This is a genomic window from Haloferax sp. Atlit-48N, from assembly GCF_003383015.2.
Classification (GTDB): Archaea; Halobacteriota; Halobacteria; order Halobacteriales; family Haloferacaceae; genus Haloferax; species Haloferax volcanii.
Map to the genome: position 1 here is coordinate 1,250,885 of NZ_CP137689.1, position 54,531 is coordinate 1,305,415.

The 54,531-nt window shown below is 68.2% G+C and carries 58 protein-coding genes (2 of these 58 only partly in view); 18 read left to right on the plus strand and 40 right to left on the minus strand.

Annotated features, from left to right (window positions below; genetic code table 11):
* Positions 1–110, minus strand: the beginning of a protein-coding gene (locus DEQ67_RS06830) for an FUN14 domain-containing protein (RefSeq protein ID WP_004063524.1). Its footprint begins 220 nt before the window's first position; the window shows 110 of its 330 coding nt (coding positions 1–110); it begins with the start codon at positions 108–110; the stop codon falls past the left edge of the window.
* Between the two features lie 240 nt (positions 111–350).
* Here DEQ67_RS06830 and hflX point away from each other — a divergent pair, with 240 nt between their 5' ends.
* The gene (gene hflX / locus DEQ67_RS06835; protein ID WP_006600331.1) at positions 351–1,652 is read left to right on the plus strand and encodes a GTPase HflX; all 1,302 of its coding nucleotides are present in this window, start codon (positions 351–353) and stop codon (positions 1,650–1,652) included.
* Between the two features lie 47 nt (positions 1,653–1,699).
* Here the strand turns inward: hflX and moaC are convergent, their stop codons facing one another.
* On the minus strand, positions 1,700–2,227 hold the full coding sequence (moaC, locus tag DEQ67_RS06840; protein WP_115859964.1) for a cyclic pyranopterin monophosphate synthase MoaC: 528 nt from the start codon (positions 2,225–2,227) through the stop codon (positions 1,700–1,702).
* The gene (locus DEQ67_RS06845) at positions 2,224–3,660 is read right to left on the minus strand and encodes an NAD(P)H-hydrate dehydratase (protein ID WP_304999675.1); all 1,437 of its coding nucleotides are present in this window, start codon (positions 3,658–3,660) and stop codon (positions 2,224–2,226) included. Before DEQ67_RS06845 ends, moaC begins: the two co-directional genes overlap by 4 nt.
* An 89-nt stretch (positions 3,661–3,749) precedes the next feature.
* Between DEQ67_RS06845 and DEQ67_RS06850 the strand changes: the two genes are divergently transcribed.
* The 3 genes from DEQ67_RS06850 to DEQ67_RS06860 all read left to right on the plus strand — a co-directional run bounded on the left by DEQ67_RS06850 (position 3,750) and on the right by DEQ67_RS06860 (position 7,806).
* Complete coding sequence (locus DEQ67_RS06850) at positions 3,750–4,934, plus strand: MFS transporter (RefSeq protein WP_115802532.1); 1,185 nt, start codon at positions 3,750–3,752, stop codon at positions 4,932–4,934.
* A 43-nt stretch (positions 4,935–4,977) separates the two neighbouring features.
* Positions 4,978–5,364 carry an ArsR/SmtB family transcription factor gene (locus tag DEQ67_RS06855; protein ID WP_006600329.1) on the plus strand — a complete coding sequence of 129 codons (387 nt, stop codon included), beginning with the start codon at positions 4,978–4,980 and terminating at the stop codon, positions 5,362–5,364.
* A gap of 87 nt (positions 5,365–5,451) precedes the next feature.
* Positions 5,452–7,806 carry an ATP-dependent DNA helicase gene (locus tag DEQ67_RS06860; RefSeq protein WP_115802533.1) on the plus strand — a complete coding sequence of 785 codons (2,355 nt, stop codon included), beginning with the start codon at positions 5,452–5,454 and terminating at the stop codon, positions 7,804–7,806.
* A gap of 51 nt (positions 7,807–7,857) precedes the next feature.
* Here DEQ67_RS06860 and DEQ67_RS06865 read toward each other — a convergent pair whose 3' ends face one another.
* Positions 7,858–8,046, minus strand: coding sequence for a DUF7576 family protein (locus tag DEQ67_RS06865; protein WP_004063509.1), 189 nt, complete (start codon positions 8,044–8,046; stop codon positions 7,858–7,860).
* A gap of 249 nt (positions 8,047–8,295) precedes the next feature.
* On the opposite strand from DEQ67_RS06865, the gene DEQ67_RS06870 reads away from it, so the two are divergent.
* On the plus strand, positions 8,296–8,517 hold the full coding sequence (locus DEQ67_RS06870; RefSeq protein WP_049896080.1) for a DUF7511 domain-containing protein: 222 nt from the start codon (positions 8,296–8,298) through the stop codon (positions 8,515–8,517).
* A gap of 79 nt (positions 8,518–8,596) precedes the next feature.
* Here DEQ67_RS06870 and DEQ67_RS06875 read toward each other — a convergent pair whose 3' ends face one another.
* Both DEQ67_RS06875 and DEQ67_RS06880 read right to left on the minus strand, forming a co-directional pair.
* Positions 8,597–10,339 (minus strand): DNA mismatch repair protein MutS, encoded by a 1,743-nt coding sequence (locus tag DEQ67_RS06875; RefSeq protein WP_006600327.1) that lies wholly within the window; start codon positions 10,337–10,339, stop codon positions 8,597–8,599.
* An 83-nt stretch (positions 10,340–10,422) separates the two neighbouring features.
* On the minus strand, positions 10,423–10,725 hold the full coding sequence (locus DEQ67_RS06880; protein WP_004063505.1) for a UPF0058 family protein: 303 nt from the start codon (positions 10,723–10,725) through the stop codon (positions 10,423–10,425).
* A gap of 405 nt (positions 10,726–11,130) precedes the next feature.
* Between DEQ67_RS06880 and DEQ67_RS06885 the strand changes: the two genes are divergently transcribed.
* Together DEQ67_RS06885 and DEQ67_RS06890 are read left to right on the plus strand one after the other, a co-directional pair.
* Positions 11,131–13,146, plus strand: a complete 2,016-nt coding sequence (locus DEQ67_RS06885; RefSeq protein WP_004063503.1) for a PAS domain S-box protein — start codon at positions 11,131–11,133, stop codon at positions 13,144–13,146.
* A gap of 141 nt (positions 13,147–13,287) precedes the next feature.
* Positions 13,288–15,036, plus strand: coding sequence for a bacterio-opsin activator domain-containing protein (locus DEQ67_RS06890; protein WP_115891263.1), 1,749 nt, complete (start codon positions 13,288–13,290; stop codon positions 15,034–15,036).
* A 29-nt stretch (positions 15,037–15,065) separates the two neighbouring features.
* On the opposite strand, the gene DEQ67_RS06895 is transcribed toward DEQ67_RS06890, so the two are convergent.
* The 8 genes from DEQ67_RS06895 to DEQ67_RS06930 all read right to left on the minus strand — a co-directional run bounded on the left by DEQ67_RS06895 (position 15,066) and on the right by DEQ67_RS06930 (position 20,226).
* Positions 15,066–15,458 (minus strand): response regulator transcription factor, encoded by a 393-nt coding sequence (locus tag DEQ67_RS06895; protein ID WP_006600324.1) that lies wholly within the window; start codon positions 15,456–15,458, stop codon positions 15,066–15,068.
* Positions 15,459–15,549: 91 nt separating this feature from the next.
* Positions 15,550–15,756, minus strand: coding sequence for a hypothetical protein (locus DEQ67_RS06900; protein ID WP_115891262.1), 207 nt, complete (start codon positions 15,754–15,756; stop codon positions 15,550–15,552).
* Positions 15,757–15,865: 109 nt separating this feature from the next.
* Positions 15,866–16,246: a helix-turn-helix domain-containing protein gene (locus DEQ67_RS06905; RefSeq protein WP_004043579.1), complete on the minus strand. Its 381-nt coding sequence runs from the start codon at positions 16,244–16,246 to the stop codon at positions 15,866–15,868.
* A gap of 143 nt (positions 16,247–16,389) precedes the next feature.
* On the minus strand, positions 16,390–17,409 hold the full coding sequence (locus DEQ67_RS06910) for a sulfite exporter TauE/SafE family protein (protein WP_049896079.1): 1,020 nt from the start codon (positions 17,407–17,409) through the stop codon (positions 16,390–16,392).
* A 20-nt stretch (positions 17,410–17,429) separates the two neighbouring features.
* Complete coding sequence (locus DEQ67_RS06915; RefSeq protein WP_004043577.1) at positions 17,430–17,579, minus strand: DUF7512 family protein; 150 nt, start codon at positions 17,577–17,579, stop codon at positions 17,430–17,432.
* 506 nt (positions 17,580–18,085) lie between these two features.
* On the minus strand, positions 18,086–18,550 hold the full coding sequence (locus tag DEQ67_RS06920) for a DUF6691 family protein (protein WP_004063487.1): 465 nt from the start codon (positions 18,548–18,550) through the stop codon (positions 18,086–18,088).
* On the minus strand, positions 18,547–19,038 hold the full coding sequence (locus DEQ67_RS06925; protein ID WP_004043575.1) for a YeeE/YedE family protein: 492 nt from the start codon (positions 19,036–19,038) through the stop codon (positions 18,547–18,549). The genes DEQ67_RS06920 and DEQ67_RS06925 overlap by 4 nt, the downstream gene beginning before the upstream one ends.
* Positions 19,039–20,226 (minus strand): MBL fold metallo-hydrolase, encoded by a 1,188-nt coding sequence (locus DEQ67_RS06930; RefSeq protein WP_115859956.1) that lies wholly within the window; start codon positions 20,224–20,226, stop codon positions 19,039–19,041.
* Between the two features lie 267 nt (positions 20,227–20,493).
* Here DEQ67_RS06930 and DEQ67_RS06935 point away from each other — a divergent pair, with 267 nt between their 5' ends.
* Positions 20,494–20,745, plus strand: coding sequence for a sulfurtransferase TusA family protein (locus DEQ67_RS06935; protein ID WP_115802539.1), 252 nt, complete (start codon positions 20,494–20,496; stop codon positions 20,743–20,745).
* A complete protein-coding gene (locus tag DEQ67_RS06940; RefSeq protein ID WP_004063485.1) occupies positions 20,742–21,323 on the plus strand; it encodes a DsrE/DsrF/DrsH-like family protein in 582 nt (193 codons plus the stop codon). Before DEQ67_RS06935 ends, DEQ67_RS06940 begins: the two co-directional genes overlap by 4 nt.
* A 171-nt stretch (positions 21,324–21,494) precedes the next feature.
* Here DEQ67_RS06940 and DEQ67_RS06945 read toward each other — a convergent pair whose 3' ends face one another.
* The 9 genes from DEQ67_RS06945 to mce all read right to left on the minus strand — a co-directional run bounded on the left by DEQ67_RS06945 (position 21,495) and on the right by mce (position 31,644).
* Positions 21,495–22,298 carry an N-acyl homoserine lactonase family protein gene (locus tag DEQ67_RS06945; protein ID WP_115859954.1) on the minus strand — a complete coding sequence of 268 codons (804 nt, stop codon included), beginning with the start codon at positions 22,296–22,298 and terminating at the stop codon, positions 21,495–21,497.
* A 159-nt stretch (positions 22,299–22,457) separates the two neighbouring features.
* The gene (locus DEQ67_RS06950) at positions 22,458–23,120 is read right to left on the minus strand and encodes an AIM24 family protein (protein ID WP_115859952.1); all 663 of its coding nucleotides are present in this window, start codon (positions 23,118–23,120) and stop codon (positions 22,458–22,460) included.
* Between the two features lie 105 nt (positions 23,121–23,225).
* Entirely contained in the window at positions 23,226–24,560 is a 1,335-nt protein-coding gene (locus DEQ67_RS06955) for a glutamate-5-semialdehyde dehydrogenase (RefSeq protein WP_115859950.1), read from the minus strand.
* On the minus strand, positions 24,553–25,440 hold the full coding sequence (gene proB, locus DEQ67_RS06960; protein WP_004063480.1) for a glutamate 5-kinase: 888 nt from the start codon (positions 25,438–25,440) through the stop codon (positions 24,553–24,555). Before proB ends, DEQ67_RS06955 begins: the two co-directional genes overlap by 8 nt.
* The gene (proC, locus tag DEQ67_RS06965) at positions 25,433–26,206 is read right to left on the minus strand and encodes a pyrroline-5-carboxylate reductase (RefSeq protein WP_008578258.1); all 774 of its coding nucleotides are present in this window, start codon (positions 26,204–26,206) and stop codon (positions 25,433–25,435) included. The genes proB and proC overlap by 8 nt, the downstream gene beginning before the upstream one ends.
* A gap of 105 nt (positions 26,207–26,311) precedes the next feature.
* Entirely contained in the window at positions 26,312–27,463 is a 1,152-nt protein-coding gene (locus DEQ67_RS06970) for an acyl-CoA dehydrogenase family protein (RefSeq protein WP_115859949.1), read from the minus strand.
* A gap of 90 nt (positions 27,464–27,553) precedes the next feature.
* Entirely contained in the window at positions 27,554–29,215 is a 1,662-nt protein-coding gene (locus DEQ67_RS06975) for a long-chain fatty acid--CoA ligase (RefSeq protein WP_115859947.1), read from the minus strand.
* A 92-nt stretch (positions 29,216–29,307) separates the two neighbouring features.
* On the minus strand, positions 29,308–31,257 hold the full coding sequence (menE, locus tag DEQ67_RS06980) for an o-succinylbenzoate--CoA ligase (protein ID WP_115891261.1): 1,950 nt from the start codon (positions 31,255–31,257) through the stop codon (positions 29,308–29,310).
* Positions 31,258–31,260: 3 nt separating this feature from the next.
* Positions 31,261–31,644 (minus strand): methylmalonyl-CoA epimerase, encoded by a 384-nt coding sequence (mce, locus tag DEQ67_RS06985; protein WP_004063472.1) that lies wholly within the window; start codon positions 31,642–31,644, stop codon positions 31,261–31,263.
* A 54-nt stretch (positions 31,645–31,698) separates the two neighbouring features.
* Between mce and DEQ67_RS06990 the strand changes: the two genes are divergently transcribed.
* Positions 31,699–32,073, plus strand: a complete 375-nt coding sequence (locus tag DEQ67_RS06990; protein WP_006600319.1) for a YbjQ family protein — start codon at positions 31,699–31,701, stop codon at positions 32,071–32,073.
* 7 nt (positions 32,074–32,080) lie between these two features.
* Positions 32,081–32,461: a hypothetical protein gene (locus tag DEQ67_RS06995; protein ID WP_115891260.1), complete on the plus strand. Its 381-nt coding sequence runs from the start codon at positions 32,081–32,083 to the stop codon at positions 32,459–32,461.
* Positions 32,462–32,555: 94 nt separating this feature from the next.
* Here the strand turns inward: DEQ67_RS06995 and DEQ67_RS07000 are convergent, their stop codons facing one another.
* Positions 32,556–32,840 (minus strand): hypothetical protein, encoded by a 285-nt coding sequence (locus DEQ67_RS07000; RefSeq protein WP_013035307.1) that lies wholly within the window; start codon positions 32,838–32,840, stop codon positions 32,556–32,558.
* Positions 32,841–33,147: 307 nt separating this feature from the next.
* Positions 33,148–34,824 (minus strand): acyl-CoA mutase large subunit family protein, encoded by a 1,677-nt coding sequence (locus tag DEQ67_RS07005; protein ID WP_004043559.1) that lies wholly within the window; start codon positions 34,822–34,824, stop codon positions 33,148–33,150.
* Positions 34,825–34,982: 158 nt separating this feature from the next.
* Here DEQ67_RS07005 and DEQ67_RS07010 point away from each other — a divergent pair, with 158 nt between their 5' ends.
* The 3 genes from DEQ67_RS07010 to DEQ67_RS07020 all read left to right on the plus strand — a co-directional run bounded on the left by DEQ67_RS07010 (position 34,983) and on the right by DEQ67_RS07020 (position 36,839).
* Entirely contained in the window at positions 34,983–35,651 is a 669-nt protein-coding gene (locus DEQ67_RS07010; RefSeq protein WP_004063464.1) for an O-methyltransferase, read from the plus strand.
* Between the two features lie 82 nt (positions 35,652–35,733).
* Positions 35,734–36,117 (plus strand): nascent polypeptide-associated complex protein, encoded by a 384-nt coding sequence (locus DEQ67_RS07015; RefSeq protein WP_081597039.1) that lies wholly within the window; start codon positions 35,734–35,736, stop codon positions 36,115–36,117.
* The gene (locus DEQ67_RS07020) at positions 36,114–36,839 is read left to right on the plus strand and encodes a methyltransferase domain-containing protein (protein ID WP_006600317.1); all 726 of its coding nucleotides are present in this window, start codon (positions 36,114–36,116) and stop codon (positions 36,837–36,839) included. The genes DEQ67_RS07015 and DEQ67_RS07020 overlap by 4 nt, the downstream gene beginning before the upstream one ends.
* A 51-nt stretch (positions 36,840–36,890) precedes the next feature.
* Here the strand turns inward: DEQ67_RS07020 and DEQ67_RS07025 are convergent, their stop codons facing one another.
* From DEQ67_RS07025 to DEQ67_RS07040, 4 genes are all read right to left on the minus strand, one after another.
* The gene (locus DEQ67_RS07025; protein WP_115859943.1) at positions 36,891–37,535 is read right to left on the minus strand and encodes a hypothetical protein; all 645 of its coding nucleotides are present in this window, start codon (positions 37,533–37,535) and stop codon (positions 36,891–36,893) included.
* A gap of 40 nt (positions 37,536–37,575) precedes the next feature.
* Positions 37,576–37,896 carry a transcription factor S gene (locus tag DEQ67_RS07030; protein WP_008574128.1) on the minus strand — a complete coding sequence of 107 codons (321 nt, stop codon included), beginning with the start codon at positions 37,894–37,896 and terminating at the stop codon, positions 37,576–37,578.
* Positions 37,897–37,990: 94 nt separating this feature from the next.
* Positions 37,991–38,248, minus strand: coding sequence for a hypothetical protein (locus DEQ67_RS07035; protein WP_115802545.1), 258 nt, complete (start codon positions 38,246–38,248; stop codon positions 37,991–37,993).
* Between the two features lie 118 nt (positions 38,249–38,366).
* Positions 38,367–39,140, minus strand: coding sequence for an enoyl-CoA hydratase/isomerase family protein (locus DEQ67_RS07040; protein WP_115802546.1), 774 nt, complete (start codon positions 39,138–39,140; stop codon positions 38,367–38,369).
* A gap of 99 nt (positions 39,141–39,239) precedes the next feature.
* On the opposite strand from DEQ67_RS07040, the gene DEQ67_RS07045 reads away from it, so the two are divergent.
* Positions 39,240–39,740, plus strand: a complete 501-nt coding sequence (locus DEQ67_RS07045; protein WP_004043551.1) for a DUF5797 family protein — start codon at positions 39,240–39,242, stop codon at positions 39,738–39,740.
* Between the two features lie 19 nt (positions 39,741–39,759).
* Here the strand turns inward: DEQ67_RS07045 and DEQ67_RS07050 are convergent, their stop codons facing one another.
* From DEQ67_RS07050 to DEQ67_RS07060, 3 genes are all read right to left on the minus strand, one after another.
* A complete protein-coding gene (locus DEQ67_RS07050; protein WP_006600315.1) occupies positions 39,760–40,359 on the minus strand; it encodes a class I SAM-dependent methyltransferase in 600 nt (199 codons plus the stop codon).
* Between the two features lie 25 nt (positions 40,360–40,384).
* Entirely contained in the window at positions 40,385–41,377 is a 993-nt protein-coding gene (locus DEQ67_RS07055; RefSeq protein ID WP_004063450.1) for a DUF5787 family protein, read from the minus strand.
* 162 nt (positions 41,378–41,539) lie between these two features.
* Positions 41,540–41,995, minus strand: a complete 456-nt coding sequence (locus DEQ67_RS07060) for a bis(5'-nucleosyl)-tetraphosphatase (protein ID WP_115802548.1) — start codon at positions 41,993–41,995, stop codon at positions 41,540–41,542.
* A gap of 158 nt (positions 41,996–42,153) precedes the next feature.
* On the opposite strand from DEQ67_RS07060, the gene DEQ67_RS07065 reads away from it, so the two are divergent.
* A complete protein-coding gene (locus DEQ67_RS07065; RefSeq protein WP_004063449.1) occupies positions 42,154–42,483 on the plus strand; it encodes an uS10/mL48 family ribosomal protein in 330 nt (109 codons plus the stop codon).
* A gap of 60 nt (positions 42,484–42,543) precedes the next feature.
* Here the strand turns inward: DEQ67_RS07065 and DEQ67_RS07070 are convergent, their stop codons facing one another.
* Together DEQ67_RS07070 and DEQ67_RS07075 are read right to left on the minus strand one after the other, a co-directional pair.
* A complete protein-coding gene (locus DEQ67_RS07070; RefSeq protein ID WP_004063445.1) occupies positions 42,544–42,807 on the minus strand; it encodes a DUF7513 family protein in 264 nt (87 codons plus the stop codon).
* Positions 42,804–44,354 (minus strand): Na+/H+ antiporter NhaC family protein, encoded by a 1,551-nt coding sequence (locus tag DEQ67_RS07075; RefSeq protein ID WP_004043545.1) that lies wholly within the window; start codon positions 44,352–44,354, stop codon positions 42,804–42,806. The genes DEQ67_RS07070 and DEQ67_RS07075 overlap by 4 nt, the downstream gene beginning before the upstream one ends.
* A gap of 128 nt (positions 44,355–44,482) precedes the next feature.
* On the opposite strand from DEQ67_RS07075, the gene DEQ67_RS07080 reads away from it, so the two are divergent.
* Positions 44,483–45,766, plus strand: a complete 1,284-nt coding sequence (locus DEQ67_RS07080; protein WP_115802549.1) for an amidohydrolase — start codon at positions 44,483–44,485, stop codon at positions 45,764–45,766.
* A gap of 129 nt (positions 45,767–45,895) precedes the next feature.
* The gene (locus DEQ67_RS07085) at positions 45,896–47,092 is read left to right on the plus strand and encodes a sensor histidine kinase (RefSeq protein WP_115891259.1); all 1,197 of its coding nucleotides are present in this window, start codon (positions 45,896–45,898) and stop codon (positions 47,090–47,092) included.
* Here DEQ67_RS07085 and DEQ67_RS07090 read toward each other — a convergent pair.
* The 6 genes from DEQ67_RS07090 to DEQ67_RS07115 form a co-directional block, all read right to left on the minus strand.
* The gene (locus tag DEQ67_RS07090; RefSeq protein ID WP_008605842.1) at positions 47,067–48,482 is read right to left on the minus strand and encodes a geranylgeranyl reductase family protein; all 1,416 of its coding nucleotides are present in this window, start codon (positions 48,480–48,482) and stop codon (positions 47,067–47,069) included. The two genes, DEQ67_RS07085 and DEQ67_RS07090, sit on opposite strands and share 26 nt — an antisense overlap.
* A 139-nt stretch (positions 48,483–48,621) precedes the next feature.
* Positions 48,622–49,725, minus strand: coding sequence for an ABC transporter permease (locus DEQ67_RS07095; RefSeq protein WP_004063432.1), 1,104 nt, complete (start codon positions 49,723–49,725; stop codon positions 48,622–48,624).
* Positions 49,722–50,990 (minus strand): ABC transporter permease, encoded by a 1,269-nt coding sequence (locus DEQ67_RS07100; protein ID WP_115891258.1) that lies wholly within the window; start codon positions 50,988–50,990, stop codon positions 49,722–49,724. Before DEQ67_RS07100 ends, DEQ67_RS07095 begins: the two co-directional genes overlap by 4 nt.
* Positions 50,987–52,546: an ABC transporter ATP-binding protein gene (locus tag DEQ67_RS07105; protein ID WP_006600312.1), complete on the minus strand. Its 1,560-nt coding sequence runs from the start codon at positions 52,544–52,546 to the stop codon at positions 50,987–50,989. The genes DEQ67_RS07100 and DEQ67_RS07105 overlap by 4 nt, the downstream gene beginning before the upstream one ends.
* A gap of 224 nt (positions 52,547–52,770) precedes the next feature.
* A complete protein-coding gene (locus DEQ67_RS07110) occupies positions 52,771–53,907 on the minus strand; it encodes a BMP family lipoprotein (protein WP_004063430.1) in 1,137 nt (378 codons plus the stop codon).
* 180 nt (positions 53,908–54,087) lie between these two features.
* Positions 54,088–54,531: the end of a phosphopentomutase/phosphoglucosamine mutase gene (locus DEQ67_RS07115; RefSeq protein WP_115859939.1), read on the minus strand. 918 nt of this gene lie beyond the right edge of the window; only the last 444 of its 1,362 coding nucleotides appear in the window; the start codon falls outside the window, past its right edge — the gene reads right to left on this strand; it ends in the stop codon at positions 54,088–54,090.

Consider the following 54,531-nt stretch of genomic DNA (forward strand, 5'->3'; position numbering starts at 1 on the left):
AGCTTGGCGATTTTCTTCGCCGCGAAGCCGATGATGCCGCCGATGACGGCCCCGCTCCCGAACTCGATGCCGAGCTGCTGCGGGTCGATGCTCAGTTGTAAGGGGTCCATACGGCGAACATCCCGCCCGTCGGCATAAGTGATTTGTGAGGAGACTGTCGCCATCATCGAACTGTCAGGTCGCGCCCGGGCAACCTACAAGAGTCCCGGCGACCAAACGCGGCCATGGAACGGGAGGTGACGGGACGCCATCTCGACGCGTGACCCCGGCCGAGCGGGGCTTAAGTGCCTCCGGCGGCTAGTACCGACTGACACAGTGCAGGCTACGTACCCCACAATCGAGGTGCGGCGATGAGTCGCGTCATCGTCGCGAAGCGCGTCGACCGCGGCGACGCCGACCTCACGGAGATTTCCGACCTCGCCCGCGCGGCGGGCTACGAAGTTGTCGGTGAACTCACGCAAACCCGCGAGGAGGACGCCGCGTTCCACTTCGGCGAGGGGAAAGTCGGCGAGTTAGCGTCGCTCGTCGCGCGCGAGGACGCCGCCGCCGTCGTCTTCGACAACCGGCTTGGCCCCTACCAGACGTACAACATCGCCCAGAAGCTCCCGGACGACGCGGAGGTCATCGACCGCTTCACGCTCATCCTCGACATCTTCGGCCAGCGGGCGAACACCCGCAAGGCGCAGTTGCAGGTCGAACTCGCCGAGCTACGCTACGAACTGCCCCGCGCCGAGGCGAAGGCGTCGCTGGCGAAGCGCGACGAGCGCCCCGGCTTCATGGGCCTCGGCGAGTACGACGAGAGCCGCGAGCAGGACATCAAGGCCCAGATTTCGCGCATCAAGAACGAACTGGACGCCATCGCGGACAAAGAGGAGACCCGGCGCGAACAGCGCCGCGAATCCGGCTTCGACCTCGTCGCCCTCGCTGGCTACACGAACGCCGGGAAGTCGACGCTGATGCAACGGCTCGCCGCCGACCTCGAAGTCGGCCAGAACGACGACCTCCACCCGGACCTCGACCCGACCGCGGAGTCCCAAGACAAGCTGTTTACGACGCTCGGGACGACCACGCGCCGCGCCGAGACGGGCAAGCGAGACGTGCTTCTCACCGACACGGTCGGGTTCGTCTCGGACCTCCCCCACTGGCTGGTGGAGTCGTTCAAGTCCACGCTCGATTCGGTCTACCGGGCCGACCTCGTGTTGCTCGTCGTGGACGCCTCCGAGCCCGTCGAGGAGATGCGCGAAAAGCTCGTCACGAGCCACGACACGCTCTACGAGCGCAACGAAGCGCCCATCGTGACCGTGTTCAACAAGGTGGACAAGGTCGACGCGGCGGAACTCGACGAAAAGCGCGCGGCGCTGTCGGCGCTCGCGCCCAACCCCGTCGCCGTCTCGGGGCTGACCGGCGAGAACGTCGAGGAACTGGCCGCCCGCGTCGAGGACGAACTGCCCGCGTGGGAGCGCGAGCGCCTCCTGTTGCCGATGGCAGACGACACGATGAGCCTCGTCTCGTGGCTCTACGACCACGCCCACGTCGAGACCGAGGAGTACGAGGGCGAACAGGTCCACGTCGAGTTCGAGGCGCGCCCGGCAATCGTCGAGAAGGCGCGGGCGAAGGCGTCCGACCTCTCCGTGCCGGCCGACTCGGCCTGAGTCGCGTCCCCAACGCTGGCCCCACCGCCCCGCCGATTCGGCTCGGCTCAGTCGAGCGTCGTTTTCTCCTTCGTGACGACCTCCACGTCCGAGATTCGCGTCCCCGGATACTGGCCGTCGTCGTCTTTCTCCGCGGCCTTCACCATGTCCCAGACGACGTTGAGTCCGGTCGTCACGCCCTCTAACGCCTCCATCTCACAGCCCGTCTTCCCGGTCGTGCCGACCGTGACGGAGAGCGCGACCGACTCGTCTCCCACCTCGAACTCGGTGTCGACGTTCGTGATGGGTATCTGGTGGCACATCGGAATCGTCTCCCACGTGTGTTTGACGGCCTGAATCGCGCCGATTCGGGCGGTCGCCAACACGTCGCCCTTTCCGATTTCGTCGTCGCGGATGGCCCGCACCGTGGAGGCACTGAGGTGGATGGTCCCGCGGGCGACCGCCCGGCGGCGGCTGTCGGGCTTCGCGCCCACGTCGACCATCTGGACGTTACCCTCCTCGTCGACGTGCGTCAGGTCGCGGTCGTCGCCGTCGGCCGACTCGTTCGACTCCGCACCGGCGCGCTCGTCGCTCATTCGTCGTCACCCCGCAGGGCCGCGGGCAGTCGTTCGAGCAGGTCGGTGGCGACGAGGCCGCCGCCGAACTCGTCGGCGGCGAGGTCGCCCGCGCGGCCGTTCGCGTAGGCTGCGACCGCGGCCGCGTCGAGCGGGGGCAGGACGGCCGCGAGCGCGCCGGTCGTCCCCGCCAGCACGTCTCCAGTGCCGCCGACGGTCATGCCGGGGTTCCCGGTCCGGTTGACGCGGACCGCGTCGCCGTCTGAAACCACGTCGTACGCGCCCTTCACGAGGAGCGTGTGGCCGAGGTCGGCGGCGAACTCGCGGACGAGGTCGCTCCGCGTCTCCCAGTCGGCGTCGGTCTCGCCGCCCATCTTCCGCAACTCTCCCTGATGGGGCGTACAGATGAGCGTCGCCTCGGTGTCGACCTCGGGGACGACCTGAAGCGCGTCGGCGTCGACGACGGCGGTCCCCTCGTAGGCGGCGAGGAACTCCCGGACCGCGGCGAGCGACTCGTCGGCGTCGCCGAGGCCGGGGCCGAAGACGACGGCGTCGCGGTCGGCGGCGAAATCGAGTAGGTCGGGGACGTGTTCGGGCGCGAGTCGGTCGCCCGAGAAGCCGCGGACGATGAGGTTCTCCGAGTAACCCTGCACCTCGCGGGCGACGGTCTCGGGGCAGGCGACGCGGGCGAGGTCCGCGCCGGCTCTGAGGGCCGACTGCGCGGCGAGCGCGGGCGCGCCGGTGTACGGACCGCCGCCGACGACGAGCACGTCGCCGTGGTCGCCCTTGTGGCTCTGGGCGTCGCGGTCGAGCGCGAGGAGGTCGCCGGGACCGGTGAACAACTCGGCGGCCTCGGGGATGCCGATGTCGGCGACGACGACCTCGCAGTCGAGGTCACCGAGACCGGGCTTGTCGTCGTGGAAGGTGACGACCCGGTCCGCATCGACAACGAGGCCCGCCGCGTCGCCCGTGTCGGCGTCGACGCCGGAGGGCACGTCCACCGCGAGGACGGTCGCGGACGACTCGTTGATGGCGCGCGCGGCCGTCGCCTCGGGTTCGCGGAGCGCGCCGGTGACGCCGGTGCCGAGCATCGCATCCACGACGAGGTCGGGGTCACCGAGGTCGACGGCGGCCGAGTCGGTGACGGTCCGGCGGTCGGCCTCGCCCGCGACGAGGGCGTCCCAGTTCTCGCGGGCGATGTCGGTCGAAATCGTCTCGGGGCGGCCGAGCAGGTGGACGGTCACGTCGTACGCCTTCAGGAACCGCGCGGCGACGAGCGCGTCGCCGCCGTTGTTGCCGCGGCCGGCGACGACTGCGACCGACGCGCCGGGGTCCGCGAGGTCGCGGCACGCCCGCGCGACGGCGTTCCCGCTCGACTCCATGAGCTGTTTCCGCGGCACGCCGAGCGCCTCGGCGTTCAGGTCGACCGCGGCCATGCGTCGACTCGTAATCATACGCCCCCGTTCGCCCGGCGGCGCGTTAACACATGTGGTCGCGGGTCGGATTCGCAACGTTTGACTCGGGGGCGACTGAGTTCGAGGTAGTGACTCGCCGCCTCTTCGGAACTCTCTGCGGACTCGTCTTCCTCGTCAACTTCGGCCGCGTCGCGTTCCCGCCGCTCGTCGAGACGCTCCAGACCCAGTTTTCTGTCGGCCCGGCGACCATCGGCGTCGTGACGAGCCTCGTCTGGCTCGGGACCGCCATCCCGCGCATTCCCGTCGGCTACCTCCTCACGCGCGTCTCGCGGTCGAAGGTCGTCCTCGGGTCGGGGACGCTCCTCGTCGTCGCCGCGGCGTTCACCGCGAGCGCGACGTCGGTGCTGACGCTCCAAATCGGCGCGTTCGGCCTCGGCCTCGCCTCGGGCGCGTACTTCGTCTCCGCGACCCCGCTCGTCGGCGAACTGTACCCCGAGCGCGTCGGCCGCATGGTCGGCATCCACGGCGCGGCCAGTCAGGTCGCCGCCGTCGTCGCCGCGCCCGTCGTCGTCTTCATCCTCGCGTCGTACTCGTGGCGCGAGACGTTCTGGGTGCTGGCGGCCGCCGGCGCGCTCGTGACGCTCCTGCTCTACGCCGTCTCCCGCGACGGGAGCGCGGGGGCCGGCACGGGCGCGGACCGCGACTTCTCCGCCGCGCTCGGCCACTGGAAGCTCATCCTCACGGGCATCCTCCTCATCGCGCCCGCGGGGTTCGTCTGGCAGGGCCTGTTCAACTTCCTCGTGTCGTACATGACGCAGGCGAAGGCGTTCGACGCCGCCACCGCGAGCACGATGCTCACTATCGTCTTCGCGGCCGGCGTCCCCGCGTTCTCGCTGTCGGGCCGCCTCGCGGACAACCTCCCGCACGTCCCGTACATCTTCGGCCTGCTCGTCGCTTTCATCGGCGCGCTCGTCGCCCTGACGTACGCGCAGGGCTTCGTCGCCGTCGCGGCCGTCGTCGCGGTGCTCGGCTACGTCATCCACAGCCTGTTTCCCGCGCTGGACACGTTCATGCTCTCGTCGCTGCCGAGCGACGCCCGCGGGAGCGCCTACGCCGTCTTCAGCGGCGCGGCGCTCCTCTTGGAGGCCAACGGGAGCGGCGCGGTCGGCTTCCTGACCGAGGCGAACTACGCCTTCGAGGCGGTGTTTCGGACGCTCGCCGGGGGGCTCGCGGTGTTCGTCGCCGCGCTCGCCGTCCTCTACGCGGTGAACCGGCTCCCCGGTGTCGACCGGGCCGACCTATCGAGTGACTGATAGACGAAACGATTTACTTCCCCCCACCCGTGATGTCAGTTGTATGTCAGGGTCGCGGCCGACTGACGGGAGCGTCGATACGACCGGTGAGTCAGACCCCCGGGTTCACTGGCTCGACGACGACGAGACGGCGCAACTCCTCGGGAGCCTCTCCTGTGACACCGCCCGCGACCTGCTGTCGTGTCTGCAAGAGTCGCCCGCGACGGCGACCGAACTCGCGACGCGGGTCGACACCTCCGTCCAGAACACTCGCCACCATCTCGGGAACCTCATCGGCGCAGACCTCGTCCGCGTCGCCGACACCCGCTACTCAGAGAAGGGTCGCGAGATGAAAGTGTACGCCGCCGCCGCCCCGTTCGTCGTCTGTATCGGCGGCGACGGGGACGACCGCGAGGCCTTCGCTGAGGTCGTCTCCGCGTTCCTCGAATAGCTCGGTTCGCCTCGCGTCCCGTGCGCCGGGGGCTCGCTCTCGCGCGAACGTTCAAGTACGGGTCCGCGACCAGTCACCGACACCCCTATGGCCGTCGCAACTGGACCACAGAGCGTGACCTGGCAGGAGGTGTTCGGCCACCCGGAGGCGTACCCGGAGCAGGCCGACGGAATCGAAACCGCGATACAGACCGCCCGAGACGACGGGTTCGCCGTCGTTGAGGGCGCGTGCGGGACCGGCAAGACGATGCTCGCGCTCACCGCCGGCATCGACCTCGTCCGCGACCCCGACTCCGACTACGAGCGCGTCTTCGTCCTCACGAGCGTCAAGCAACAGCTCCGGCAGTTCGAGGCCGACCTCCGAACCATCAACGAGAACCTCCCGACCGACTGGAAGCCCGTCTCGGGGCTCACGCTCGTCGGCAAGTCCGACGTGTGTCCTTACAGCCGCGAGGGCTGCGGCGGCATCGACGACGCGACCGTCTACGACCGCTGTGAAGCCCTCCGCGACCGGACCCGCGGGCTCGTCGGCGACGGCGGCCGGACCAGCGCCGAGGCGCTCGCCAAAGACGCCCGCGAGCAACAGACCGGCCTCCTCGACACCGGCTCGACGGCCGCGGGCCCGGACTACCTCGAAACCGCGGGCGACCCGACGCCGTACCCGACGTCGATGCCGGAGTACGAGGACGTGGAGTACTGCCCCTTTTACGCGAACTTCCTCGCTGACCTCCCCGAGGACGGCGACCCAATCGAGGCCGTCCCCTTCGACTTCGACGACAAGGGACTCGTCGGGACCGAAGACCTCGTCTCGCTGGCCGCGGGCGCGGGGTCGTGTCCGCACTCCGTGATGGGCGCGCTGTTGCCCCACGTCGAGGTCGTCGTCGGCAACTACTACCACGCGTTCGACCCGACGACCGTCGGCACGTTCACCGGCGCGCTCGTCGACGACTCGACGTTCGTCATCTGCGACGAGGCCCACATGCTCGAACCCCGCGTCCGCGACCTCGTCTCCGTCGGCGTCGGCGACCGGACGCTCCGCGACGCCGAAAGCGAGTTCACGCGCGTCATCCAGCCCGTGAAGTTCGACGACGCCGGCAAGTCCACCGTCGACGCCGACCTCGTCCGCGGGGAGCTTCAGGAGGCCGACGTGACGCTCCGCGAACTGGAGGAGACCCGCGACTTCATCCGCGACCTCCGCGAGGAGCTCGACCGGCGCGTGACCGCCCATCTCGACCGCGAGTACGGCGGCTGGCGCGCCGACCCGACCGAACTCGACGACGAGGAGCTCCCGCTCCGCGACCCCGAGGAGCCCGGCGTCGACGAACTCACCGAGTGGGCCGAGGAAAGGGGCCACGACGAGGGAACGTGGGTCCGCGCCGAGGCGACCGGCTCGGCGGTCGCCCGCATCCTCGACTCGGTCGAAGAGGACGACAAGCGCCGGGCCGCCCCCGCGGCGGGGCGGGCGCTTTCGACGTGGGCCTACGCCGACCACGAGAAGCACTTCCGCGAAATCGAACTCGAACGGACGTGGGACGAGATGGAGCCGCCGGAGTCGTGGCGGCGCGCGTACAACGCCCGGCTGTCGGTCCACAACTGCGTCCCCGGCGAGGCCATCGCGGAGCGCCTCGGCGACTTCGGCGGCGGCGTCCTCATGAGCGCGACGCTCGAACCCATCGACGTGTTCCGGCGCGTGACCGGCCTCGACGCCCTCGCCGACGACGGCCGCCCGGTGGCCGAGCGGACGTTCGGCCTCGGCTTCCCCGAGTCGAACCGCGCGAGCTTCGCCGTCGACGTGCCGAAGTTCACCCACAGCAACCGCGGGCCGCCCGGCGAGGAAAACGAGACGCGACTGGCGTACACCGACGCCGCGGTCGAGGTGTGCGAGCGGTCGCCGGGCAACGTCCTCGTCGGGATGCCGAACTACGCCGAAGCCGAGTGGATGGCGGGCGCGCTCGAAGCCCGCGTCGATAAGCCCGTCCTCCTCGACGAGTCGTCCGACGACGGTGCGACGGAGCGACTCAAGCGCGACTTCTTCGGCGGCGAGGGGAAAGTGCTCGTGACGAGCCTCCGCGGCACGCTCACCGAGGGCGTCGATTACAGCGGCGACAAACTCTCGGCCGCGGTCGTCTGCGGCGTCCCGCTCATCAACACGTCGTCGCCGCGGACCCGCGCGGTGAAGACCGCCTACGACCGCGAGTTCGGAGACGGCTTCGAGACGGCCTTGACCGTTCCCGCGGTCAGAAAGGCGCGACAGGCCATCGGGCGCGTCATCCGCGGCACCGACGAGGTCGGCGTCCGCGTCTTCGTCGACGCTCGGTACGCCCGCGACTCGTGGAACGGCGTCCGCGACTACCTACCGGCACAGGAGCGCGAGGAGTTCAGACCCGTCAGCCCGGACATGCTCGGCTTCGGCCTCGACCAGTTCTGGTCGTCGGTCGAGTAGTCGCGGCCGGGGTCGCGCCGCGGCGGCGAGCGGACAGTCGTCAGGAGAGCGTCAGCGTTCGTCGTCCCACGCGTCCCGGCAGTCGTCGTCGCAGAAGTGCCGCGCCTGCACAGCGTCGTCTTCGACCCACGTAACGACGTGATGCGTCGGGTTGTTCGCAATCGGCTCCCCGCACGTCGCGCAGGTCGGGGCGTCTTCCGGGTCTACGTTCGCTTCCAAATCGGACGTGGGATCGACCATTGACACCCAGATGGCGGTTCCGGGCACTTCAACCCGTCTCCGCCGGCAGAAGTCGCCCGACGGCGCGCCAGACAGCGCGCCCGACGCAACGAAACTGTGGAATCCACACCTGCGCGTCGGTGTGCACGGCTATGTATCACTCCGTACTCCCACTTGGTGCAACGTTTTGTAACCCCCCGGTATTGTCAATGCCTACCACACTTAGTGAAGGTTATGTAATCACGGTCGCGTTTGTGTACGTGACGGCGAATGTCCGAACTGCCCGCATCTCAGAACTCGGTTGCAGGGACCGCTGACCGCGCCGGCGCGGATACCACCGGAGACCGCTTCCTCCATAGTGTCGTCGTCTCCTATCGAGGGAGCCCGGACCAGGTCACCGTCTACCCCCGACGCGATAGCTGCTGCGACCGGATGGAGGCGTGGTTGACCGCCGACGCCGACGCGTTCGTCTCGCTCGACGAGATGTGCTGAGTCGTCGACGCCGACGCGGTCGATGCGCCGCCGACGAGCGTTTCCGCCGCCGCTCGCCCCCCTTCGACGCCGCGTCGGCTCAGTCGACGAACTCGGCGTCGGACAGCGTTTTCTGTACCGCTTCTTCGCCCACAGCCGCCGCCAGCGCCTCGAAGCCGGCGCGCTCGGCGCGGTCGCGGGCGTTCGCCACCAGCCGCGAGACGATGAACTCCGGCGTGGACTTGCCGACCGTCCCGAACCGCGGCTGGTAGTCCACGCGCAGTTCCAACTCGTCGGTCAGCCCCTCGGCGAAGATGCCGTCGATGCGCGCCTCCGGCGGCAGCGGGCTCAGTTCGTCCGCGAGGTGCGTGACGTAGACGCCGAAGGCGTCGCGCTCGACGGTGAGGTTCACGAGGCCGTTGAGCAGGTCGGCCGCGCGCCCCGGCTCGGTGATGGCCTCGAACTCGTCGACGAGCATCAGCGTCCGCCCGTCGCCCGACAGCGGCGGGACGATGGACTTGAGCGTCGATTCGAGCACGCCCGCGTTGAAGCTCGCGTGCCGGCGGTGGAACACGACCGAGTCGAACCGGCCGACGACCGCCGACTCCGCGGGGACGGGAAGCCCCATCGACGCGAGGATGGCGACCTGCGAGAGCGTCTCCAAGAGCGTCGTCTTCCCGCCGCTGTTGGCCCCCGTGAGGACCGACACGCGGTCACCGACCGGCGGCGTCGGCCCCGACGCGCACGCGAGTTCGTGGTCACCGACGGCGTAGGAGACCGGCTGTGGGTCGTCGATAAAGAGGCTGCGCGCGCCGCAGACCGCCAGCCCCGTCTCGGCGATGTCCGGCGGCGTCAGGTCGTACTCGTCCGCGAACCGCGCGAGCGACAGCGACAGCGCGACCTCGTCGACGGCCTCGACCGCGAGGTCCACGTCGTCGCGGGCGGCCCAGATGCGGTCGCGTAGCTCCTCCGCGACGGTCTCCTCGCGGGCGGCGGCGTCGGCTTCGAGGTCCTCGACGAGCGCCCGGAGCGACGCGCTCACGAAGTCGGTCGCGTCGCGGGCGTCCTCGGCGGCGACCGCCTCGACCTCGCCGCGCGAGAGGTCGGTCTCTTGGGCGACGTACTGGACGAACGCGGCGCGGAAGTCGTCCAGCGAGCGGACGCCCCGCGACTGGACGGTTTCGAGCACGTCGAACGAGCCGGATTGGAGTTCCTTCGCGGTGTCGAGTCTGCTCCGCAGGCTGTCGAGGCGGTCGTCGGCACCCGCGGCGACCGAGCCGTCGTTGTCGACGTAGCCGAGCGCCCCGAGCGCATCGCGGAGGGCGTCGGGGTCGGCTTCCGCCAGCGCGTCGAACGGCTCGCCGCGAAGTCCGGCCTCGCGGAGTTCGAGCGCCGCGCGAACGGCGGCGCGCTCGGTCTCGCCGGCCTCGTCGTAGTCGCGGAACGCCGCCTCGATGGCGTCGCGGGCGTCGTCGTCGAGGTCGGCCCACGCCTCCCGCGCCGCGAGGATGCGATCGAGGCGGTCGCGCCGGGCCTCGACGGTCGGCAGCGGCGTCAACACGCGGATGCGGTCGGCGGCGTGTTCGGTCAGCGCGCGGTCGCTCGCCAGCGACAGCAGGTCGTCGTACACGTTGCGGGCGTCGCGGGTCGCCAGCGCGTCGATGCCGGCCTGCCCGTCGGCGCGGCGGAGGATGCGAACCGCCCGCCCGCGGGTGACGCCGGCGTCGACGAGCGCCCGCACGTCGGCCGACTCGATGGCGGCGACCGCCCCCTCCCTGCCGAGCGCCGATTCCAGTCGGTCCGAGGTCTTCGGGCCGACGCCCCAGTAGTCTTCGAGTCGCATACCGGGGGCGTCTCACCGGGCGCTCTTAGGTCCACCCGTCGGGCGGTGCCGCCGCTGTTCGAGGAGCGGGCCGCGAAGAAAACTCAGTACGAGGGGGCGCGCTGGTCGGTGTCCGTGCTGGCCGTCTCGTCGGACCGGAGCAGGTGTCGGCCGGGCACCGCCTCCGCGTCGCGGTCGAGGTCGCGGGCCGCGCAGACCGCGAGGGTGGTCGTGAGCGTGCGGACGGCGCGCTCGTGGTCGGCGCGGCAGTCCCGGAGGGCCATCGGGCCGATTCCCAGTCGGTTGTACGGTTCGAGGTCGGCGCTCGTGAGTATCCCGCCGTCGCGGTAGTCCGTGGCGATTTCCACGAGCAGCGAGTGGACGTGGATGAGCTCGTTTTTCTTCATTGGTTGCACGTATGTGCTCATCGGGGGTAAATGACGCGGTGAAGCGTTTTTTCGGTCTTGTATCTGCCTCGGCTAGAAATGAATGTATCTGTCGGAGACACGAACGAAACACCCGCGGCTCGTCGGTCGATTCCGCGGAAAGGGAGTTGGGGTTTGGGCAGGGACACGTCCCCTGGGCGGAGAGAGGGGGTGGGTTGTCGATTCCGCCGTGGGGGCGTGCGGGCACGACGAGTGACCCGGGCAGGTCACTGTGGCCATATAGTCGATTGGAACGGTTAGTAGTAATTCACGACCCTACGTGGTTAGGTTCGATTCGAGCCGACCGAGAAACGCACAAGTCGGTGGGGGTTAGAGTCGGGGTATGCACGCACGACGGGACGCCGGTCCGCGGGGGGGTCGAGAGGGATGACAGACGGCTCTCCGCGGTCGGTCGACGAGCCGTCGGCGGCCGAGCGCGAACTGCGCCAGCGGCTCGACATCCTCGCGACGTTCAACGAAGTGATTGCGGACGTGAACGAGACCATCGTCGACGCCGCCGAGCGGGCGGACATCGAACGGCAGGTCTGCGAGCGACTCGTTCAGACCGACGAACTCCGGTTCGCGTGGGTCGGCGTCGTCGACGAGACGACCGGCGACGTGGAGCCGACCGCGTGGGCCGGCGACGAGGACGGCTACCTCGACGAGATAGACGTGTCGGTGGCGGCGGACCGGCCCGAGGGTAACGGTCCCGTCGGCCGCGCGGTCCGGTCGAACGCGGTGCAGGCGACCCACAGCATCCCCGACGACCCGGCGTTCGGCCCGTTCCGAGAGCCGGCGCTCGAACGCGGCTACGGCTCGGCGGCGTCGGTGCCGCTCGTCTACGACGGCGCCCGCTACGGCGTGCTCACGATGTACGCCGAACACGAGCGGGCGTTCACCGCGGAGCTCGACGAGCCGATTTCGAACCTCGGCCACGCCGTCGCCCACGGCATCGACACCCACGTCCGGCGGGAGCGCGAGCGCGAACTCGAACGCCGCGAGCAGGCGTTTTCGCGCATCGTCGAGAACATCGAGGAGTACGCGCTGTTCCGCCTCGACGCCGCGGGGCGCGTCGAGAGCTGGAACCGCGGCGCGGCGGCCATCAAGGGCTACGACGCCGACGAGATACTCGGGAAACACATCGAGACGTTCTACACCGACGAAGACGCCGAAGACGGCCTTCCCGAGCGCCTTCTCGACCGAGCGCGGACCGAGGGCCGGGCGGAAAACGAGGGGTGGCGCGTCCGGGCCGACGGCACCCGCTTTTGGGCGTCCGTCACCATCACCGCCCTGACCGACGACGCCGGCGAGGTCATCGGTTTCGCCAAGGTAACGCACGATATGACCGAGCGGAAGCGCCGCGAGCAACAGCTCGACGCGGTGTTCAACAGCACCGTCCAGTACATCGGACTGGTCGAGCCAGACGGCACGGTGCTCCGGGTGAACGACGCCGCGCTCGACCTCGTCGACGCCGACCGCGACGACCTGGTGGGGACGCGGGCGTGGGAGACGCCGTGGTGGCGCGGCGACGACGAGCGCGTCGCCGACCTCCGGGCCGCCCTCGACCGCGCGGCGGACGGGGAGTTCGTCCGCTACGAGGTCGAAATCGACCGCGAGAACACCGACCGACTGGTCGTCGTCGACTTCTCTGTCACGCCGGTCACCGACGACGAGGGCGAGGTGTCGTTTCTGGTCCTCGAAGGCCACGACATCACCGCCCGCAAGGAGCGGGAGCGGGAGCTGCGACGCGAACAGGAGCGACTGGAGTTCGTCAACCGCATCATCCGCCACAACCTCCTCAACGGCTTGAACGTGGTCGGCGCGCGGGCGGACATCGTCGAGGAGTTCGTGGACGACGCGGGGCTGACCCACCTCGACACGATACAGGGGCGCGTCCGCGAGATGACCGAACTCGTCGGGACGATGCGGACGTTCATGAAAGTCATCGTCGAACGCGAGTCCCACGAGTTCCGCCCGCGCCGAATCGACGAGGCGGTCGGCCACGGCGTGGAGTCGCTCCGGCGGGAGTCCGACGCCGCGAGCGTCGCCGTCGGGCGACTGCCGGAGATCTCGGTCGTCGCCGACGACCTGCTGGACGAGGTCGTCGAGCACCTGCTGAAAAACGCCGTCCAGCACAACGACAAGCCGGACCCCGCGGTCGAAGTCGAGGTGGCCGCCGGCGACGACGCGGTCGAACTCCGCGTCTCCGACAACGGGCCGGGCGTCCCCGACGAGGAGAAACACCGCATCGTCGACCAGCGCATCGAGGACCTGTCGAACCCGGGCAACGGCTTCGGGCTGTTTCTGGTCCGCGAAATCGTCGAGAGCTACGGCGGCACGGTCGAAATCGAGGACAACGACCGCGGCGGAGCCACGTTCGTCGTCACGCTCCCGCGGGCGTGAGTTCGCCCCCGAACAGGACCGCTTCAGTCGGGGAGTAATCCGACGGCGAAGACCGCCGACTCGGGTCGCCGTACCGCCTAAATTCCACCTGTTTCGATGGGCAGATATATTACCGTCCGCCGTTACTGTGTGTTCGATACGATGGTCACCGAACGCTCGGCGCGCGAGAGCCCCGACCAGCGGGCCGCCGAGCAGGTCGTCCTCGTCGTCGACGACGACGAGGACCTCGCAGACACCTGCCGGTACTGGCTCGACGGCGAGCGGTTCGCCGTCGAGACAGCCTACGGCGGAGCGGAAGCGCTCTGCCGACTCGACGAGACGGTCGACGTGGTCCTCCTCGACCGCCGGATGCCGAACGTCACGGGCGACGACGTGCTCGAAGAGATTCGCGAGCGCGGCCTCGACTGCCGCGTGGCGATGATGACCGCGGTCGAGCCGGACACCGATATCGTCGAGATGCCGTTCGACGCCTACCTCGTCAAGCCCGTCTCGGAGTCGGAGGTCAAAGAGACGGTCGAAGAGCTGCTCGTTCGGTCGGGGTTCGAGTCCGGGGTCCGCGAGTACTTCGCGCTCGAATCCACCGAGGCGGCGCTCGACAGCCGCGACGTAGAGGAGCTTCGCGAGCCGGAGGCGCTTTCGGACCTCCGCAGTCGCTTGGAGGCGGTGCGGGCCGAACACGAGGCGGCGATTCGAAACCGCGAGGCGCAGCTCGACCGCCTGAACCGAACGAACGAACTGCTCCGCGACGTCGACCGGGCGCTCATCGACGCGCGGACCCGCGACGAAATCGAACAGACCGTCTGCGACGTGGTCGCGGACGCGCACGAGGCCGCCGTCGTCCTCAGGCGCACCGCCGCCGGCACGCTGCGGTGTACCGCGGCGGCGGGCCACGGTCTCGACCCCGCGGGCGTCGACCTCGACTTCGTCGACGAGGCGTTCGGCGTCGACGGGGCGGTCGAAGACGGCTTCGTCTTCGAGGATATCTCCGAGGCGCACCGCGCGGCCGTACTCGGCGACGACGCCGACGACCTCGACGCGGTCTCGGCGCTCTGTGTTTCCATCGACTACCGCGAGACGATGTACGGCGCGCTCGTCGTCTACGACGAGACCGACGGCTTCGACGACGAGTCCGCGGGGCTGTTTTCCGACCTCGGGGCGACCGTCGGCAACGGCATCAACGCGACCCAGAGCAAGCGGCTTCTCAACGGCGACAGCGTCGTCGAACTGGAGTTTCAGGTCGGCCGCGACGCCGGCGTGCTCGCCCGCCTCTCGGCGGCGCTCGACTGCCAACTCTCGCTCGACGGCGTGACCCGCCTTGACGACGGTCTCGCTTGCTTCGTCAGCGTCGCGGGCGCGTCGAGCAGCGACGCGGTCGCGGCCGCGGTCGACGCCGACGGCGTCTCGCAGGCCCGCGTCGTCTCCGAGGGCGACGGGGAGTCCGTCGTCGAACTCCGCACCGACGCCGAGGCGGCGCTTTCGACCGCCATCGACCACGGCGCGAGCGTGGAGCAACTGACGCTCTCGGAAGGGACCGGCAGTCTCGCGCTCCGCGTCGCGGCCGACGCCGACCACGGCGCGCTCGTGGAGGCGGTGGCGACGGCCGCACCGGGCGTCTCAGTCGTCGCGAAGCGCGAGGTCGAGCGGTCCGTCCAGTCGCCCGACTCCTTCCGGCGGGCGCTCGACTCGAAGCTGACCGACCGGCAGCGGACGGTCCTCGAAACGTCGCTCGTCTCCGGCTACTTCGAGTGGCCCCGGGGGAGCACGGCCGAGGAGGTCGCCGACTCGCTCGGTATCTCGCCGCCCACGCTCCACGAGCACCTCCGGACGGCGGAGCGAAAGCTCATCGAGACGTATTTCGACGAGCTGAATCCAGCGCCGGCGGACGACTGAGGCGGGCGGGAGCGAGCGACCGAGGAGAGTTAGTCGAGTGTTGCTTCGGGCGTGTCGTCGATGAGTCGAGCGGCGGCGTCGAACACGTCGCCTTTGGTGACGGGTTTCGTGAGCACGTCGTCGACCGGGAGGGCGGTTAGCTCGTCGTCGGGCGTGGCGCTGAGCATGACGACGCCGAACGACGCCGGGTCGGCTCGGCGGCGGAGTTCTTCGAGGACGGACTCGCCGGAGAGACCGGGGAGGTTGCGGTCGAGAAAGACGAGGTCGACGTCGTCGTCGAACGACTGGAGCGCCTCGCGCCCGGTGTAGGCGACCCGGACGCGGTAGCGTCGTTCGAGCCACAGCGCGAGGCTGTCGGCGAGGGCGGCCTCGTCGTCGACGAGGAGGACGGTCGGCGCGTCGTGAGTGTGAGTCTGTGTCATGGCTCGGACCGTGGCTACGGTGTCTCGGAGGCGGTCGTGCGGACTCGGAGGCGGCCGGTCAAGAGCGGTCGTCGAGCGGCGCGGGTGTCGCTCACGCGTCGTTCATGCGCTGCGACTGCGTGTTGCCACAGCGCGTACAGCGCGTGACGCGGTACGGCTCGCGGGAGAACTGACGGTTCTCGCGCTTCCGACTCTCCGTCTTGATTTCGATGGAGACGTCGTGCGACGTCCGCGACTCACACGACGGGCACTCTTCGACGAACTCGTTGTTTCGGGGACTGCTTTTACTCTTCGACATACGGTGGTCGTGGCAGTAGCTATGGACCCTATGCCGTTGAATACGGAACCTAATCGATTTGGGACGCGGACCAATCGAGGGGCGGCGGCCGCTCGTCGGCCGAGAAGACCTACTCCGCGGGGACGATTTTCTCGTCGTACTTGTCGCGGAACTCCTGGATGAGCGTGCCCATCTGGGCGTACCAGTCGTTGAGCATCCGCTGCATATCGTCCGCGACCTCGTTGGGGTCGGTCGGGTGGTAGACGTGGTAGTAGCCGCCGTGTTCGTAGTTCACCTGTTGTTTCTGGATGAGGCCCGCCTGCAACAGGCGCTGGATGGAGCGGTAGGCGGTCGAACGCTCCCGTTCGACCGCTTCGGCGACCTCGTCGACGGTCAGGCGGTCGTCGGTCTCGACGAGCACCTCGAAACACCGTCGGTCGAGTTGCTTCAGTCCGTGGAGACATTCGAGGAGTCCCTCACACTCCATGTCCGATTGCAGGTATTCGACCATCGAGCTAGCCATTGTCGGTTCGGGCTACGTGGTCAGCCCTGAAAAGGGTTTGTATAGTTTGCACAACACCGAGTGGGAGACGGCGACCCGGTGTGGCGGATTCGCGTTCGATGCGAGTGCGGTTCGCGTTCGAGTCGGTGCGGTCAGTCGGCGGTCGAACTCCCGGCAGTCGAGGGCGCGCGCATGGACTTGACGGCGCTGTAAAGCACCGCGCCGGAGACCATGAGCGCCGACCCGAGGATGAGCGCGAGGCTGACGTAGTCGAGGACGCCCACGCCGAGATAGTTCCCGGCCTGTCGCACGGCGACAGCGAGCGCGCCGAGAAGCAGCATCAGGCCGAAGTAAATCTTGATTTCGTCCTCGTCGACGATGGAGGTCGCCGCGGAGCCGACGCGCGCGCCGAGCGCGGAGCCGGCGAGCAGCGGCGCGACGATAGAGAGGTCGACGCCGCCGGACTGCGCGTAGAGGAACGAGCCGATGCCGCCCGAGAACATGATTTCGAACAGGTCGGTCCCGACCGCGATGGGTACGGGGACGCCGATGAGGTAGAACAGGGCGGGCATCCGGATGAAGCCGCCGCCGACGCCGAGGAACCCCGAGAGGAGCCCCGTGGCGAACGCGACGAGCAGAATCATCCACAGCGAGACCTGCACGCCGCCGCGGAGCGTTATCATCGGCGGCAGCGAGTAGCTCTGAATCTTCTTCGCCAGCTCGGGGATATCGTCGGCGTCGACGTCGGCGTCGCCGTCTACGTCGTGGCTGACGCCGCCGCCGTCGCCGCCTTTCAGCGCCTCGTAGGTGACGAACAGCCCGATACCGCCGAGGAGCAGCACGTACGTGACGCTGATGATGTTGCCGGCGAGTCCGAGTTCTTCGAGGTAGAGGACGATTTCCTTCCCGACTTCGAGGCCGACCGTGGTCCCGATAATCATCGAGATACCGAGTTTGTAGTCGACTTGCCCGAGGTCGCGGTGTTTCAGCGTCGCGATGACGGAGGTCCCGAAGACGAACGCGAGCCCGGAGCCGACGGCCACGCGCGAGGGATAGCCCATGACGAGCAGCGCGGGCGTCACGAGGAACGACCCGCCCATGCCGAAGAAGCCGAACAGGACGCCGATGAGGACGCCGAACGCGACGAAAAGCGCCAGCAGCCCGGCCGACATGCCGAATAGCTCCAGCACGCTCACTCACCACCGATTGCTTTCCGCACGGTCGGGCCGAGCGCCGCGGTCAGCGCGCCGTAGCCGACGTACAGCACCATCGCCTCGACGAGGACGACGCCGACGAGCGCGGCGGCCTGCGCGTTCCCGCCCAGCGTCTCGATTCCGAACATCTTACCAGCACCCCTCGGGGCGCCCGGAGTGTATTGCACGCATCATACTTTCTTGTACATGGCTGGCTAACCGGAGTGAGGATATAACGCTTTTGGGAATACTATACAAGACCATATCGTTATCGCATACGTATAAGTTACAGGATGAACACACAGATACCGCTCAGCCGAGTCTTATTTTGTATCAGGAGACGTTACGAACATATTTGTCTGCTATCTATGACAAAATAGTTATCTTCTTATTGTGCAATACTATCTTCTCGGATGTCGAATCGGAGATATCATACCCGAGAGACGCTCACAGCGTTGTTATCGGGGGCTACGGCGAGCGTCGAACGGTCCGCGGCTGGCGACGACAGACGCCAACCGCTCGACGGCGCGCGCGAGTCGAGTCGTCGCCCGGGACAGCGGTTCACCGATGGGGGCGTCGGGTGCTTCGTCGCCGTCGCTCCGCGGTCGAGAGGTGAAAGCAGGAAACGAGCGAAATCCGATTCGGCGGGGGCGGCTCAGTCGGCGGCCGTGCCGGTCGCCGCGCTGTCGGCGCGGCGAGCGCGCCAGAGCCCCTGGAGGTACGCGCCGACGAACATCCCGCCGATGGCGATGAGGATTGGGTAGTTGCCGACGCCGAGGCTGGCGTAGGCCGCGCCGGGGCAGATGCCCGAGATGCCCCAGCCGGCTCCGAAGACGACCCCGCCGACGACGACGTTCTTGTCGAACGACTTCAGCCGGCGGCCGTAGTCGCGTCCGGTGAGGGGCGCGCGGTCACCGAACGCCTCGGCGAGCGCGAAGACGGTCCCGGTGACGACGGCGGCCCCGCCCATCACGAAGACGAGGCCGAAGTCGTCGAACTGGAGGAAGTCGAGGACGACCTCCGGGCGGGCCATGTTGCTGACGGCGAGGCCGAACCCGAATATCAGGCCGCCCGCGACGACGACCAACATGAACCCGAGTCCGCGTTCGTCGTCGCTCACGGCGACACCCCCAGCGCGCTCAGGAGCTGTGCGACCCCGATGGCGACGAGCATGAAGGTGGCGACGTTGACGAGCGAGGTCCGCGAGCGCGAGCCGACGCCGCAGACCCCGTGGCCGGACGTACACCCCTTCCCGATGCGGGTGCCGACGCCGACGAGCACGCCGCCGACGGCGAAGCGCCACGGCTGCACGTCGGAGACCCACCAGCCGTCACCGAACAGGACGGTGTAGAGCGCGGCCCCGGCGACGATGCTCAGGGTGAACACGACCCGCCAGTCCCGCGAGGCGACGTACTTCGCCTTGTTGAACCGCGGGAGGTCGGAGACGTACGACAGCGTCGATTCGAGGAAGGTGCTCGCGCCGGCGATGACGCCCGTCCCGAGGTAGATGACGGCGGTCCCGAGTCCGATGAGGAGGCCGCCGAGCGCGTAGTGCGCGATGCCGTTCGGGAAGAGCCCGTCGACGAGGAGCGGCGTCAGACCCGACATTTAGTTCGTCAGGGCTTCGTTGCTGGCCGCGCAGTTGTTCGGCCCGAGTTCGAGCTCGAAGGCCCGGTCGTCGTCCGACTCCTGCACGCCGAGGTTCGTCTCGATGATGTCGACGTAGTTGGCCGGCCGCGGCGGCATATCCGAGAGGATGAACTCCACGAACTCGTCTTTGGGCATCGACAGTGCATTCATCGTCTCCTTCAGTTCCCCGAGCGTGGCGGTGTAGCTGCCGTCGTCGGCCGGGATTGCCGCGTCGCTGAAGTGCGCGGAGGCGACGATGGCGTCGTCGTCGTGCGAGAGGACGCGCTCCTGAAGCGAGTCGTAGAGCATCCCGGCCGCGTCGGGCGCGCCCTCGTCGCCGTCTTCGAGGTCGGGGCGGGCGACCGACTCGATGAACAGGCCGTCGCCCGTGAACAGCACGTTGTCGACCGCGTAGGTCGTCATGCCGGTCGTGTGGCCGGGCGTGTGGATGGCCTCGATGTCGGTGTCGCCGACGGTGCGCGTCTCGCCGTCCGCGATGGTCTCGTAGGGCGTGTCGTAGTCGACGCCGCGGGCTTCGGCGGCCTCGGGGATGACGCCCGTGACGCCGTGGTCTTCGACCAGCGTGCGGACCCCGCTGATGTGGTCGGCGTGGATGTGCGTGTCGATGGCGTACGTCAGCTCCGCGCCGAGCGCCTTCGCGTCGGCGACGTACTCGTCGGCGAAGTAGCGAAGCGGGTCGACGACGGCGGCCTCGTCGCCGTCGACGACGAGGTACGCCAGACAGCCGCTGGAGGGGCGCTGGTACTGCGCGACGAGCGCGTCGCCGTCGGTCTCCAGTTCGGTGTACTCGTAGATGCTCGCCCAGCCGTTCATGCCGCGTTCGAGCGCCACGGCGTCGTAGCCCTCCTGAATGAGCAGTCCGGCGACGTACTCCGAGGAGTGGCCCTTCGCACAGAGGACGACGAACTCCTCGTCTTCGGGCAGCTCTTCGAACAGCGACTCGTCGAGCTCCTCGTCGAGGAACTCGAAGTAGGGGATGTTGACGTGCGAAACGTTCTCGCCGTCGATGCGCCAGTCCTCGTGTTCCGACGGCACGCGGTTGTCGAGGATGGTCAGCGCCTCGCCCTCGTCGATGCGGGCTTTCAGCGCCTCGGGTTCGATGACTGGCACGTCGACGTCGAGTTCCGGCAGGTCTGGAACGGTCATGTATGCATCACCCACTATCGGGTGGTTCGACTTAAGCTTTCGGATGGTAGTTTGTATTTCGTGCAATATTCATCTCGTGGAGACTGGCCGGGACTAGTGCGATTTCGCACCTACGGGAGCACACAATGGCTCTACTACCCAAGAAACGCCGGTTTCAACGCCTATCGACGATTCCGATAAGGTATTGTGGTGTCTCCCCAAGAACCGACACACTTTTACGAAGCACCCTTATATTGTGGAATACACCCAACATAGGTGACCTCGAAAATGAGTACATACGAACCCACCGAGACCCTCGACGTGAAAGGACTGTCCTGCCCGATGCCCGTCGTCAAGACCCGCGGCGCGGTCGACGACCTCGAAAGCGGCGAGATTCTGCAGGTCGTCGCGACCGACTCCGGCAGTATGAGCGACCTGAAGGGCTGGGCCGACGCCACCGACGGCGTCGCCATGCTCGAACAGGAAGAGGCCGAGGAAGACGGCGACGCGGTCTTCCGCCACTTCATCCAGAAGGAATGAGCTCGGACGCCGACGCGCCCGTCGACGCGGGAGCCGCCTCCGTCGAAGACCTCCGAGCGCGGGTCCAAGCCCTGCAAGAAGAGGTCTCCGACCTCCGGGAGGCGACCGACGACGACGGCCAGAAGTCGATGACCATCATCGCGACCAAAGGCACCCTCGACATGGCGTACCCGCCGCTCATCCTCGCCAGCACGGCGGCCGCCTTCGGCTGGGATGTCGTGGTCTTCCACACGTTCTGGGGACTCGACATCCTCCACGAGGAGAAGTCGAAGAACCTGAAGCTCAGCGCGGTCGGCAACCCGAGCATGCCGATGCCGAACGCCGTCGCCGCGTTGCCGTTCATGGACAACGTCGCCACGAGCATGATGGAAAAGAAAATCAAGGAAAACGGGACCGCGACCGTCGAGGAACTCATCGAAACCTCCCTCGACATGGGCGTGGACCTCCAGGCCTGCCAGATGACCATCGAGCTGATGGGCTACGACGAAGCCGAGTTCTACGACGGCGTCACCACCGGCGTCGGCGCGGCGACGGCCCTCCAGCACATGGCCGACGCCGACGTGCAACTCATGATTTAGGCCGGCCGTCGTCTCCACCAGCCATCCACTCACCCACCCTACCCTACTCCACCCCCACAACCCCCGCGGTTCCCTTTTCACCGTTTTTCAGACCACAGAGAGCTACGGCCGTTCGCCGTCGCGCGATTGAGACCGAGAAAATCAGAGTCCTCCGAACGCGTCTCCCCCGTCTCAGACGTTCCAGCCGTCGCCAAACGACTCGAACCGGTCGAGGTCGTGGCCGAACAGCACGTCGCCGCCGGTCCGGCGTTCGAGTTCCTTCACCGTCTGGAGGCTCTCGAACCAGTCGCGCTCGCTCCAGAGCAGGCCGGGGCCGAGCGGCACCTCGTCCGTGTAGTTGCCCTCGACGTAACACTCGTCGCCCGCGACGAGCACGTCGCCGTCGGGCGTTTCGATGTGCGCGCCCAGCACGCCGGGGGTGTGACCCGGCAGGTGAACGAGTCGGAAGCCGTCGAACAGCGTGTGTTCGTCGCCGTGGACGACGTGCCAGTTCAGGTCGTGGTCGAAGTCCGAGGCGAGGTACGCGATGGAGCCCTCTGTCGTCTTCGCCGAGTAGTAGGCGAACTTCAGTTCCTCCTCGTGGACGTATATCGGCACGTCTGTGCCCGCGAACTCGACGAGGCCGCCCGCGTGGTCGAGGTGCAGGTGGCTCATCACCACCGCGTCGATGTCGGCGGGGTCGTAGCCGACCGCGCCGAGGTCGCCTTCGAGCGTGTGTTCCGCGGCGTCGACGTGCGAAAATGCCTCGTACAGCGGTTCGGGCCAGTAGCCGTCGCCGGCTGCCGGGTTCGAGCCGGTGTCCCACAGCACCGTCCGGTCGGGGCCGTCGACGACGGCGTTCCAGACGACGAACTCGCTCATCTCGTGGTCGGGGTTCGGATTCGACGCGCTCCCCATGGAGTAGCCGTCGAGGACGTAGCCGGTGTCGGCGTGGACGCGGCCGCGGTCGACCAGGTGGACGCTGATATCACCCATATTCCGGGGTTAGGACGGAGCCGGCATAACCGTTCAGGCAGTCAATATATGTTCGTCGGGCACTAGAGATACGCGTCGTTCCGGCCCGCGCCGTGTCGGCCCGCGCGGCGAACGTGGTCGACGAGCGACGGTGAAAACCCGGAGCGAACGGTCGCTACGCTACTGACCGGGGCCGACTTCCTCGAACGGTTGGACGATGACGAAGCCGCCCTCATCCGCGAATTCGAGCTGGTAGGACTCGCCCGACGAGCGGCCGAGCAGCCCCTTGATGTCGATGTCGCGGTTCGACGAGGGCGAGACGTTTCCGCTCCACGCGACGGTCGCGTTGGGGTCGGTCTTGACCGGCGTCGGGACGACGATTGGCTCGCCGTGGGTCGTGATGGCGACGTGGCCGGGGCCTTCGAGGAAGACGTTGAACAGGCCGCCCGAGGAGGTGCCGGCGACGCTCGTCAGCATCTTGATGTCCCAGTTCACGCTCGACTCGAACGCGAGCACGTCGTTGCCGTTGACGCTCAGCTCCTCGCCCGCGTCGAGTTCGAGAATCTGGACCTCCTTGGCCTGGTCTGCGAGATAGAGGTGGCCGGTTCCGGTCGCCTGCATCATGACGTCGCCCTCGCCCGTGGCCTTCTTCTTGAGCATCCCTTTTAGGCCGCCGGCGGACTTGCGCTCGAAGGAGATGTCGCCGGTGTAGCCGACCATCGACCCGGCTTTCGCCATGACGTTCCCGTCGAGGGCCACGTCGAGGAGCTTCGAGTTTTCGAGTTCGAAGGAGTCGCCGCCTTCGGACGGTGCGTGCGCGCTGACGAATTCGTCTAAGTCCATTGAGTCACCGAGTCGCGGCCGAAAGCGACTCTACCGGAGAGGCGACTGTCAGGGATATAGTTCTGTTTGCCGCGAAAAATCGGCCCGAACGGTCGACGTGGTCAGTCAGTCCCGACGGCTTCGGTGGCCGGGGGTCCAGTCGGCGTCGAGCGCCTCGTGGGTGAAGGGGACGGCGTCCTCGCCGGCGTAGGTGGCGACCAACTGGCCGTCGCCTTCGAGGTAGTACTTGTAGGTCGTCAGCCCTTCGAGACCGACCGGGCCGCGGGCGTGAATCTTGCCCGTCGAGATGCCCACCTCGGCGCCGAGGCCGTAGCGGTAGCCGTCGGCGAAGCGGGTCGAGGCGTTGTGGAAGACGCTGGCGGCGTCGACGCCGGTCATGAACGTCTCCGCACGCTCGGCGTCGTCGGTGACGATGGACTCGGTGTGTTTCGAGCCGTGGGCGTTGATGTGGTCGACCGCGTCGTACAGGTCCGAGACGACCTTGACGGAGAGTTCGAGGTCGCCGTACTCGGTGTCCCAGTCGTCGTCGGTCGCGGGGTCGATATCGACGTGTTCGCGGGTCGCCTCGTCGCCGCGGAGGACGACGCCCTCGTCGCGGTAGCGCTCGACGACCGTCGGCAGGAAGTCGGCGGCGACCGACTCGTCGACGAGGAGCGTCTCGACGGCGTTGCAGACCGCGGGGTACTGCACCTTCGCGTCGAGCGCGATGTCCGCGGCCATGTCGAGGTCGGCCGCCTCGTCGACGTAGACGTGACAGATACCCTCGGTGTGGCCGAGGACGGGAATCTGGGTGTTGTCCTGGATGTAGCTGACGAATTCCGAGGAGCCGCGGGGCATCACGAGGTCGACCATGTCGTCGAGTTCGAGCAGGCGGTCGACCTCCTCGTGGGCTTCGATGAGCGTCGCCCAGCCGTCGGGCAGCTCCTCGGTGGCGGACAGAATCGTCTCGTACAGCACGCGGTTCGACTCGCTGGCCTCGCTGCCGCCCTTGAGGATGACGGCGTTACCGGACTTCAGCGCCAGCGCGGCGATTTGGACCAGCGCGTCGGGCCGCGACTCGAAGATGGTCGCCACGACGCCGATGGGGACCGAGAGTTTGTACAGTTCGAGGTCCTCGTCCAGTTCGCGCGCTTCCAGCGTCTCGCCGAGCGGGTCGTCCTGCTCGGCGACGGACTCGACCATCCCGGCGATGTCGTCCAACTTCGCCTCGTCGAGTTTGAGGCGGTCCACGAGCGCCTGCGTGTACTCGCCGGCGGCGAGCATCGCCTCGGCCTCCTCGACGTCCTCGCGGTTGGCCGCGAGAATCGCCTCGCTGTTGTCGCGGATGGCGTCCGCGATGGCTCCGAGCGCGGCGTCGCGGTCGGCCGCGTCGACGTTGGCGAGGCGGAGCGCCGCCGACTGTGCCCGTTCGACCTGCGCGGTCGTGTCTCGCTCAGTCATCGAGTTCACCATCGAGGGGGAGGAACATTGTTCCCACCGATTCGCGCTCGGCTATCTTCGCCAGCACGTCGGGCTCGGTCGACCGCGCGATGACGGCGGGGATGCCGTACTCGGCGGCGTCGCGCGCGCCGCGGACCTTCGTCTGGATGCCGCCGAAGCCGCCGGTCGAGCTCGCGGTGACGATGTCCTCCACGTCGCTGTAATTGTCGCCGACGACTTCGATGCGCTCGGCGTCGGAGTCCTCCTTCGGATTGCCGGTGTAGACGCCGCCCACGTCGGTGAGCGTCACGAGCAGGTCGACGCCGATGCCGACCGCGATGTCCGACGAAATCATGTCGTTGTCTCCGATTTGGAGCTCTTCGGTGGCGACCGCGTCGTTCTCGTTGATGATGGGCACGACGCCCCACTCCAGCAGCGTCTCGACCGTGTTCCGGAAGTTGGTGAAGCGCTCGGGGTTCTCCAGGTCGTGCTGGGTGATGAGTATCTGGGCGACCTTCCGGTCGTAGCGCTCGAAGCTCTCGGTGTAGCGGTGCATGAGCAGGCTCTGGCCGACCGTCGACAGCGCCTGCGACGCTTCGAGAGTGTCGCGGTCCGCCGTGGGGTGGTCGAGCCGTCCGATGCCGGCCCCGACCGCGCCCGAGGAGACGAGCAGCACCTCCTTGCCGCGCGAGAGCAGCGACTCGATGTCGTCGACGAGCTTGTCGAGTTTGTCGTCGTCGAGGTTGGAGTCCTCGTCGGTCAGCGAGTTGGTGCCGGCCTTGACGATGACGCGGTCCGCCTCGGCGGCGGCGTCGCGGGCGGCGGCGACCGCATCGGGGTCGACGGCCGCAGTCGACTCGGACGCCTCGGACGCCTCCGCCGTCTCGCTCAGTTCACTCATCAGCGAACTCCTCCGCGAGTTCCTTCGACCGACGCTCGGCCGCGACGACCGCCTCGGTGACGGCGTCGTCGGCGTCGCTGTCCCAGAGGACCTCCATCCCCTCGATGGTCGTCCCGTTCGGCGAGCAGACCGCGTCGATGAGTTCGTCGGCGGTGCGGTCGTCCTGGACGACGGTCTCGGCCGCGCCCTTGAACGTCTGAGCGGCGAGAATCTCGGCGTCTTCCTCGGAGAGTCCGCCCGCGATACCGGCCTGCGTGACGGCCTCGATGAGATAGAAGACGAAGGCCGGCCCGCTGCCGTTGACCGCGGTGGCGATATCCATCTGGGACTCTTCGACCTCGACGAACTCGCCCACGTCCGAGAGGAGTTCGCGGACCTCGTCGGTCAGGTCGCCGGTCGCCGCCGCCGCCATGTCGCGGGTCTCGGCGGCGAGGTTCGGCATGATGCGAACGACGCGGGCGTCGGTGTGCGCCTCGACGAACGCGGTCGGGACGCCCGCGGCGATGGTGACGAGAGTCTGGTCGGGAGACAAATCGAGTTCCGAGAGGACGGCCTCGACGATGTCGGGCTTGACCGCGACGAACACCACGTCGGCGTCGGCCGCGCGCGACACGTCGTCCGTCGTCTCTTCACAGTAGTCGGCGACCGCGGCGAGGGCGTCGGGGTCGAGGTCGCAGGCGACGACCGAGTGGCCGCCCGCCTTCCAGAGCCCGGTGAGGAGGGCGCTCCCCATGTTTCCGCAGCCGATAACGCTCGTGCGTACCATTGGTGCTGACTCAAGGTACGACGCTCAGATAGTAACTGCGTTCCGGTCAAGCCATGCCAAACCGGAAAACGAGTTGTCAGTTCCGGGGGCCGTGCCGGGGCCTGCTCACAGCCCGCCCTGCCGGTAGATGAGGTTGCGCTGAATCTCGTTTGCGCCCTCGTAGATGACCGGAATGCGCGCGTCGCGGTAGACCCGCGAAATCTTGTACTCGTTGAGGACCGACCGGCCGCCGTGGAGCTGCATGCCACGCTCGGCCACGTCGACCGCCGTCTCGGTCGATTTCGTCTTGGCCGCGGCCGCCCAGAAGCCGGCGTCCTCGCCGTTCGCGACCTTCTCGGCGGCGCGCCAGTTGAGCGCGCGGGCCGCCTCGAACTCCATGCGCATATCGGCGAGGATGTGCTGGACCGCTTGGAACTCCGAGACGCTGCGCCCGAACGCTTGCCGGTCGTGGACGAACTCCCACGTCTCCTCGATGGCGGCGGCCGCGAGGCCGAGGCTGTGGCCGCCGACGATGACGCGGCCGTGGTTGAAGAAGTCCGCGAGCATGTAGAAGCCGCCGCCCTCGGTGCCGATGAGGTTCTCCTCGGGCACCTCGCAGTCGTCGAAGACGATGTGGCCCTGCTTGGAGGCGCGCATACCCATCTTCTCGGGGATGTGTTCCGCCTCGTAGCCGGGCGTGTCGGTCGGCACGATGAACATCGAGTAGTTCGAGTAGCGGTCGTCGGTGTCGGCGGTCTTGGCGTACACCGTCAGCCAGTCGGCCTCGACGGCGTTGCCGACCCAGTACTTCTCGCCGTTGAGGACGTAGCCGTCGTCGGTCTTCTCGGCGGTCGTCTCCATGCCGGCCATGTCGGAGCCGGTCTGCGGCTCGGAGACCGCGAGCCCCGAAAGCTGCTCGTTTTCCGCGACCGGGCGGAGCCACTTCTCTTTCTGTTCTTCGCTGCCGTAGTGCTCCATAATCTCGCAGCCGAACGAGGCGAGTTGGAGCGTCAGCGCGATGCCGGCGTCGGCGCGGTAGAACTCCTCGGAGATGGCGAGCATCTGCTGGAGGTCGAAGCCCTTGCCGCCGTACTCCTCGGAGATATCTTGGGCGACGAGCCCCGCGTCCATCCCCGCTTGGAGCACTTCGTGCGGGTACTCGCTGGACTCGTAGTAGTCCGCCGCGACCGGTTCGATGTGCGCTTCGGCGAACTCGCGGGCCTCCTGCTTGAGGTCGCGGGCGTGTTCGGGCACGATGGAGTCGTCGAGAAGTTCCATACCACGCCATGGAATCGTACAGTAAAAATAGGCATGGAACCAGTCTAAACTTCAAACTTGTTTTTTGTTAAAATAGCCGTTGCCCGACGTTCATTCGTCCGACGGAGCCTCCGAATTGGGCGTCTTGCCCTCGATGAGCGACGAGTCGTCGTACCGGTCGCGGAGCACCTTCTTGTCGAACTTGCCGGTCGCGGTCTTCGGCACCTCGTCGATGAACACGACCTCGTCGGGGGCCCACCACTTCGGGAACTCGTCTTCGACGCGCGCGACGAGGTCGGCCTTGAGCGCGTCCTCGTCGACGCCGCCCTTCGGGACGATAAAGGCCACGGGGCGCTCCTGCCAGCGTTCGTGGGGGACGCCGATGACGGTCGCCTCGGCCACGTCGTCGTGGGCCATGATGCTGTTTTCGAGTTCGAGCGACGAAATCCACTCCCCGCCGGATTTGATGACGTCTTTCGCCCGGTCGACGATTTGGACGTAGCCGTCTTCGTCCACCGTGACCACGTCGCCGGTCTTCAGCCAGCCATCCTCGTAGTCCTCCTCGTTCGCGTCGGGGCGCTCGAAGTACTCGGTCGTCACCCACGGGCCGCGGACCCACAGCTCGCCGAACTCCTCGCCGTCCCACGGGACCTCGTTCCCGTCGTCGTCGACGACGCGCATCTCCAGCCCCGGCGCGAGCAGGCCCTGCTTGGCGCGCTTTTCGTACTGCGCTTCGGCGGGGAGGTCCTCCATCCCCGGCTTGAGGTGGGCGACGGTCCCGACCGGCGACATCTCCGTCATGCCCCACGCGTGGAGCACGTCCACGTCGTGTTCCTCGTCGAACCGGCGGATGACCGACTTGGGCGCGGCCGACCCGCCGATGATGATGCGTTCGAGCGACGAGATGTCCGCGTCGTGCTCGTCGAGGTAGTCGAGCAGGCCGAGCCACACCGTCGGCACGCCCGCGGTCATCGTCACGCCCTCCTCTTCGATGAGTGTCGCGAGGTCCTCGGGCGTCGGCGACGGGCCGGGGTAGACGTGTTTCGCGCCCGCCGCGGTCGTCGAAAACGGCAGGCCCCACGCGTTGACGTGGAACATCGGGACGACCGGCATGATGACGTCTTTCGCGCCGATGTCGAGGCCGGATTCGGGGAGCGTCGCCATCGTGTGCGCCCACAGCATCTGCTGGGAGTACTCGACGCCTTTCGGCTGGCCCGTCGTCCCCGAGGTGTAACACATCCCCGCCGGCTGGTCCTCCGGGAGGTCCGGCCAGTCGTACTCGTCGGGGTGGTCAGCGATGAACGACTCGTAGTCCGTCACCGGGGACAGGCCCACGTCGTCCGGTACCTCGGAGGCCATCACGACGAACTGCTCGACGGAGGCGAAGGCGTCCTCGTCGACCGCGCCGGCGAGTTTCGGCGCGAGCGACGGGTCCACGAAGATGATGCGGTCCTTCGCGTTCTCGACGATGTACTGGATGTGGTGGTCGGGCAGAAGCGGGTTGATGGTGTGCAGCTGCGCGCCCATCGAGGGGACCCCGAAGTACGTCTCGAAATGTCGGTTGTGGTTCCAGCAGAACGTCGCCACCCGGTCGCCGTCCCCGATGCCGGCGTCCGAAAGCGCCCCCGCGAGCCGTGCCACGCGCCCCTCGTACTCCGCGTACGTGTAGCGTTCCAGCCCTTCGGCGGTCCGAGAGACGATTTCGCGGTCCGGATAGAGCTTGCCCGCGCGCCACAGGAACGGCCGAAGTGTCTGGTTGGTAGCACCTACCATACTGTCCTCTTGTGGTAAAACGTAATGATTGTTTGGAAACGACTCGACGTGGTGCGGGCTGCGGATTCGGCGTCACCCGCGGGCGCGTTCACTCACTCGTCGCGGTCGGGAACGAACTCATCACCACCGTCGCCGCCGTCGGTATCGCCGGCGTCGGCGTCTCCGTTGTCGGTGTCGCCTTCCGCGCGCTCGGCGTCGCCGCGTTCGGCTCCGTCGACGCTCGCTTCACTATCGTCCTCGGCCTCGTCTCCGTCGCGTTCCGCGTCCGCGACTGTCGCGTCGCCCTCGGCGTCGTCGATGGCGGCCGCGTCGGCGTCGCTCGCGGGCGTCGCCTCGCCGGAGTCGGTCTCGGAGTCGTCGGACTCGTCGTCGTCGTCACCGTCGTCACCGTCGTCACCGGCATCGTCGTCGGTGTCGTCGTAATCGGTCGCGTGCTCCGGTTCGGCCTCCGCGACGGGCTTGGCCGCGACCAGTCGCTCGCGGACCGCCTCGCGGTCGACGGTCCCCGAGACGGTCCGCGGGAGTTCGTCCGCGGTCGCGACCAGTCGCGGGCATTTGAACCCGGCGAGTCGCTCGCGACAGAAGTCGTCGAGGTCCTCGTCGTCCGGTGGGTTCTCCGGGTCCGCGGGAACGACGAGGGCGGCGACGCGCTCGCCCCACTCGGCGTCGGGGACCCCGAGCACGGTGGCGTCGTCAACGTCGGGGTGGTCCCGCAGGACCGCCGCGACCTCGCCGGGGTCGACGTTCTCGCCGCCGGTGATGATGCGGTCGTCCTTCCGGTTCAGGACGTACAGGAGACCGTCGTCGTCGCGGTAGCCGATGTCGCCGGTTCGGAGACCGGCGTCGCTGAAGGCGTCGGCGGTGGCCTCGGGGTTCCGGTAGTAGCCGGGCGAGACGGTCGGTCCCGACACGACGAGTTCGCCCGGCGTGCCGGGTTCGACGGGGGTTCCGTCCTCGTCGACGACCCGGAGGTCGGTGAAGTAGAGCGGCCGCCCGACGGTCCCCACGTCGTCGAACGCCTCCCGCGGGGTCGCGGTGGCGACCTGCGACGCCGTCTCGGTCATGCCGTAGGTCGGGTGGACCGGCACCGAGTAGTTCCGACAGCGCTCGATGAGTTCGTCGGGGGCGGGCGCGCCGCCGAGGAGCACCACGCGGAGCGAGTCCGAGAGCGTCCCCCGGCTGTCGAGCATCCGCGTGAGCATCGTCGGCACGAGCGAGACGCCCGTCACGTCGTACTTGCCGATGTCGTCGGCCGCGCCGCCGGCGTCGAACCCCTCGCGGAGGACGACCGTCGTCCCGTACAGCGGGCCGCGGAGAATCGGGCCGATGCCGCCCATGTGGTGCAACGAGAGCGTGACGAGCCACCGGTCGTCGCGCGAGACGCCGAGTCGGAACGCCCCGGCGACGGCGTTCGCAAGCAGGTTTCCCATCGTGAGTTGCACCGCCTTCGGTGTCCCGGTCGTCCCCGAGGTGAAAAGCAGGAGCACCGTCTCCGAGAGCGACCAGCCCGCGGGTTCGACCCGCTTGGGCGCGATAGACGAGAGGTTGATGACGCCCTCCCACCGCGGGTCGTCCACGGAGACGACGGGCACGTCGGTCGTCGCCTCGACCGCCGTCGACTCGGTGGACTCGCCGCAGACGAGCGTGGTCACGTCCGCGAGTTCGACGTTGCGAGCGATTTCGTCGGCGGTGAGTCGGTCGCTGAGAGGCACGAGCACGGCCCCGAGCCGCGTCGCGGCGTGGATGAGTCGGACGTAGTCGACGCCGGGGTCGAGAACGACGCCGAGGTGGTCGCCGGCCTCGACGCCGAGGGCGGCGAGTTGGCCGGCGGTCTCGTCGACGAGCGCGTCGAGTTCGCGGAAGGTCCACGAGTCGCCGGTCGCGGCGTGGATAAGCGCCTGTCGGTCGGGCGTCGCGGCGACCCGGTGGGAGAGCCAGTCGCGCATCGGCCCGGCGAACCCGCGGGCGTCGGCGGCGGTTGCGTCGTCCTCGGTCGACTCGGAGTCGTCGCCACCGGCCGCGTCGTCGGGAGCGCCCGTCATCGCTCAGTGCGAGACGAACTCCACGAGGACGCCGCCCGTGGACTTGGGATGTAAGAAGGCGACCTCGTGGCCCCACGCGCCGGGGCGCGGCTCCTCGTCGATGCGGTCGACGCCGGCGGCCTCGGCGGTCCGGAGCGCGGCCTCGATGTCGTCGGTCTCGACGGCGACGTGGTGGATACCGCCGCCGCGCTTGTCGAGGAACTTCGAGATGGCACCCTCCTCGTGGGGTTCGAGCAGTTCGAAGTAGCCGTTTTCGAGTTCGAGGAAGACGACCGACATGCCGTCGAACGTCTCCTCGTGAGCCACGGGCGCGTCGAACAACTCCGCGAACAGCGCGGCCAGTCCGGCGGCGTCGGGCGTGGCGATTCCGACGTGGTCGAGATGCATGCCTCCAGTTCGTCGGGCGCAACGGATAAACCCAGACGGTTCGATACTCCTGTCATGATAGTAACGACAACGGAGACGGTCGTCGGCCGCGACATCGAGGAGACGCTGGGTGCCGTCCGCGGGAACACGATTCGCGCCCGCAACGTCGGCCGCGACATCACGCAGGGACTCCGCAACATCGTCGGCGGCGAACTCAAGTCCTACACCGGGCTGATGGCCGAGGCGCGCGACGAGGCGACAGACCGGATGGTGGCGGAGGCGGAGGCGATGGGTGCCGACGCCGTCGTCGGCGTCCGGTACGTGACCGCCGAGGTGGCCCAAGGAGCGGCCGAGATTCTGGCCTACGGGACCGCCGTCACGCTCGTCGGCGGCACCGACCCCGACGCCGACGCGGAATCGGCGTCCGAGTCGAACGCCGACGTGGCGTGAGCCGACGGTGACGCCGACGACTCGGCGGGTCACCCGAGACCCGCGGCGACTCGCACACAGGTTCGTCCGACTCGCCACGGACCGGGCCACAGTCGCCGTCTTCGCCGCGCTCGCGGCCGTGTGGGCAGTCGGCTTCGTCGGCGTGGTGCCGAGAGAAATCTGGGTCGTCGATTACCCCGCGCTGGTGGCCGCCTTCTTCTTCGACACGCTCGCGGCCAACGAGTTCGGCGTCCGCGAGACGGCGGTGTTCTACCCGGCGCTCGCCGTCTTCGGCTACCTCCAGGCAATGGTCTTCGTGGCGGCCGGGCGAGTGCTTCGAACTCGACTCGTCGGGGTCGGTGAGCGACGCGAAAGCGGGAAACGCGTCGAGAGTGGGGAACGAAAATGAGCGCAGGAGCGCGCGTCAAGAGCGGGACGCGAGGGGCGTGAAGTTCGAAGGTAGCGAGCGAGTCGGCGTGTGACTCACGGCGTCGGGTCGGGCCTCAGTCGCGGGCGGTCCGGGCGACCGTGACCTCGACGGGGACGCCGGGCACGTCGACCGTCAGCATCGAGCGGTCGACCCGGGTGACGACGACGCGGGCGACGGCGACGATGGCGGCGACGGTGACGGCGACCGCGAGCGACGCCACGGGGTAGGTGACGACCGCGACGACCGCGGCCATCGAGGTGAGCAGGGCGGCCTGCGTCGCCAACGAGGGCGCGGGTCGGTGATGCGAGGGGTGGTAGTCGGAGCCGGTACGACTGTCTCTGGAGCGTTGTCGTGACATTCGTCTGGTGAGGGGGACAATCGGATGCGATACCGGGGGCTCTCCGGTCGAAGAGCCCCGCAACGCGACGGCCGCCGCTCGAAAATCGAGCGACTGGTGGCGCGAACCTCGCGCCGACAGACGGCGGCCGGGCGTGTGACGGGTTTAGAACGCGATAAGCGGCATCATAAGCCTCGATTGTCTCCACTCGGGGGGTGATAATAAAAGTTGTTGGACGGGTGAAAGTATAGAATTAGTGACTCGTTGGCACGGGGCGCGGGGTGCGGGGCGGTCGCCGGCGCCGGTCGTTCGGGAGTGTAGGGGCAGCTCAGGCCATGCCGGGTTCGTACTCTCCGAACTCCTCGCGGAGGACGCCGCAGATTTCCCCGACCGTCGCGTAGGCCTTGACCGCCGTGACGATGAGCGGGAGGAGGTTCTCGTCGCCGTTCGCGGCGGCGCGGATGTCTTCCAAGGCGGCCTCGACGGCCTCCTCGTCGCGGTCGTCCTTCCGGGCGTCGAGCGACTCGACCTGCTTTTGCTCTTCTTCCTCGGAGACCTCCTGCACTTCGACGGTCGGCTCCTCGTCCACTTGGTACTCGTTGACGCCGACGATGACGCGCTCGCCCTCCTCTATCTCGCGTTGGCGCTCGTAGGCCACGTCCTGAATCTCCCGCTGAACCCACTGGTTTTTCACGGCGTCGAGCATGCCGCCGCGCTCGTCCACCTCGTCGAGCAGGTCGAACGCCTCGTCTTCGATGTCGTCGGTCAGCGCCTCGACGTAGTAACTGCCCGCCAGCGGGTCGATGGTGTCGGCCGCGCCCGACTCGTGGGCGAGAATCTGCTGGGTGCGGAGCGCCGTCCGAACCGACTTTTCCGTGGGGAGTGACAGCGCCTCGTCCTTCCCGTTGGTGTGGAGCGACTGCGTGCCGCCGAGGACGGCCGCCAGCGCCTGATAGGCGACCCGGACGACGTTGTTCTCGACCTGCTGGGCGGTGAGCGTCGAGCCGCCGGTCTGGGTGTGGAACTTCAACTGCATCGACTTCGGGTTCTCAGCGCCGAAGCGCTCTTCCATGATTTTCGCCCACATCCGCCGGGCGGCGCGGAACTTCGCCACCTCTTCGAGGATGTTGTTGTGGGCGTTGAAGAAGAAGGACAACTGCGGGGCGAAGTCGTCCACGTCGAGGCCGGCGTCGACCGCGGCCTCGACGTACTGGATGCCGTTGCCGAGGGTGAACGCGACCTCTTGGGCGGCGGTCGACCCGGCCTCGCGGATGTGGTAGCCGGAGATGGAGATGGTGTTGAACTTCGGCGTCTCCGCCGCGCAGAACTCGAAGATGTCCGTGATGAGCCGCATCGACGGCTCCGGCGGGAAGATGTAGAGGTTCCGCGCGATGTACTCCTTCATGATGTCGTTTTGGATGGTTCCGCGAAGCTCCTCGCGGGGGACGCCCTGCTTGTCACCGAGGGCGACGTACATCGCCAGCAACACCGCCGCCGGGGCGTTGATGGTCATCGACGTGGAGACCTCACCGAGGTCGATGCCGTCGAACACCGTCTCCATGTCGTGGAGGCTGTCGATGGCGACGCCGGATTTCCCCACCTCGCCGGCGGCCATCATCGCGTCGGAGTCGTAGCCCATCTGCGTCGGCAGGTCGAACGCGAGCGACAGCCCCGACGAGCCGTTGTCGATGAGGTAGCGGAACCGCTCGTTGGTCTCGGCGGCCGTCCCGAAGCCCGCGTACTGCCGCATCGTCCAGAGCCGCCCGCGGTGCATCGTCGGATACACCCCGCGCGTGTAGGGCTTTTCGCCCGGGAAGCCAACGTCCTCGTCGTAGTCCACGTCGGCGTCGTCCGGGGTGTAGAGCCGCTTGACGACGTTGCCGCCCGTGTCGGTCGTGAACTCCTCTTTCCGCTCCCCGAAGCGGTCGAGCGTCGGCCCCAGCGTCTCGTCTTCCCACTCGGCTTTCGCCTCCCGAATCTCTTCGAGCTCGTCGGGATCAAACATGGTCGAAGATGTGGTTTGTCCCTACTTAAGCGTACGCGGGTCGGCGGATATCGGTCGCCATCTCCGACCGCGGCCGCGGCGACCACGAGCGTGGCGGCCGAACCCGCGAACGCGTCCGCGGCGACCGATTTTATGTCGCTCGCGCGCCCTGCTTCGCCATGGACATCCTGACCGACGAGACGCGGCGGTTCCTCGCGGCGACCGCGCCCGAACACGACGCGGTGCAGGCCGAGATGGCCGCCTACGCCGACGAGCACGGCTTTCCCATCATCGGCCCCGAGGCGGGCGGCGTGCTCCGCGTCCTCGCGCACCTCGCGGACGCGACGCGGCTGTTCGAGTTCGGCTCCGGCTTCGGCTACTCCGCGACGTGGTTCGCGGAGGGGATGGCCGACGACGCAGAACTCTTCCTGACCGAACACGACGCCCACGAACTCGACATGGCGCGGGAGTTTCTCGACCGGGCCGGCCTCGCCGGCCGGACGACGTTCCTCGAAGGCGACGCGCTCGACCTGTTCGAGGGCGTCGACGGCGAGTTCGACCTCGTGTTGTTGGACCACCAGAAACACCGCTACGCCGAGGCGTTCGACCTCGTCTCCGACCGCGTCGCGGTCGGCGGAGTCGTCGTCGCTGACAACGTGATGCGCGGCCCGGTCGATTTCGGCGCGCTCACCGACTGGAGCGAAGGCCGGGCCGAGGCCCTCGACGGAGCCGACGCCGACACCCGCGGCATCGCGGCGTTCCTCGACGCGGTCCGGGCCGACCCGCGGTACGAGACCATCGTCCTCCCGGTCGGCAGCGGCCTCGCGGTCAGCACGCGGGTCGAGTGAGCGCGCGACCGCCGGGACGCGCGCCGACCGCCGCGCACCGACGTTCGCCACGCTTTTGAGCGCCCACCCCGACCGTTCGGGTATGTTTGGAGGCGGCGGGATGAACCCGCGAAAGATGAAGCAGATGATGAAGCAGATGGGCATCGACGTGACGGAGCTCGATGCCGAGGAAGTCGTCATCAAGACGGGCGACGAAGAGCTCGTCTTCAGCGACGCGCAGGTCACGCGCATGGACGCGCAGGGCCAAGAGACGTATCAAATCGTCGGCGAGCCCGAGACGCGCGAACTCGGTGCCGGCGACGACGGCGGCGACGAGTCCGTCGAGTCCGCCGAGGCCGCCGACGCCATCCCGGCCGACGACGTTGCCATCGTGGCCCAGCGCGCCGGCGTCCCCGAGGACGAGGCCCGCGAAGCGCTGGAGGCCGAAGACGGCGACCTCGCCGCGGCCATCGCGCGACTGGAGTGATACTCCTCGTCCACGGCGACCGGGAGTACCTCCGAGCGCCCGGCGACGAACTGCACACCGACCTCGGGATGCTCACCGTCCCCGAGGACGTGGAAGCCGGCCAGACGCTCGAAACCCACATCGGCGAGGAGTTCCTCGTCCGCGAGCCGCGCGGCCCGGACCTCTTCAACCACTTCGAGCGCACCGGCGCGCCGATGATGCCGCGCGATATCGGCCTCATCGTCGGCCACACGGGTATCGCGGCCGGCGAGCGGGTCCTCGACGCGGGCACCGGCACGGGCGTCCTCTCGGCGTACCTCGGCCGCCTCGGCGTCGACGTGACGACGTTCGAACGCGACGCCGAGTTCGCGGACGTAGCTCGCGAGAACATGCGTCTCGCGGGCGTCGAACAGCGCGTCGACGTTCGCACCGGCGACATCACCGACGAACTCGACGAACTCGCGGACTCGGGGTTCGACGCGCTCACGCTCGACACCGAGAACGCGCCAGAGGTCGTCCGCCACGCGCCCGACCTGCTCGTGACCGGCGGCTACGTCGCCGTCTACTCCCCGTTCGTGGAGGGCACGCGCGCGGCCGTCGAAGCCGCCAGAGAGGCGGGGCTCTCGGACGTGGAGACGTTCGAGACGATTCAGCGACAGATGGACTTCAACGACCGCGGGTCGCGCCCCTCGACCGCCGGCGTCGGCCACACCGGCTACCTCGTGTTCGCCCGCAACGAGTGAGCGAGTCCGACGCCGGCGGGCCAACCGCTCTTTCGGCCCGACTTCGTTCCCTCACCCGACGCCGCGAATCACGCGAAACAGCTCTTCTCTGAACCGCTCCGGGTCGATTGCCTCGCGGAGCGCCGCGGCCGTCTCCCCGTCGCCACCGCGGACCTCGCGGGGGTACGCGCCGCCGGTCAGGCGGAACTCGCCGTCGACCGGCGTCACCGCGAGGTAGGCGTCCGCGGCGAGTTCGACCCCGGCGAGTTCGACGGTCGCGGCGTAGCGAATCACGTCGGCCTCGGATTCGGTCGCGTCGTCTCCTCGGGTGTCGTCGTCTCGGCCGGCGTCGCGCTGGCCGTCGCCACCGCCGCCAACTCGTACCCGGAGCGTCCGCGACTCGACGCGCCGAACGTCCGAGAAGCCGCGGGCTTCGAGGCGCGACCGGAAGCCGGCGCTCGCTCGTTTGCCGACCAGTTTCGTCAGCGACTTCGACGGCGGTGTGTGCGGCCGGATTTCGAGGCGGCTGGCGAACAGAAAGCGCCACGGGCCGTCGGCGGTCGCCGGCACGCGCTCGCGGATGGCGGCGTCCTCGTAGACGACCGTCCGGGCGACGACGCTGACGGGGCCGAGTTCGAACGGGCGGTCCGTCGCGTCGTCGACGCGGACCCAACCCTCCAGCGGCGGGAGCGTCGGCGGGGCGGGCGCGTCGGCCATGCCCCGCGTTACGGACGGAGGGCTGAAAAAAGCGGGTCGCTCAGTGGTCGTCTTCGCGCCACTTGTGGTCGCACTCGACGCAGGTGAAAAAGCGCGTCTCGGACTCGTCGGCCGAGCGAATCTGCTTCATCTCGTAGCGCGCCACGTCGTGGCCGCACTTCGGGCAGATGGCCTTCGTCGTCGGGCCGATGTCGGCGTTGTCCACGTCGGACATGTCGACGACCTCGCTGGACTCCTGGCCCTCGGTCGTGACCATCGACTTCTCTTTTTCGCTGTCTCGGGCTTTCTCGTGGCCGTTCGGACAGACCCAGACGCCGTCTTGCGGCGTCATCAGGGACCCGCAGTCGTCGCAAAACTCCATGATAGTACGTCCTACCGCTTGAGGGACTTAAGCGTCAGGATTGCGCCGCGCTCGCGGGGTGAGCGCTGAAAAAAGCCGGTGCCGAGCGGGCGACTCAGGCGTCGCCGTCGGACTGCCCCGGTTCGCCGAGCGCCTCGATTGGCATCGCGTTGTTCAGTTCGTAGTACAGGTCCTTCGCGTCGGTGAACTCGCTCGTGAGGCAGTTCCGGACTAACTCACCGAGGTCGGCGTTCCCGTCGGCCATGAGCACCGTCACACCGTCGAAGGAGGTCGCGGCGTCCCGGCGCGAGACCGGGTACGACAGGTCTTCGAGGAGGGATTCGACGCGGGCGAGCGTGATCGATTCTTGCACGATTATTCATTATACATAGAGCGTATTAGCAGTTGTCGGAGCCGTGCTAGCACGGCTATGCGGGAGAATCGGTGACTCGAATCGCCCGAATAAACCGGAAACAAGAGCTCTCTCGGTTCTATTCGAAGTCGGGGTCGCGCTTGTCGAGGAACGCCTCCATCCCCTCGCGCTGGTCGTGGGTGCCGAACAGGCCGCTCCAGACGCGGGCTTCGAAGTCGAGCGCGGCGTCCCGCGGCGCGTCGTGGGACATGTTGATGGCGGCTTTCGCGCCCGCGAGGGCGTGCCGCGGCTTCGACGCGAGGTCGGCGGCGAGGTCTTCGACGTGCGAGTCGAGTTGGTCGTGGGCGACGACCTCGCCGACGATGCCGTACTCGTGGGCGTCGCTGGCGTCGATGCGCTCGCCGAAGAAGATGAGCCGGCGGGCGACCTCGTCGCCGACGAGCGCCGGCAGGCGGACGCTCCCGCCCCACCCGGGCATGATGCCGAGGTCGATTTCGGTCTGCCCGAGGAGCGCGCGCTCGGAGGCGACCCGGAGGTCGCACGCCAGCGCGAACTCCATGCCGCCGCCGAAGGCGTAGCCGTTGATGGCCGCGACGGTCGGCGCGGGGAACTCCTCCAAGCGCGTCGCGATGCGGTGGCCCTGCTCGGCGTAGTTCTGCGCGGCGGGCGTTCCGATGTCTTTCATGTAGCCGATGTCCGCGCCCGCGATGAACGCCTCGTCGCCCGCGCCGGTGAGGACGACCACCCGAGCGCCGTCGGCTTCGGCCTCGTCGAGGGCGTCTTCGAGCGCGTCGAGCGTGTCCGCGTTGAGCGCGTTCATCTGCTCGGGGCGGTCGATGGTGATGGTCGCCACGTCGCCGTCCCAGTCGAGTCGGAGGGTGTCCCAGCTCATACTCGGGGCGACGCGAGGCACAGGGATAATAATTAACGTTCGCCGGTCGCGCTGAAGAATCCAGAACAACGTTATAGCCCCTCCGTCGAATCCACCGATATGACGCTCTCCGACGAGGCGGAAGAACGCCTCGCCGACATCGTCCGGCTCCAGCCGACGAAGAACAAGGAGTTACAGAACCGCTGGGACCTCGAAAGCGGGAGCGAGGTCCACCGCTACCTCGAATCCGAGCTGAAAGACTACTACTACCGCGACGACAACAGCCTCATCCGCGCGACGGCCGAGGCGGCCGAACTCGTCGGCGTCGAACCCGGCGTCGAGGGCGACGACGAGGCCGAATCCGTGCCGAGCGTCATCCGCGTCCCCTCGCTCGAAGCCCGCGTCTTCGAGGTCGTCGCCGGCCCCGACGAGCGCTCCGAGAGCGTCGTCAGCGTCCTCAACAAGCTCCGCGACGAGTTCGACATCGACCCCGACGTTGACGACGTGCGCCGCGCGCTCCAGAGCCTCCGCCGCAAGGGCGTCATCGAAGTCGTCTACCGGACCGTCCCCACGTTCCGCCTCGCCGTCGAGCGCGACGAGGTCGACGTGGAAGTCGTCTAACCGCCCGCCTCCGCGGTCGTTATTCGCGCCGCTCGAACACCAGCGCGTAGTGGTACGGCGGGATATCGAGTTCCGCCGTCACAGCGAGGTCGGTCGCCTCTTCGACCATCGCCGCGGTCTCCTCCGGGCCGAGCCGCAGGTCGGTCGGCGGGCCGCGCGGTTCGCCAGCGATGGTCGTCTCCGCTCGGGGGAGCGGCCGCCAGTTGACGACGACGAACCGGCCGTCGTCGTCGAGGACCGACTCGACTTCCGTCAGGAACTCCTCGGGGTCGTCGACGCCGTGGAACGCGTTGGCGAACAGCGCCACGTCGACGGGGTCCGAGACGTGCGCCGAAAGCTCGCGGGCGTCGCCGCGGACCGAGACCACGTTGTCGATGCGTTGCTGGGCGGCGAGGTGGCCGAGTTCCGCGAGGAGGTCGTCGTCGAGGTCGACCGCGTACACCGTGGCCGGCGCGACGATTCGCGCCGCGGGGAGCGCGAAGTAGCCGTTTCCGCACCCGATTTCCACGACGGTGTCGCCCGCCGACAGCCCGAGGTCCCGAAGCGTCTCGCCCGGCGTCGGCCAGAGCTTCCCCCACCAGTCCCAGTCCGGCAGGCTCGTGTTCTGGAATCGTTCCATACCGCTCGGTCGGCGGGGCGCGAAGTTAGGCGTTCTCACTGCCGCGCTCGGCGCGGTCTCGTTCGCGCTCGCGCCGCGCCTCCAGAATCCGGCGGACGCCCTTGCCGGGGCCGCCCTCGATGGGCCAGCCGTTCATCCGCCACGCCGGCGGCTCCGGCTCGAACGACGGACACGAGTGGGCGCACTCGCGCTGGCTCTGATAGCAGTCTTTCGCGGCGCACCGCGGGACGAGCGCCCGGCCGCGCCGGTCGAGTTCGAACTGTCGGCAGTCGGGTCGCATCGTGTCCACGTAGTTGCGCCAGCCGCGGTCGAAGGCGCGCTCGGCGAGGACGAGTCGCCGCCGGGCGTCTTCGGAGTCGGGCGAGAGCGAGCTCGGGTGCCACAGCACCTCCGCCGAGTCGCCGTCGACGCCGAGGATGCCGACTTCGACCGGCAAGTCTTCAAGCAGGGCGGGTTCGACCCGCCGGCCCGTCACCTCGGTGGCGACCCAGACCTCGTCGGCGAGCGCTCGCGACACGTCGTGTTCGAGTTGGTCTGCGAGCGCGCGGGCGGCGCTGGCGTCGAGGTTCGGCTTGTTCTCGATGGCGACGACGCGCTCGACCCAGTCGGGGTACGGTGCGGTCCGGCGGTACTCGACGCGGTTCCGCGAGCCGCGGCGTTTCTCGACGAGGCCGAGCCCCGCCGCGCGGTGGACCGCGGGCACGACGTGTCGCCACGGGAAGTCGGGTTCGGGGATGGCGTCTCTGTACCACGCCCACTCGGCGGGCGCGTGGCGGACGACGCGCAACAGGTCCGAGTCGAAGCCGTCGGTCGAGAGGGCGCGCCGGGCGGCGAACGCCTCGGGGTCGACCTCGACGACGACGGTGTCCCAGCGGCGCTGTCGGGTGCCGAGCTGTCGGGCGACGAACGCGGGGCGCGGGCCGTCGGGATGCCACGCGCGCTCGGCCCAGCGACAGACCCGGAGCTCGAAGGCGAACTCGGGGTCACGGTCGCGGTCGCGGTCGGCGGCGTCGCTCACGACCGGGAGTTGCGGCGGGAGGCCGAAGGCGTTTCGGTCGGGCGGCTTCGGCGCGTGGTTCGACGATGACGCAGATGATACCGCGGCTGTCGCCGCCCCGCCGACGCGCGGCGCTGTCGCTCGCTGGCGTCGCGTCTCGGGCGTCGGCCGGTTCGGCCGACGCTACTTCAGGTACTTGCGTTCGCCCTCGTTTTTCGCGGCGAGGTCGTCGAGGAACTCGTGGGCGCGCTCGAATATCTCGCGGGGGCCGTCCTGCGTGATGGTGTTGATGGCCTGCTCGTAGTCGCGCCACTGGAGGTCGCGGTGCTCCGTCGAGAGCTCCGCGGACGCCTCGAACGACCGCGCGATAAAGAGGTGAACCGTCTTGTGAATCGTCGTCCCGTTCGCCTCGAAGACGTAGCTGTAGTCCTCGCGGAAGCCGTCGATGAGGCGGAAATCTTGGATTCCCGCCTCCTCTTTGACCTCCCTGATTGCCGTTTGCTGAAGCTCCTCGTCCCCTTCGACCCCGCCCTTCGGGAACTCCCAGTCCCCGGGACGGCTCTTCAGGAGTAAGTACTCCCTCCGGCCGCGGGTGTCGCGGAAGAGAATGGCTCCAGCGCTGACCGCTTCGACTGCCATTACCCGAAATAAACGTGCCACCCTTTAAGAGGGTATCGGAGGATGTAGCGCGTTCGCACGGTTTTTCACTCGGGATTCGGGGTGAGGAGCCCGAAGTCCCCGGTTCGTGTAGATGCGCTTTTACCGTCGGAGCGTGCAACAAGGAGTAGTACCCAGCTATGGCCTTCGTCACGAAACTCACCTTTCAAAGCGGTGATAAGGCGGTCCTCGACCGAGTGGTCGACGACCTCAAGCAGTTCATCGAGCGGAAGGGCGCGGAGTGCCGCGGCCCCCACTCCGACCAGCCGAAACAGGTGAGCGTCCCGCAGTACCGGACGCTCCAGCCCGGCGACCAGTTCTCGTCGTGGTCCTACCCCGTCTACACCCGCCGGCTCGAAATCCACGGCGCGGACCAGATTGCTCGCGAAGTCGGCCTCAGGGAGTTCCCCGACAGCGTCCACGTCGAAATCGAAGTCGAACAGAAAAAGCCGCTGGGCCACCGTCGCTGACGGCGGCCGCGGAACGCGGACGAAGACGCAGGTCCCCGGTTTTGTCCCTCTTTTGGTCGCTCAGGCGTCCGGCCCGAGCAGTTCGACCACGTCGCCGGTGCCGACGTGGTTGGTCGCGTCGAACGACGTGACCTTCAGCCGAACCTTGTCCTCGACGGCCGCCCCTTCGCCGTCTTCGACCCGGATGACCGAGTCGCCGATGCGGACGGTGAGGCCGTCGCCGTTGCGCTCGCTGATGTAGGCCGTGATGACCTCGCCGGGTTCGAACGTCGGCGTCGCGGTGCGGAACGTCCAGCCGGCCAAGAGCTTGTCGAGGCGGCTCATACGCGGCTCACCTCCTCACTCGTGCGGTCGGAGACGTACTCGCGGCCGTAGCCGGTCCACGCGGCGAGCAGGAACACCGCCACGAGGAACCAGCCGTGGAACACGTAGGGGAAGACCGACGCGGGGTTTACGAGCATCTCGGCCGTGAACCACGGCGTCGCCTCGCCGCCGACGAGACCCTGCATGGCCCCGTAGCCGGCGAGGAGGCCGCCGCCCCACGGGAAGATGTAGCCGAGCGCCGAGGTGTTGGCGTCGAGGATGTTGGCGCGGCGGTAGCCGTTGATGTTGAAGCGCTTGCCGAGCGTGGCGATGTAGGGCGCGATGGCGATTTCGGCCGCCGTGTTGATGGTGACCGTCGCGTTGACGAGCGCTGTCCCGACGACCATCGTGGTCTCCGCGCGGCGGACCGTCGTGGCGACGCGGTCGATGACGAGTTCCTGAATCGCGTCGAAGCCGCCGCCGGCGCGCATGATTTCCGCGCCCGCGACGAGCAACAGCGTCAGGACGATAAGCGGGAAGAAGCCGGCCGCGCCGGAGTAGACGCTCCCGCCGACGCCGACCTGTCCCGCGGGGACGGTCTCGACGACGGCACCGAGGAGCGGCAGCGCCTCGACCGCCTGCGTCAGGCCGTTCTGCGGCGCGCTGAACAGGAGCATGCTCCCGGCCGACACGTCCACGAGGTTCGCCGCGCCGAGCGCGACGTTGAACGCCGCCGCGAGGAGCAGTCCCCACGAGACGGCCTCGATGATGTGTCGGCCGCGGACGGCGAGGGCGATGACCACGGCGATGTCGAGCAGGTGGACGAGCCCCCACGGCGACACCGACGCCGAGACCTCGCCGGCCACGTCGACGTGCGGCATGCCGCCCCAGACGCCGGGGATACCGAAGCCGGCGACGAGGTACGCCGCGATTGCGAGCGCCGCCGCGACGACGGCGTACTTCACGCGAGAGGCGACGACGCCGCCGATGTCGGCGTCCTGCGTGACCGCGGAGACGATGGTCGTGTCGCTGACGGGCGCGAGGTTGTCCCCGAACACCGCGCCGGAGAGAATCGCGCCGAACAGCAACACGGGGTTCGCGCCGAGGAGCAGCCCCGCCGGGAAGACGAGGCTCGTGAAGGCGATTGCGGTGCCGTAGCCGGTGCCGATACCGGTCGCCAGGAGCGCCGCGAGCAGGAACGTCACGGCCGGAAACAGCCCCGGGCCGACGTTCAGGACCGTGGCCGCCCAGACGAGGCCGTCGACGAAGCCGCCGACCTGAATGGTCTCTGCGAACATGCCCGCCCAGAGCCACGCGACGACCGCCGTCGCGGCGACCCGGCGGGTCATGCCGGCGAAGATGACGTCCGCGTAGTCCTTCCAATCTCCCCGGACGAACAGCAGTCCCGCGATGAGTCCTGTCAGCATCCCCGCGACGAGGCCGGTCGTATCGCCGATACCGAGGATACCACTCTGGAAAATCGCCCACGCGATGAACAGGGCGATGGGCAGGGCGCTCACGAGGCGCCCGCCACGGAAACTGAGCTCGATGTCCGGTTCTTCTGGCATCGTTTGTCAGAGCTTGACTGGGATATATAATAGGCACGAATTTCCTCCAACTATTTCTTCCAAACTTGCGTTTCTTGCCCACGAAACGTCGGGAGCGTTTATCATCGCCGGGGGAAAAGAGTCCAGACATGAGCCACCGAGCGACGATGGACGACCTCGTCTCGCTTCGACGCGACCTGCACCGCCACCCCGAACCCGCGTGGTGCGAGTTCTACACCACCGCCCGCCTCGTCGACGAACTGGAGACGCGCGACCTCGACGCGCTCTACGTCGGCCCCGAGACGCTCGACGCCGACGAGCGCATGGCCGTCCCCGACGACGCCGAACTCGACGCGTGGGTCGAGCGGGCCCGCGAGGCCGGCGCGCGCGAGGACGTACTCGACCGCCTCGCCGGCGGCTACACCGGCGCGGTCGCGGTCGTCGAGCGCGGCGAGGGGCCGACCGTCGGCCTCCGCGTCGACATCGACGCGCTCCCCATCCCCGAGTCCGAGGCCGACGACCACCTCCCGGCCGCCGAGGGCTTCCGCTCCGAGAACGAGGGCTTCATGCACGCCTGCGGCCACGACGCCCACGCGACAATCGGCCTCGGCGTCCTCGACGCCGTCATCGACTCCGACTTCGAGGGGACGTTCAAGCTGTTCTTCCAGCCGAGCGAAGAGCAGGTCGCCGGCGGCAAGGCCGTCGCCGAGGGCGGCCACCTCGACGACGTGGACTACCTGCTCGCGCTCCACGTCGGTCTCGACCACCCGACCGGCGAGGTCGTCTGCGGCATCGACGGCTTCCTCGCGGTCTCGCACTTCCGCGCCGAGTTCACCGGCGCGCCGGCCCACGCGGGCGCGAAGCCCGAGGAGGGGAAGAACGCGAACCTCGCGGCCGCGGCGGCCACGCAGAACCTCTACGGTATCTCCCGGCACTCGGACGGCGCGACCCGCGTCAACGTCGGCCTGATGGGCGGCGGGACCGCCACGAACATCGTCGCCGAGGAGGCGTTCATCGAAGGCGAGGTGCGCGGCGCGACGACGGAGCTCATGGAGTACATGGAAGACCGCGCTCACACGGTCATCGAGTCGGCCGCCGCGATGCACGACTGCGAGGTCGAAATCGGGGTCGAGGGCAAGGCCCCGAGCGCCCGCAGCGACGACGCGCTCGCGGCCATCGTCGGCGGCGTGAGCGAGGGCGTCGAGGGCGTCACCTCGATTCTCGACCGCGACGACCTCGGCGGCAGCGAGGACGCGACCTACCTCATGCAGCACGTCCAGGACCGCGGCGGGCTGGCGGCCTACGTCGGCGTCGGCACGGACCACCCCGGCGGCCACCACACCCGGACGTTCGACGTTGACGAAGAGACCATCCGCATCGCCGTCGACGTGCTCGCCGCAAGCGTCGACCGAATTGCGACCGAGCGTCCCTAAGACGGTCCGAGCGCGTCGTTCGAGCCATCTCGGGCCGCGTTACCGCGTCGGAAACGGCGCACGGCCGGCCGAACAGCCCGCGACGAACCGCCAGCGGTTATTTGTCCCCCCCGTGCATAGCCGGCAGCGATGGGGTTCCTCGGCGGTGAATCGACCGAAGACACAGACCTGCGTCCGGGTCTCGCAGTCGTCGGCATCGCCGTCGGCGTCGCGGTCGTCCAGGTCGCCGTCTTCCCCCACAGCTCCGAGGTCCACTGGCTTCGGTTCGCCGTCGAACTCCTCTTGATTCCGATTCCCGTCGCCGGCGCGTTCGTCGTCGGCGGCGTCCGCCACGTGCCGACGGTTTGGCGGCCGCTGTACGCCGGGACCGCGCTGTTCGCCGTCTACGCCGTCAGCGACGCGGTCGACGAGGTCGTCGCTCAGCCCGAGGCGGTCACGCTCGTCTTCGAGGACGGGACGCTCCTCGTCGGGTCGGTCGCGCTCGCGGTCGGCGCGGTCCGGTGGTCGACCCACCGCGACGCCCGCGAGACGGAACTGCGCCGCCGCAACGACCGGCTCGACCAGTTCGCGTCGGTCGTCACCCACGACCTCAGGAACCCGCTGAACGTCGCCCAGATGCGACTCGAACTCGCCCGCGAGGGGCACGGAACCGAACACCTCTCGACGGTCGCTGACGCCCACGACCGGATGGAGGCGCTCATTCAGGACGTGCTCCAACTCGCCCGCGTCGGTGAGGAGGTCGGCGAGGTCGAACCCGTCAGCCTCGCCACCGTTGCCGCCGACGCGGTGACGAACACCAGTCTCGGGGCGTCCGGACTCACCGTCGAGGCCGACGCGAGGCTGCTCGCCGACCGGGGCCGGCTCACCGCCGTCTTCGAGAACCTGTTTCGGAACGCGGTCGAACACGGCTCGACGAGCCGCCGGGAGTCCCCAGACGAGACCGCGAGCCGCGACGTTCCGACCGAGACCCCGTCTCCCGCCGCCGACAAGAGCGCAGCCGACGCGAGCGGCCGCCGGGCGAGAGCCGACGCCGACGGGGGGACGCCGGGCGTCAACGTCCGCGTCGGCCCGCTCGAAGACGGCTTTTTCGTCGAGGACGACGGCCCCGGCATCCCGCCGGAAGAACAAGACCGCATCTTCGAGTCGGGATACAGCACCGACTCGCGGGGGACCGGTCTCGGTCTCGCCATCGTCGCCGGCGTCGCCGACGCTCACGGCTGGGAGGTGACGGCGACGACCGGCAAAAACGGGGGCGCGCGGTTCGAGTTCCGGGGCGTCTCGTTCGCGGCGGAGTCCGAGGTCAGTACTTCGGGTCCGCGCCCGTGAGTTCGTAGATGTCGTCCATGATGCGGTCCCGCTCGACTTGCCACCCTTCGAGGGCGCTCGGCCGGCTCGGATAGCGGCCGTAGTGGGCCAACAGTTCGTCGGCCAGACGCTTGATTTTGAAGAACTCGTAAATCTGGCTCCAGTGACCGTAGCTCGACGCCGCGGTCTGCGCGAGGAGGACCGGGCCGAACGAGGTCGTCCCGGAGTAGAGCGCCTCGGCCAGTTTCTCGCCGGGGATGGAGGCGATGAGACCCATCAGGTCGTCCACGTCGACGGCGGTCGAGAGGATGTTGTACACGTCGAGGCTGGCGTAGCGACCGCCGAAGTGGTCCATGACGCGCTGGTTGTAGCGCCACAGCAGCTCCTCGCTCACGTCGCCCGCGTCGAGCGCGATAGCGGCCTGCTCGCCGGCGTACTTGCCGGCGTAGGCCGCGCCGGCGATGCCGCCGCCGGTCGTCGGGTTGACGTGGGCCGCGGCGTCGCCGACGGCCATGTAGCCCGGCGCGGTCGCAGAATCGTAGGGGCGGCGGGTCGGGAGGGCGGCACCGAGCTTGTCGATGACCTCCGCGCCCTCGAACTCGGGGCGCTCCCGGAGGTCCCTCTTCAGGTCGTCGACGAGCTTCATCGGCTCTTCGGTCATCTGGAAGCCGAGACCGGCGTTGATTTCGGTCTCGGTCCGCGGGAAGTACCAGACGTAGCCCGCGGCGACCTCGGCGGGTTTGAACACGAGCGCGTCCGACCACTCGACGGGCTCGGGGACCTCGACGACCTCGCGGTACGCCGACGAGAAGTGCTGGTAGGAGACGTTCGTGTCGAAGGTGGCGTCGGAGAAGTCCACCTTGTCCTGGAGGAGCGACAGCGAGCCCGCGCCGTCGATGACGATGTCGGCGTCGTACTCGACGACCTCGCCGTCGTGCTTGGCGACGATGCCGGTGACGGTGCCGTCGTCGTCCTGTTTCACGTCCTGGACGACCGTGTCGTAGTGGAGGTCAGCACCGGCTTCCTCCGCGCCCTCGATGATGAGCCGGCCGTACTCCCAGCGGTCGATGACGGCGAGTTCGCCGGGGACCGGGATGTCGAGGACGGTGTCCTCCTGCGGAATCTCGAAGCGGCCGTGGTCGACCTCGGTGTTGGTGAACGCCGGCTCGATTTTCGACTTCGGAATCGCCTCGGGGAAGGCGTCTGCGCCCTTCAGGGCGTCGCCGCAGGCGATGTGGCCCGCTTCCTCCTCGGGCTTTCGCTCGACGATGGTCACGTCGTAGCCCGCGTTTGCGATGGTGGCGGCGGCGTAACAGCCGGAGGTTCCCGCGCCGACGACCACCACGTCCACGGACTGGGTCCGTGGGCTCGCCGAGGAGTCCTCGGCGGTGTCGTTCTCGTCTGTGGACATGGTATCACCTCCATATCGCGGGCTGAAAACTCTTTACTCCCGCACCGACCGCGCGCGGCGAGTCCGAGGGCGGCGACCGCGACGAGACGCGGCGCTCGACGGGGGTTGAAAACGGGGAATCCGAGAGGTCGAGCGTCGCTCAGCGGTTGTCGTCGCCGGTGTCGTAGTGTTCGCCCGACGCGGCCGGGATGCGGGTGCGGCCGACGAGCGCGAGGACGACGAGCACCGTCACGTACGGAATCGTCTGGATGAGCGAGTCGGGAACGCCGTAGCCGGGCACCTGCTGGAGGCGAATCTGGGCGGCCTCCAGCCCCGCGAAGAGGAACGACGCGCCGAACGCGCCGACGGGGTTGTAGTTCCCGAAGAGGAACGCCACGATGGCGATGAAGCCCTTCCCGTTGACCATCGTCTGGTTGTTGCCGACGAACTGGCCGAGGCCGAGCGACAGCGCGGAGCCGCCGATGCCGGCGAGGAAGCCCGACAGGAGCACGCCCGCGTAGCGGACGCGGCTCACGTCGACGCCGACGGTGTCGAGCGCCTTGGGGTTCTCGCCGGACGCGCGGACGTGGCGGCCGAACGCCGTGCGGTTCAGGACGTACCACGACGCCGGGACCGCGACGAGCATCATGTACACCGCGGGGTCGGCGTCGAAGAACGCGCCGAAAAACGGGATGTCCGAGAGGACGGGAATCGTCCACGTCCCGAGCGTCGTCCCGAGGTTGTCGGTGTTGACGCCGCCGTAGTAGACGGTCGCCGCGAACGGCGCGAGGCCGAGCGCGATGAGCCAGACGGCGAGGCCGGCGATGATTTGGTCGGCCTTGAAGCGGATGCAGACCACGGCGAACAGCGCCGAGAACAGCACCGACGAGAGGATGCCGGCGAAGAAGCCGATCCAGATGGCCGGGAGGCCGACGACGGTCATCTCGGGGCCGACGATGGCCGTCGTGATGACCGCGGTGAACGCCGAGATGATGAGCAGCCCCTCGAGTCCGATGTTCACCACGCCGGCCTTCTCGGAGAAGATACCGCCGAGCGCGGCGAACGTGATGGGCACCGAGAGCCGCAGCGCCGACGAGAGCGTGCTCCGACTCGTGAGGATGGCGAGGAAGTTACCCCAGATACTGCTCGGGAACGCGAGGCCGAGCAGCGCGATGAGCAGGAAGACGCTCACCGCGCCGCCGACGAGGGTCGCTCTGTAAGACAGTTCGGTGTCGCGGAGTCGGTCGATGGTTGTCGTGCTCATTCGTCGTCACCTCCGAGGCGGCCGCCGTCCGTGGCCACGGTCTCGCGGTCCGGTTCGAGGTCGATGGCGGAGCCGAGCATGCGGAAGAACTCGGGCATCGCGACGAACAGGATGATGAGCCCGCGGAGGACGCCGACGAGCTGTTTCGGGACGCCGGTCCCGAACTGGACCGCGAGGGAGCCGGACTTGAGCGTCCCGAACAGGAGCGCCGCCGGGACGACGCCGAACGGATTGTTCCCCGCGAGGATGGAGACGGTGATGCCGTCGAACCCGAGCGAGGGGACGCCGGCCTGCCACTTGCCCATGACCATGAGCACCCAGATAGCGCCGCCCATCCCGCCGAGCGCGCCCGAGAGGAACATGCTCGTGACGGTCGTCCGCTTGGCGTCGACGCCGCCGTACTCGGCGGCCTCGGGCTGTTCGCCGCTCGTCCGGAGGTCGTACCCGAACGAGGTCTGTTCGAGCAGGAACCAGACGGCGACGACGAGCGCGAGGCCGAACGCGAGCGCGAGAAGCGAGAAGTCGCCGCCCTGCGGGAACGCCACCGGGAGGAGCGTCGCCCAGTCGGGAAGCGGCGTCGTCTCGACGACCTGCGAGTCGGGGTTGCCGAAGAACTCGCTGACGAGGACGAACGCGATTTGCGCCGCGATGAAGTTCAGCATGATGGTCGTGATGACCTCGTTGGCGTCGGCGTACGCCTTGAGCGCGCCCGGAATCGCCCCGTAGAGACCGCCGACGAGCGCGCCGACGATGACCGCGAGCGGAATCAGGATGAGGCCGCCGACGAGCCCGGACGGGAGCAGCGGCGCGACGAAGAACGAAAACAGCGCCGTGGCGAGGCCGCCGAGGACGAGTTGTCCCTGCGTCCCGATGTTGAACAGGCCCGCGCGGAAGGAGACGGCGACCGAGAGGCCGGTGAAGATGAGGAGCGTCGTCTCCTTGAGCGTGAGCGCGAACCCGAAGTTCAGCGGGTTCCAGTCGGGGTTGAGCGGTTTGAGAACTCCCGGGCTGTTCACGAGGAACGGCTCGCCGAGCGCCCCGTTGAACAGCACGAGATACACTTCGACGGGGTCGTAACAGAACCCGGTTCCGAACAGCGTCGTCGCCGCGGTCTGGCACGTCGTGACGCGGCCGGAGACGAGGATGATGCCAGCGCCGATGACCACGGCCATGACGAGCGCGGCGAAGCTGATGAGGATTCGCTCCGTCGCGGAGGCGGCCGTCAGCCGCCGGAGGACGGATTTCGCCGTTTCGCCCGCGCTCATTTGGCGTCACCCACGGGCGGTTCCGCATCGGTCGCGCCGGCGTCGGGGCGTTCGCCGGCCATGAGCAGGCCAATCTCTTCTTCGGTGGTGTCGCGTGGGTCTACGATGTCCATGAGTTCGCCGTCGTGCATGACGCCGAGGCGGTCCGAGAGGCCCTGTACCTCGTCGAGCTTCGAGGAGATGAGGAGAATCGCCTTCCCCTCCGCTCGGAGGTCCAAGAGCCGCTCGTGGATGAACTCCATCGCGCCGATGTCCACGCCGCGGGTCGGGTGGGTGGCGACGACGAAGTCCGGGTCGCGTTCGAACTCGCGGCCGACGATGAACTTCTGTTGGTTGCCGCCGGAGAAGGACTCGGCGTCGGCGTCGGCGTGCGGCGGTCGAACGTCGTACTCGTCGATGATTCGCTCGGTGTGCTCGCGCGCGTCGGACCAGTGTATTCGGCCGGCGGCGGCGAACGGCGGGCTGTGCTGGCTGCCGAGGATACCGTTTTGGACGAGGTCGAAGTCCATCACGAGCCCGCGTTCGTGGCGGTCCTCGGGGACGTACGCCATCCCGTCGTCGATGCGGGACCGACGCGAGGCGTCGGTGATGTCCCGGCCCTTGTAGGAAATCGAGCCCTCGGTCGGCGTCCGCAGGCCGGTGATGGCCTCGACCAACTGCGACTGACCGTTGCCGTCGACGCCCGCGATGCCGAACACCTCGCCCTCGCGGATATCGAACGACACGTCCGAGACGGCGGGCACGCCGCGGTTGTCCGTGGCCGAGAGCCGCTGCACCGAGAGCACCTCGTCGCCCGGCTCCTGCGGTTCGGCCTTCGGTTCGAGGAGGACTTCGCGGCCGACCATCAGTTCGGCGAGTTCCTCGTTCGACGTTTCGTCGGCCTTCACGGTGCCGACGTTCTTCCCGTTTCGGAGGACGGTGATGTCGTCGGCGGCGTGCATGGCCTCACCGAGCTTGTGGCTGATGAAGATAATCGTCTTGCCCTGTGCGGTCAGCTCCTCGAAGACGCGGAACAGCTCTTCGACCTCCTGCGGGGTGAGGACCGCGGTGGGCTCGTCCAGAATGAGGATGTCGGCCCCGCGATAGAGTGCTTTCAAGATTTCGACGCGCTGTTGAACGCCGACGCTCACGTCCTCGATGGCGTCGTCGGGGTTCACGTCGAATCCGTATCGGTTCGAGAGGTCGATGACCTCCTGGCGCGCACGCTCCCGGTCGACGGTCGTGCCGAACCACTTGCGCGGTTCGTTGCCGAGGACGATGTTCTCGGCGACCGTCATGGGGTCGACCAGCATGAAGTGCTGGTGAATCATACCGATTCCGGCGTCGATTGCGTCCGCGGGCGAATCGAAGTCCCGCGGTTTTCCGTCCACGTGGACGGTCCCCTCCGTGGGTTCGTAGAGCCCGTAGAGGATGTTCATCAACGTCGTCTTGCCGGCCCCGTTTTCTCCCAGAAGTGCGTGCACCGTGCCGCGCTCGACGGTCAGGTCCACGTCGTCGTTCGCCACGACGCCGGGGAACCGTTTTGTGATTTCGTCGAGATGAACAGCGGTGCTCATCTTGAGCCTTTTTTCGGGGGGGTTCGCTTAAACTCGTGGGATTCGACTCGACGCGGGAGTGGTCCACACGGAGCGTTGCGGCGGTTCTCGGGGAGTTCGAACCGTTCAACCCGCGAGCATATTCGACCGACTGCGGTGTGAAAGAGGCAACATTGTCCTCGAAGTTCGGGATTCCTGTCGCTCGGCGCGCGGCGTCGAAAAAACTGCGTGTGTCGAGCGTGGCGTTACTCGGTCGTCGTCGGAATCTCGATGTCGCCGGCGATGATGGCTTCGCGGGACTCCGAGAGCGAATCCTTCACGTCCTGCGGAATCTCGGACCCGAGTTCCGCGCCGTAGACGGCGGCGACGCCGTCCTCTTCGAGGCCGAGGGTCGTAGTGGAACCACCGTTGAACTCGTCGTTGACGACGTTCTCGACGGAGGTGTACACCGCCGACTCGACGCGCTTGACCATCGAGGCGAGGATGACATCGGCGTAGTTCGGCTCGGTCTGCGACTGGTCGGAGTCGACGCCGATGGCGAACTTACCCTGCTCTTTCGCCGCCTGGAAGACGCCGAGGCCGCTGCCGCCGGCCGCGTGGTAGACGACGTCCGCGCCGTTGTCGTACATCGAGGTGGCGATTTCCTTCCCCTTCGCGGAGTCGGAGAACGACCCGACGTAGGCCACGTCCACGGATATCTCCTCGTCCGCGTGCGCCACACCGGCCTCGTAGCCGGCCTGGAACTTGCGGATGAGGTCGGTCTCGGTGCCGCCGACGAAGCCGACGCTCTTCGAGTCGGCCGTCGTCGAACCGGAGCCAGCAGAGAACTCCTGGGTCGTGATGAGACCAGCGAGGTAGCCGACCTGGAACGAGCCCTGCTCCTCGCGGAACAGGTAGCTCGCCACGTTGTCCTCGTCGACAACGTCGTCGACGATCATGAACTGCTGGTCCGAGAAACTCGGCGCGGTTTCGGAGAGCGCGGAGCGCTGCGCGTAGCCGATACACGACACGAGGTCGTAGTCCGGGTTCGACGACTGCGCGAACCGGCGCTGGAACTGCGGGAACTCCTCGGCCGCCGAGGGCTGTGCCTCGTCGTAGGCGATGCCGAGTTCCGACTCCGCCTGTTCGATGCCGCGCTTCGCGGCGTCGTTGAACGACTTGTCACCGAGACCGCCGAGCGCGTAGACCATGCCGACGTTGGCCGCCGGACCGGATTCCTCGGTCGTCTGCTCGGCCGCGGTGGTCTCCTCGCCGCCGGACTCCTCGGTCGTCTGCTCGGCCGTCGTCGTCTCTTCGCTTCCCTCTGACGGACCGCCCGTACAACCTGCGAGGCCCGCGATACCCGCGACCCCTGCCGCTTTAACAAAAGAACGTCTGTCCATATCTATGAACTCCTATTGAGACAGGGGCCTCGAAAATTCCATAAAGGTGTCGTTTCGCGGTTTCAGCGGCGTCGCATCACCACGTTTGCACATCCCAGTCGAGGACCGTCGGCTCACGGTCGCGGGCGTCGGCCCCCGACCGTCGGCGGCGTCGACCGCGCCGAAGTCGCTCGGCGTCCGTCAGGCGGCCTCGATTTCGCCCTCGACGACGGCCGTCACCTCGTCGACGAGCGCGTCAACGTCGTCGGCCTCGGCGTACACCCGGATGTATGGCTCCGTGCCGGACGGGCGGACCAGCGTCCACGACGCGTCGGCAAACTCCAGTCTGACGCCGTACTCGGTGTCGACCGACTCGGGGGCCATCGCCTCGGGGAGCGAGGTTTCGAGCGCCGCCATCGCCGCCCGCTTGTTCTCGTCGGGGCAGGGGACGCTCACCTTGCGATACGGGCGTTCTGTAACCGGTTCGCGCAGGCCGGCCATGCCGGACTCGGCGGCGAGGCGAGCGACGAGCGCCGCGGAGGCGACGCCGTCTATCCAACCGCCGAGCGACGGGTGGACGTGCTTCCACGGTTCGGCCGCGAACACCACGTCGCCGCCGTCGGCGCGGGCGCTTGCGATGCCCTC

Bases quoted from the DNA above. Each gene is read 5' to 3' on its own strand.
- DEQ67_RS07095 (WP_004063432.1), bottom strand. From the start codon at position 49,725: ATGAGCACGACAACCATCGACCGACTCCGCGACACCGAACTGTCTTAC.
- DEQ67_RS07000 (WP_013035307.1), bottom strand. From the start codon at position 32,840: ATGTCACGACAACGCTCCAGAGACAGTCGTACCGGCTCCGACTACCAC.
- DEQ67_RS07005 (WP_004043559.1), bottom strand. From the start codon at position 34,824: ATGTTTGATCCCGACGAGCTCGAAGAGATTCGGGAGGCGAAAGCCGAG.
- DEQ67_RS06885 (WP_004063503.1), top strand. From the start codon at position 11,131: ATGACAGACGGCTCTCCGCGGTCGGTCGACGAGCCGTCGGCGGCCGAG.
- DEQ67_RS07110 (WP_004063430.1), bottom strand. From the start codon at position 53,907: ATGGACAGACGTTCTTTTGTTAAAGCGGCAGGGGTCGCGGGTATCGCG.
- DEQ67_RS07040 (WP_115802546.1), bottom strand. From the start codon at position 39,140: ATGAGCTGGGACACCCTCCGACTCGACTGGGACGGCGACGTGGCGACC.
- DEQ67_RS06950 (WP_115859952.1), bottom strand. From the start codon at position 23,120: ATGGACTTAGACGAATTCGTCAGCGCGCACGCACCGTCCGAAGGCGGC.
- DEQ67_RS06940 (WP_004063485.1), top strand. From the start codon at position 20,742: ATGAGCTCGGACGCCGACGCGCCCGTCGACGCGGGAGCCGCCTCCGTC.
- DEQ67_RS06855 (WP_006600329.1), top strand. From the start codon at position 4,978: ATGTCAGGGTCGCGGCCGACTGACGGGAGCGTCGATACGACCGGTGAG.
- DEQ67_RS07025 (WP_115859943.1), bottom strand. From the start codon at position 37,535: ATGGCCGACGCGCCCGCCCCGCCGACGCTCCCGCCGCTGGAGGGTTGG.
- DEQ67_RS06970 (WP_115859949.1), bottom strand. From the start codon at position 27,463: ATGGAACTTCTCGACGACTCCATCGTGCCCGAACACGCCCGCGACCTC.
- DEQ67_RS07030 (WP_008574128.1), bottom strand. From the start codon at position 37,896: ATGGAGTTTTGCGACGACTGCGGGTCCCTGATGACGCCGCAAGACGGC.
- DEQ67_RS07080 (WP_115802549.1), top strand. From the start codon at position 44,483: ATGAGCCACCGAGCGACGATGGACGACCTCGTCTCGCTTCGACGCGAC.
- DEQ67_RS06945 (WP_115859954.1), bottom strand. From the start codon at position 22,298: ATGGGTGATATCAGCGTCCACCTGGTCGACCGCGGCCGCGTCCACGCC.
- DEQ67_RS07045 (WP_004043551.1), top strand. From the start codon at position 39,240: ATGACGCTCTCCGACGAGGCGGAAGAACGCCTCGCCGACATCGTCCGG.
- DEQ67_RS06975 (WP_115859947.1), bottom strand. From the start codon at position 29,215: ATGGTAGGTGCTACCAACCAGACACTTCGGCCGTTCCTGTGGCGCGCG.
- DEQ67_RS06900 (WP_115891262.1), bottom strand. From the start codon at position 15,756: ATGTCGAAGAGTAAAAGCAGTCCCCGAAACAACGAGTTCGTCGAAGAG.
- DEQ67_RS07105 (WP_006600312.1), bottom strand. From the start codon at position 52,546: ATGAGCACCGCTGTTCATCTCGACGAAATCACAAAACGGTTCCCCGGC.
- DEQ67_RS06910 (WP_049896079.1), bottom strand. From the start codon at position 17,409: ATGTCGGCCGGGCTGCTGGCGCTTTTCGTCGCGTTCGGCGTCCTCATC.
- DEQ67_RS06905 (WP_004043579.1), bottom strand. From the start codon at position 16,246: ATGGTCGAATACCTGCAATCGGACATGGAGTGTGAGGGACTCCTCGAA.
- DEQ67_RS06955 (WP_115859950.1), bottom strand. From the start codon at position 24,560: ATGACTGAGCGAGACACGACCGCGCAGGTCGAACGGGCACAGTCGGCG.
- DEQ67_RS07090 (WP_008605842.1), bottom strand. From the start codon at position 48,482: ATGTCCACAGACGAGAACGACACCGCCGAGGACTCCTCGGCGAGCCCA.
- DEQ67_RS07010 (WP_004063464.1), top strand. From the start codon at position 34,983: ATGGACATCCTGACCGACGAGACGCGGCGGTTCCTCGCGGCGACCGCG.
- moaC (WP_115859964.1), bottom strand. From the start codon at position 2,227: ATGAGCGACGAGCGCGCCGGTGCGGAGTCGAACGAGTCGGCCGACGGC.
- DEQ67_RS06875 (WP_006600327.1), bottom strand. From the start codon at position 10,339: ATGCGACTCGAAGACTACTGGGGCGTCGGCCCGAAGACCTCGGACCGA.
- menE (WP_115891261.1), bottom strand. From the start codon at position 31,257: ATGACGGGCGCTCCCGACGACGCGGCCGGTGGCGACGACTCCGAGTCG.
- DEQ67_RS06890 (WP_115891263.1), top strand. From the start codon at position 13,288: ATGGTCACCGAACGCTCGGCGCGCGAGAGCCCCGACCAGCGGGCCGCC.
- DEQ67_RS06845 (WP_304999675.1), bottom strand. From the start codon at position 3,660: ATGATTACGAGTCGACGCATGGCCGCGGTCGACCTGAACGCCGAGGCG.
- hflX (WP_006600331.1), top strand. From the start codon at position 351: ATGAGTCGCGTCATCGTCGCGAAGCGCGTCGACCGCGGCGACGCCGAC.
- DEQ67_RS07060 (WP_115802548.1), bottom strand. From the start codon at position 41,995: ATGGCAGTCGAAGCGGTCAGCGCTGGAGCCATTCTCTTCCGCGACACC.
- DEQ67_RS07050 (WP_006600315.1), bottom strand. From the start codon at position 40,359: ATGGAACGATTCCAGAACACGAGCCTGCCGGACTGGGACTGGTGGGGG.
- DEQ67_RS06880 (WP_004063505.1), bottom strand. From the start codon at position 10,725: ATGAAGAAAAACGAGCTCATCCACGTCCACTCGCTGCTCGTGGAAATC.
- DEQ67_RS07075 (WP_004043545.1), bottom strand. From the start codon at position 44,354: ATGCCAGAAGAACCGGACATCGAGCTCAGTTTCCGTGGCGGGCGCCTC.
- DEQ67_RS06860 (WP_115802533.1), top strand. From the start codon at position 5,452: ATGGCCGTCGCAACTGGACCACAGAGCGTGACCTGGCAGGAGGTGTTC.
- DEQ67_RS06925 (WP_004043575.1), bottom strand. From the start codon at position 19,038: ATGTCGGGTCTGACGCCGCTCCTCGTCGACGGGCTCTTCCCGAACGGC.
- DEQ67_RS06865 (WP_004063509.1), bottom strand. From the start codon at position 8,046: ATGGTCGATCCCACGTCCGATTTGGAAGCGAACGTAGACCCGGAAGAC.
- DEQ67_RS07065 (WP_004063449.1), top strand. From the start codon at position 42,154: ATGGCCTTCGTCACGAAACTCACCTTTCAAAGCGGTGATAAGGCGGTC.
- DEQ67_RS07070 (WP_004063445.1), bottom strand. From the start codon at position 42,807: ATGAGCCGCCTCGACAAGCTCTTGGCCGGCTGGACGTTCCGCACCGCG.
- DEQ67_RS06915 (WP_004043577.1), bottom strand. From the start codon at position 17,579: ATGTTCGGAATCGAGACGCTGGGCGGGAACGCGCAGGCCGCCGCGCTC.
- DEQ67_RS06935 (WP_115802539.1), top strand. From the start codon at position 20,494: ATGAGTACATACGAACCCACCGAGACCCTCGACGTGAAAGGACTGTCC.
- DEQ67_RS07100 (WP_115891258.1), bottom strand. From the start codon at position 50,990: ATGAGCGCGGGCGAAACGGCGAAATCCGTCCTCCGGCGGCTGACGGCC.
- DEQ67_RS06990 (WP_006600319.1), top strand. From the start codon at position 31,699: ATGATAGTAACGACAACGGAGACGGTCGTCGGCCGCGACATCGAGGAG.
- DEQ67_RS07015 (WP_081597039.1), top strand. From the start codon at position 35,734: ATGTTTGGAGGCGGCGGGATGAACCCGCGAAAGATGAAGCAGATGATG.
- proB (WP_004063480.1), bottom strand. From the start codon at position 25,440: ATGAGTGAACTGAGCGAGACGGCGGAGGCGTCCGAGGCGTCCGAGTCG.
- mce (WP_004063472.1), bottom strand. From the start codon at position 31,644: ATGCATCTCGACCACGTCGGAATCGCCACGCCCGACGCCGCCGGACTG.
- DEQ67_RS07085 (WP_115891259.1), top strand. From the start codon at position 45,896: ATGGGGTTCCTCGGCGGTGAATCGACCGAAGACACAGACCTGCGTCCG.
- DEQ67_RS06930 (WP_115859956.1), bottom strand. From the start codon at position 20,226: ATGACCGTTCCAGACCTGCCGGAACTCGACGTCGACGTGCCAGTCATC.
- DEQ67_RS06895 (WP_006600324.1), bottom strand. From the start codon at position 15,458: ATGACACAGACTCACACTCACGACGCGCCGACCGTCCTCCTCGTCGAC.
- proC (WP_008578258.1), bottom strand. From the start codon at position 26,206: ATGGTACGCACGAGCGTTATCGGCTGCGGAAACATGGGGAGCGCCCTC.
- DEQ67_RS06870 (WP_049896080.1), top strand. From the start codon at position 8,296: ATGTCCGAACTGCCCGCATCTCAGAACTCGGTTGCAGGGACCGCTGAC.